Raw genomic sequence first — 57,671 nt, 5'->3', positions numbered from 1 at the left:
TCTGGCTCACTATCAGGGAAAAACTCAACCCCTTTACCAAATTGGCCATAAGACATAAAAACAGTGACCAATAGCATGATGCAAAATGCCAGAACAAACCAAGGTCCCTTAACAAAGAGAGACAGGAGTTTTGAATATAAACCTGTAAAGCCTTTCAGCTGGCTTAAATCACCTGACTCGGTAAGCTTTAAGGTTCGTTCGGTAGCAGGTGTATATACCCCTTTTTTACCTATGATTGAGCCTATAGTAGGAATAATGATTAATGCCATGACCAGTGAAGAGGTGAGTGTGGCAATCACTGTGATAGGCATATAGCGCATAAACTCACCCACAATATCAGGCCAATAAAGCAAAGGCATGAAGACCGCTAGCGTGGTTGCTGTTGATGCCGTAATAGGCCAAGCCATTCGTTGTGCCGCTTCTGAGTATGCCTGTTGTTTTGAGGCACCTTCGGCTAATTTTCTATCAGCATACTCAGTCACGACAATAGCGCCATCAACCAGCATGCCCACACTTAGAATCAAACCAAAAAGTACGACCATGTTCATGGTAAAACCTTGCATGTGCAAGATTAAAATACCCATCAAAAAAGCGCCTGGAATTGCAATCCCAACTAAGAAGGAGGTTCTTAATCCTAAGAAGGCAACAATGACCACCATCACTAATACTGTGGCGAAAATAACATTGTTAAACAAGTCATTCAGTGATTGTAAAATACTCACTGATTCATCTTGAGATAAGCTATATTTAACGCCTTCAGGCCACTTTGTACTTTCAACTTCAATGACTTCTTTAACGGCGGTAATCATGTTGATGGTATTGCCACCCACACGTTTGGAAACACCTAAAGTAATACTACTTTTGCCATCAAGACGCGCATAGCTTGTTGCATCTTTGAAAGTCATATGACCCGTTGCAATATCTTTAAGTAATACGGCCTTGTCACCTTCAACCTTCATCGGCAGGTTGAAAATGTCTTCTTCTGTTTTAAGTAAACCTGGCACTTTTAAAGAGAAACGGCCAGAGCCTGTGTCTAGCGTCCCAGCTGCAACTAATTGGTTGCTATTGTTAAAGGTATTAACAACATCTGTTAGATCTAGATTGTAAGACTCTAGGGCGTCTGGGCTAATAATAATCTCAGCGAGATCTTCTCTATCGCCGCTAATTTCAGCCTCTAAAACACCTTGAACCGCTTCAATATCATCTTGAAGATTGTTGGCAATACGGCTTAGGGTCGCAAACTCAACATCACCATGCAGTGTGACTTGCAATACAGGGAAGGTAGATAAGTTAATTTCGTTAACGGTTGGCTCATCCGCATCATCAGGTAAATCCGCTTTAGCAGTATCCACCTTATCTTTCACATCAACCAATGCCTGATCAATATCTGTATTACTGTCAAATTCCAGCGTAATTGAGGCATGTCCTTCTGAGGCGGTAGATGAAATTTTATCTAAGCCTTCAATGCTTTTTAGCTCTTTCTCCATAGGGTGAACTAAAAGGCTATCTGAGTCTTCTGGTGAAATACCATCTAAAGAAATAGAGACGTAAATAGTTGGTATCGTGATATCAGGGTTTTCTTCTTTGGCTATATTGATATAGGATGAAATCCCCATTACTAATAGCAATACAAAGAACATAAGCACTGTTCTTGAGCGAGACAGTGCCGCATTTATTATACTAACCATGTGACTTCCTATTGATTTTTATAATATGCGTCGACAACATCACCAGCCTTGGTGAAACCTTGTCCAACCGTAATCAGGTTGATATTGCTTGGTAACCCACTTACCCAAACTTGGTCTCGTTCGGATTTGAGGATTTCTACTGGGGAAATAACCACTTCATTATCAATATTCAAGGTTTTAACGGCTGTGTTACCGTCGTCATCCAAGGTTAATAATGCAGATGAGAAAGCATGTGCACTGCGTTCTGGTAGGGCAAGATCCACATGGGCTGTGATTCCTGCGGGTATTTTGTTGTCCACATTAGGCACTTTTATCTCGATCGCAATTGAACGTGTTTCGCTATCAGCAACGGAACTGACATAGCTAACAGTACCTGCTACCTTGTCACCTGTGCTTAGGGCGACATTAGCCTGAAGCCCTTGCTTAATTCTGCTCACCTTCTTTTGTGGCACATTAATTTCAATCGTCAAAGGGTTAATGGAAACAAAGTCACCAATTGCCACATTGTTTTGTACCAGTTGACCAACTTCTACATCTAGGGTGTTCAACACACCTGAAAAGGGTGCCACTAACACGGCATTTTCAAGATCAATTTCAAGACTTCTTAACGTCGCTTTAGCTGATGCTAGATCCGCTTTTGCTGTTGCTACATTGACAGCAGACGAATATTTTTGCTGTTTAAGCTTAACCGCACCATCCAACTCAAGCTGTCTTTGTGCGATAAGCGCTTTTGCTTGGGCAATATTTGCATTTAAGCTTCTTGTATCTATAGATAAGATTGCTTTCCCTTTAGGTATGTATTCGCCTTTATTAAAGAGTATGTTACGAATCTTACCTGCCGCTCCTGTGGTTAACTGAATTTCCTTCGTTGGCTGAGTGGTCCCTGATAGGGTGATTTTATCCTGCATAATTTGGGCATGAACGATTTCAGCTTGAACCTTTTTCTTTAAAGTATTCTCAACAGTGACGTTTTGCTCAAGGGTAGGGGACTGAGTTTCTGATGCTGTGTTTTGTGCCTGCGCTTGTGTGATTCCGTTTCCACCTACAGCCATCCAAGCTACCGCAGCACCTAAAATAGTGACAGCAGTGATTGGTCCAGCTTTACTTTTAAGATCCATCAGGGACTCCATAAATATACTAAAATTTTCAATCGAACCGAGATTCAATATTCATACATAAAATATATTGTGACAGGGAATGTACTGACATACTTCACAAAAAATCATACAAATGTGCAAAAAATGTGGACATTTAACGCTAGCAAGACATTTTTCTGTCACTAAATTGCTCATAAACTACTCAATGATAGAAAAAAACGATAAAACACAATGATTTATTTTAATTCCTAGCCATAAAATGAGTTCGATTCGCTAAACGTTTTGCACCTTAGCTGGTAGAATGCGCGCCATTATCTTTTTATATTTTAGTGAATAAACATATGAGCTTATTATCTCTTGAACAGGTGAGCGTTGCATTTGGCCATAACCCACTCTTGTCTTCCATTAGTGTGTCGGCTGAAGCGGGCGAACGTATCGCAATTATTGGTCGCAATGGTGCGGGTAAATCCACCTTTTTAAAGGTCGTCGCTGGGGACATTATTCCGGACGAAGGGGTTGTTCGTATTGAGGGAGGGATTAAAATTGCACAGCTTCCCCAAGAGCTACCAAGAGCAGATGATAAGCTAGTTAAAGAAGTCGTCAGTGAAGGAAGAGCTGAAGCAAATACCTTGTTAAAGCGCTATTACCAACTGCTTGAAGACCTTGATAATGACCACAGTGATGAATTAAGCAATATCCAGCATAAACTGGATGATATTCAAGGCTGGGATCTCGAACAAAAAGTTAGCCAGATGATTCAAAAGCTACAATTGCCTGGCGATAAAAAAATGGCTGAACTTTCTGGTGGTTGGCGTCGACGAGTTATTTTAGCCCAAGCACTTTTATCAGAGCCTGACATCTTGTTATTGGATGAGCCGACTAACCATTTGGATGTACCAACCATCGAATGGATGGAGAAACAGTTACAGCAATTTCGCGGTTTAATCTTATTTATTACTCACGATAGACGCTTTCTGGAACAGCTTGCCAATCGCATTATAGAACTTGATCGTGGCAATCTTATTTCGTTCAGCGGTAACCTTTCAGGCTTTTTAGAATTTAAAGCTAAAATGCTTGAAGAAGAAGAAAGAGCCAATGCTTTGTTTGATAAACGCCTTGCGGAAGAGGAAGTGTGGATTAGACAAGGGATAAAAGCGCGTCGTACACGTAATGAAGGTCGTGTCCGCGCATTAAAAGCGTTAAGAGTAGAAAGGTCTGAACGCATTAACCGTCAGGGTAATGCAAATATGAAAATCGAAAGCACGGATAAATCAGGCAAATTAGTGGCTGAATTTACCCAAGTGGCTCACCGTTTTGAAGATAAAGTCATTCTTCAACCTATGGATTTGATGGTCACACGTGGTGACAGGATTGGCCTTATTGGCCCCAATGGGTGTGGTAAGAGTACTTTCTTAAAGATCCTACTCGGTCAAATTGAACCAAATCAAGGTGTCGTAAGGCAAGGTACAAAGTTAAACGTTGCTTACTTTGATCAATTAAGAGAACAGTTAGATCCTGAAAAAACCGTTGCTGAAAACGTGGGTGAAGGTAAAGATACCGTCGAAATCAATGGCCGTGATAAACACATCATAGGTTATTTGGGTGACTTTCTATTTCCCCCTGAGCGTGCTCGTACTCCGGTCAAAGCCTTATCCGGTGGAGAACGAAACAGGGTATTGCTGGCCAAACTTTTTACTAAACCTGCCAACTTACTCATCATGGATGAGCCAACCAATGACCTTGATGTGGAAACACTTGAGTTACTTGAAGAGCTGTTAATGAACTATCAAGGCACCTTGCTTTTGGTCTCCCATGACCGTGCCTTCTTGGATAATGTCGTCACCAGTGTCATTGCCTTTGAAGGTGACGGTGTGGTGAAAGAGTATGTGGGAGGTTATCAAGACTGGCTTCGTCAAGGTGGTCGCTTTGTGGTAGAGCCAGAAACGCCTGATGGCATCAAAGACACATCAACTCAAACGGAGAAAGCTAAGCCTAAAGCTGAGGTGAAAAAACCTAAGGCCAAAAGCAAACTAAGTTATAAAATGCAGCGTGAATTAGATCAAATGCCAGATACGATAGCGGCGATTGAGGCAGAGCTTGAAAAAATAATGGCCATCACGGGGGCGGATGATTTTTATAGCCAAGATCAAGATACGGTTCAGGCTGGCTTAGCAAAAATGACAGAAATTGAAACCCAGCTAGAACAGCAGATGGATAGATGGGTTGAATTAGAAGAAATGCAAAACGGATAAATTATGACTAAAAAAGTAACTCCAATCTCCTTCGTACCAAGATTTTTTGGCGCATTTGGACATTTTTTTAAATACCTATCTTCTTCAGATTATGCTGGTCGATCTCAGTTGATTAATCAAAACGAAAAGTTTGCTTTTGAAGTGCCTGAAAAAGTTGTAAAAGAAGTTGTTATCGAAACTGTTACCGAAGTGCGTGAAATAGAAGCACCACGTTTAGAAACCGTGTCGGTAGACGGTGCTTATCAGTTGCTTCAGCTAATGCAGCAAGAAGCACGTTTAATTGATTTTATTAAAGAAGATATTCAAGCCTTTTCTGATGCTGAAGTTGGCGCTGCAAGCCGTATTATTCACTCTGGTTGCGCTAAAGTTTTGAGCCAAAACTTTGAGATAGACACTGTTTCGAAACAAGAAGAAAGTAGCCGTATTAGCTTAGCAGATGGTTATAACAGCAAGGAATATAAACTAGAAGGACGAGTAGAAGGTGAGGGGCCATTTAATGGCACCTTAATTCATCCTGGCTGGAAGGTGGTAAAACATAATCTACCTAAGGTTTCTGATACCAAAGATATGAATATTTTAGCACCAGCAGAGGTTGAAATATAAATGTCTAATGCTCAATATTTTGTGGGTATCGATTTAGGAACAACCCATTCTGCTATTTTTTACGCGAAAAAAGGGACTGATGAGACGCAACTCATTCAATTTAAAATCCCACAGTTAATTGCACCAGGGCAAGTGGCTGATCGTAATTTATTACCATCATTTATTTACCAACCTCATTCTAGCGAAATGCTTGCCAGTGATTTACAGCTCCCATGGGGGGCAAGTGACTATGTTATTGGCGAACTGGCACGTGAAATGGGCGCTAAATCTTCTGGCCGTCTCATCCAGAGTGCAAAAAGCTGGTTATGCCATAAAACAGTCGGCTCTGATGAATCTGTCTTGCCTATTGATGCTGTTGAAGAAATAAACACCTTATCACCTGCTAAAGTGACACAGTCCTTGCTTGAGCATTTGGTTGCAAGTTGGAATCATGCGTTCCCATCTGCTTTATTATCTGAGCAGGAAGTTGTCATAACTGTGCCTGCGTCATTTGACCCAAGTGCAAGAGCCAGCACTGAAGCGGCGGCTAATGCCTGCGGTATCAAGGCTAGGCTGATCGAAGAACCTCTTGCAGCTTTTTATGCTTGGCTATCAAGTGCTGGAAAATGGCAAGATAAAATCCAGTTAAATGACCAGGTTCTTATTATTGATGTCGGCGGTGGTACGACAGACTTATCCTTGATTCAAGCGATCGATGATGAGGGTGAAATGCGTCTTGAAAGAATCGCTGTGGGTCGTCATATCTTGTTGGGTGGTGACAATATGGACATGGCATTGACCTATGTTGCTGCTGGTCAAATAGCGGCAACAGGGACTCAGCTTGAACCTTGGCAGATCAGTGCATTAACCCAAGCGGCAAGACAGGCGAAAGAGCGATTGTTAAGTGATGAGGTCATTGATGAGGTCAATCTTGTGGTGCCAAGTCGTGGCCGTAGTTTGTTTGCCAACAAATTACAGACGAGCATCAGCCAAGAAACGGCTTTAGCCAGCTTGATTGAAGGCTTTTTTCCCTTAGTGAGCTATGGTGAGCAGGCTCATTCTAATGCCAGGGTGGGTATTATCAAACTTAATTTAGAGTTTGAATCTGATCCTGCTATTAGCCGACATATTAGTGAGTTTTTGGCTAATAATCAGGCTAAGCCGCAAAAAGTTTTATTAAATGGTGGTGTATTTAAAGCCCCTAAAGTGAAACAGCGTATCCAAGCTATTTTGCAAACGCTCTTATCTGATGATGAAAATAATCAAATCGAGTTACTTGCAACTCACGAGGAAAATAGCCTTGATAATGCGGTCGCTAAAGGTGCGTCTTATTATGCTCTGGTTCAGTCTGATGGCGGTATTAAAGTTAAAAGCGGTTTAGCGGCAAACTACTATGTTGGGGTTGAAAGCCCAATGCCTGCGATTCCAGGTATGGCACCGCCAGTGGATGCTGTTTGTATCGCTCCCTTTGGTTTAGATGAAGGCAGTGACGAACAAATGCTAAGCAGTGAGTTTGCTTTGATCGTCGGCCAAGATGTTGATTTTAGATTTTTCCAGTCAAAAACATCTGAAGTTGCTGAAATGGGACAAACGGTGAATGCTTTTTCGCTTGCGAGCCTAAATGAGTTAGGAAAAATACAAGTAAGACTCGATGCTGGGCATTATCAAGAAGGCGATATGGTTAGGGTACTGCTTTCATCTAAAGTAACAGATCTTGGCTTACTTTTATTAGAGGCTCATGACACTCAATCAGATTTGAGTTGGAGCTTGGAATATCAAGTAAGGGACGTTTAATGTCTAAGCCTAAGTACTTTGTTGGTATTGACCTTGGCACGACAAATTCAGTGGTGTCTTATCGTGAAGTAAATGAAGCCGCTAGCATTAGTCATTTACTGTCAATCCCCCAGTGTATGTCTGATGCAAGTGTGAGGGAGTTTACCCACTTACCCAGTGCCATTTATCTGATTGCTAAAGATGAAAGGTCACACTTCAAGCCTTTACTGCCATGGAGTGATACAAGTGATTCTGACGCTAACCTAATCGGTATGGGGGCATTGGAGCTTGGTAAAAAAAGGGCGAATCAACTAGTACAAAGTACAAAAAGTTGGCTAAGCCACCGTCAGGTAAATCGAAGAGAAAAGATATTACCTTGGGGCAGTGATAGTGACATTAAACTTTCACCGTTAGAAGCATCTGCACTAATACTGCAGCACCTTAAAAATGCATGGGATCACAGATTTAAAGAGGCGCCACTTAATGAGCAGCATTTAGCTTTAACTCTGCCTGCGTCTTTTGATGAAGAAGCCCGTGCATTCACATTAGAAGCCGCTAAAAGTATTGGATTAGACCAGCTTTATTTAATTGAAGAACCTCAAGCGGCTTGTTATCACTGGATCAGTCATCCTAGTAACCTTGATCAGCTCGCTCAAAAGAAAATGTTACTTGTGGTTGATATTGGCGGTGGAACCACGGATTTCAGTTTGGTTAAAGTTCAAAACTTTAATCATAAGGTTTCTTTGCACAGGGTGGCTGTTGGCAATCATTTATTATTAGGGGGAGATAATCTTGATCAAGCTTTGGCATATCAACTGGACCCTCAAAAAATTTCGGCGTTATCTGCCTCACGATTAGCGGCCTTGGTGCAGCAAACTCGCCAAGCTAAAGAGTCTTTTTTAAGCGATGATGCACCACAAAGCCTGAGTTTAACCGTGTTAGGTGGCGGCTCTCGTTTAATCGGCGGATCACAAAAATTTGAGGTTAATCGCGACACATTAATAGAGCAAGTCGATCAAGGTTTTTTCCCTCTGGTTGATGCTGATCAAGCGGTTAATAAATCCAGTTATGGGGTTCACACACTTGGTTTACCCTATGAAAAAGATGCGGCCATGACACGTCATTTAGCCGCTTTTTTAAACTTGCATCAAAAGGCAATCGCTGAGGCCTGTGGAGAAGGGGAAAGCGTACCGGATGCGGTACTATTTAATGGCGGTTTATTTAATAGTGATCGATTGAAGCAGCGTCTATTAACACAATTATCCCATTGGGCTGGCAAGGATGTATTTGAATGTGTTGGCATAGAGCCTGATCATGCTGTGGCTAAAGGCGCTTGCATTTATGTCTCGGGTTTAGCAAATCAAAATTCAGCATCAGAATCCCTAACTCGTATCGAAAGTGGTGTGGCTCATAGCCTTTATCTTGCTTTAAATGGAGGGAAATATTTAACACTGTTACCAAAAGGCTTGGCTAAGAATCAATGGGTTGCCCTTGATCAAGAGTTTCAAGTCACCTTAGGACAAGATGTTGTTTTCCCTTTGTATCGTAGTGATGACAGCGTGTTACATGATGCAGGCGATTTGGTTGAACAAGAGGAAGGCGTTGTATTTATATCCGACCTTATCTCTCATCTTGAATCAGATCAAGAGCAGCAGGTTAGTGTCAAAGTCAGAGCGCAATTGACCGAAATTGGTGTGCTTGCGGTTGAGCTTCTCCAGGTTAATTCAACTCATAAGTGGTCGCTAAACTTTTCTACTCAATTAAATCAATCTGGTCAGCAAAGTGCAGCCAAAACGGAAGCATTAATGCATAAAAACCTCGGTCTTGCAGAGGAGTTATTAACTCAGTGCTTTTCTAAGATGGGTCAAAAGCAAAACCCCAATGCCATCAAATCTCTAAAAGTAGATATTGATAAACTTTTGGGGGATAGAGATGAGTGGAATTTGGCCACCAGCCGACGTCTGGTTGATAAATTATGGAGTTTACGTTCTGGTAGGCTAAAAAGCGCAAGTCATGAGAGACAGTGGTATCAATTAACGGGCTTTTGTATGAGGCCTGGCTATGGCGCTGATCATGATGAAGAAAGAGTGGGGCAGTTATTTTCCCTTTCTCATCAAGCGCCAAACCATGATGATGCGATGGTGTGGGGCCAATATTGGACCTTGTGGCGTCGTATTGCAGCGGGCTTGAATGAAAATGAGCAATTAACGCTTCATAAAAAGTTTGCCGATTATTATTCGCCTACGGGCCAACGTTCAAGAGAAAAAGTAAAGCAGCTGACCAGCCGTTCTGGTGATGATTTGATTCGCCTGATTGGTGCTTTAGAAAGATTGCCTTTTGAAACAAAGTTGACCAGTATCGAGTGGCTATCCAAACGCCTAGCAAAATCGTCTGAACCAGACACGGCTTGGTGGACCATTGGCCGCTTAGCCAGTCAGCAACTTGTTTTGTCTGAATCGATTGATGCTTTACCTCTTAATAAGGTTAAGCCTCTGGTGGAGTCAAGTTTAAAAGAAGACTGGAAAAAACGTAAACAAGCCGGATTGGCAGCGGTGTTGATGACGCAAACAAATCCAGCGCAAGACAAAGAGCTTGAGCAGTTAAAGCAAAAAATCATTAAAAAACTCAAGAAAGATAAGTGCCCAGCCCATTGGGCATTACGTTTAGAGGAAGGCCAACTGAATAAAGATGCTTTGAACCAATTTATCGGTGACTCATTGCCTATTGGCTTAAGTTTAATCGACTAGTTATTTATTGTGTTTAAGCGCTGCGCTAATCAAAAAAGGCCAATCTCTATTGGCCGTTTTTTTATGATGAGCTTTAAGGTGAGCTTTAAAGTGAGATATGGCTAAAGAAAATCTAGTGCTAGGGGCTGTTTAGCCAATGCAATACCGTTGAGATCGGCATAAATATAATCGCCATTTTCAATTCTAAGGCCAGCAAAGGCGATATTTTCGCCCACCTCTCCCATGCCTTTTCTCATTGATCTTAAGGGGGTCGCCGCTAAGGCTTTAACGCCTAAATCAATGGTCGACTGCGTCGCTACATCACGTACTGCACCGTAAATGATGATACCTTCCCAGCCATTAGATGCCGCTTGCTCGGCTAGCATATCGCCCAGTAATGCCACCCGCTTGCTACCACCACCGTCTACCACCATGACTTTTCCTTTACCTGGGGTTGCCACTAGCTCTTTGACACGAGAGTTATCTTCAAAACATTTCACGCTAACAACTTCACCGTAAAAAATATTTTTCTTACCATATGAATTGAAAATAGGGTCGGCAATAAGCAAGTGATCAGGGTATTGATCGGTCAAATCTGGTAATAAATCGAGCATGTTAAGTCCTTAATAGTGAAAGCGTTATCATTAATAATGAGAATTAGTTAACAATAACAGCCTGATAAATCTCTACTAGTCGTCTCAATTAATGCTCGATATTTTTTAATTAAATATCAGTTTCTACTTCATGATCATCATCTTGATCTAAGATCGGCATTTCAATTAAAGATTTTGCATGGGCGATCCCCAATAGGGTTGCGATCTGTTCATCCGGTGGTAATAACTCAACGGCTTGAGACAAATCGAGAAGGGACAACTCATAATTTAAATCAACATCCCTATCACTAAACCAACGATGGGCTGAAACGACTTCGAAACTAGGGTCCATGCCTTTAGCATCAAAGGTGGCTTCTACCATGGAACCGACTAAATCAGGATCAAGAGCCAACACAAAATCTGTATCGAACTCTGCTGTCCACTCAGCCAGTATGTCACTGGCTTCATAGCCAAATTCATACAGTTGGTTTTCATCAATATCACATAGGTTGGATTCAATACTGGCATTATGCAACCAATCATCATCTGGGATTATCAGTACTTCTTTAATCTGCAAATCCGGTGTAGACCAGGTAAATAATAAAGGAAATTCAGCTTCGTCAGCAGAATTAGCGACACAGGTCAGGAATATAGGTAAACTTGTCATATCAATGAATTACATACCAAAATTTAGAGAGTGGTTAGGATGAGCAGCCGAATAAAAATCAGCAGTGCCTTCGATGGCGGAAACATTAGTCTGATTGAAGCCAACGAACCGGACAATATTAGAGTAAATATACCAAAAGATACAAACTCTAATTTCCTGCAATGGTTTTATTTTCGTTTACAAGGCGTGATGGGCGAAAATTGTACAATTACATTTGAAAATGCCAGTGACGCTGCCTATAAAGACGGCTGGTATGATTATCAAGCGGTCGCTTCTTATGACAGAGAATATTGGTTTAGAGTGCCCACTGAATATAAAGATGGCAAATTAATTATTCAGCATACCCCTGAAAAAGACAGTTTATATTATGCCTATTTTGCGCCTTATTCCTATGAACGTCATCTCGATATGTTGGCGTGGTCCAGTTCTAATGATTACTGTATTAATCATGATTTAGGAACAACCGCCGAAGGTCGTGACATTAGCTTATTAGAAATTGGCCGTAATCAAGCTAGTGCTAAAAACATCTGGATAATTGGGCGTCAACATCCAGGTGAAACCATGGCTCAATGGTTTATTGAAGGGCTTTTAGAGCGTCTATTTGATGAATCGCATCCTATTTCGCGCGCTTTGTTAAATAACTGCCGTTTTTATGTGGTGCCTAATATGAACCCAGACGGCGGTGTACATGGTAATTTAAGGGTGAATTCTAAAGGGGTTAATTTGAACCGCGAGTGGTTGTCGCCCAGTGAAGAGATGAGCCCCGAAGTTTTAGCTGTGCAAAACAAAATGGCCGAAGTCGGTGTGGATCTTTTCTTAGACATCCATGGCGATGAAGAGCTACCTGTTAACTTTATCGATGGCTGTAGCCAAATCCCTTCATTTGATCAACGCATGGCTGATATGGAATCACTTTTTTGCGGCACCTTATTAGCCGTTAGCCCTGATTTTCAAACCAAACAGGGTTATGAAGCGGCACACTTTGGTGATGACACGTTAAAAGTCGCTGCTAAATGGGTAGGGGAAACCTATAAATGTTTATCCCTAACGCTAGAAATGCCATTTAAAGATAATGAGCTTTTACCTGATCCTGAAGTGGGTTGGTCTCCTGAAAGGTCAAAAATATTGGGAGCAGATGTTCTATATCCTATTTATCAGGTTGTAAATGGGCCTGGTATGAAATAAATAGAGCAACACACTTAGTTTGAAGATAAAAAAAGGCCTAACAATGGTTAGGCCTTTTTTATGTTAACTCTGACTAGTCATCTTGTTTAGGTGATCGTGCTTTTTCAGTCTCTCTTTGTACTGCTGCAAGAACACCTCTTAAAATACCCAATTCACTTTTTTCAGGTCTTGAGCGATTAAAGAAACGCTGTAGTTTTTCTAAAACTTTGCCAGGGTGATTTTTAATCACAAAGTTAATGTCATATAGGGTTTCTTCAAGATGGGTATGAAATAAATCCATGTCGCCTTTACGAGGGTATTCTGCAACTTCAACATCTGTGTTAGCCGATTTATTTTGACTAGCCATCCAAATTTCATAGGCAACAATCTGCACTGCTTGAGAGATATTCAATACAGGGTATTCGTCATTGGCATCGATATAGACCTGACGATGACACTGGGCTATCTCATCGTTTAACAAGCCGGTTTTCTCTCGGCCAAAAACAATCGCAATGGGTTGATTTGTTGCCTCAATAACCGCTGATTCGGCACACTCTCTTGCATTCATGATAGGAAGTTGAAAGGTTCTATGACGAGCACTGGTACCAACAACAAGACTACAATCTGCTATGGCTTCTTCAAAGGTTTCTACAATAGTCGCATTTTCTAATAAATCGACAGCACCGGCAGCTCGGCTGGTTGCTTCCTCAGAAGGGTAATCATTTGGGTCTACTAGGTATAAGTTTGATAACCCCATGTTTTTCATGGCTCTTGCAATTGCGCCAACATTACCCGGATGGAAAGTGTTTATTAGAACGATACGAATGTTACTTAGCATAGAAATTATCTGTCTTCTTTATCTTTAAAATTAAAAACTTTGTCAAAGTGCCAAGGTAAGCGAAAGCTCTGTGCTGGCAAAATCAACCTGATCCATGACTATGGTGCTGGATTGATTAAACAAGAATTGTTGGCAGGCGCCATGATACAAGGATCCTGTATGTAATACCAAGCGATAACGGCCTTTAGGAATGAAGTTTGCCGCAAATGATTGTCCAGCTTTTAAATAGAGGGTAAAAGGGGCTAACCCATCGTATGATTCAAAGCTCAGAAGTCCATGACTATTCAGCTTATTTAATAGCCTTAAGCGGCTCGTTCCTTTAGGCTCGAAACCGCCTAACAGGCTGCCGTTTTCGGGCGCTAGGCCAGGATTCCCTAAACACTTGCTGGTGTTTGCGGCTGCAATGCTGCCAAAACCGAGGTGTTCTTCTCTCACCCAGCCGGCTTGATCCTGATAATGAATAGCGAGCCAATTTGGCTTAGAATTATTGGTTACCACGACATCCGTTAAAGCTGGAATCATGGCTATTTCACTGGCTTGGGTATCTGGTGTTGTAAAGAGAGGGGTGTTTTTAAAACTGTAATTAACACCATTTCTAAACTGGGGGTAAAGGCCCGCAATAAAAGGAATACTCTCCTTAAACGTATCCGCTTGAGCCTGATCTGATTCAATGTCTTGCCAATAAAGTGTGCTATATACCCCCATGGCAAATACCACTATATAACTCACCGATAGGAAAACACGTTTGAAAACCGACGATTCAGATTGAGAGACGTGATTGGGGGCTAAATCTGGGTTGGATTCGTTGAAATTTTTCTCAAAGGAGCGGAATAGACTGGGATCAATAACAGGTTCATTTGCCTGGTTGCTTGCTTCTATGTCTGAATCCAATATGGACTCGGAAAAATTGTTTTGGCTTGCTTTTAATGCATCTTCATAAATTTTTTTAGCGTTCTTTTCTTTGTATTTACTGCGGGCGCTTCTAAGGGCCGCTTCTTTTGCTCTTTCATGAGATGCATTCTTACGCCTCATATCATCATAAGCCCGCTGACTTTCTTTAATATAAGCCCTTTGTATCTCATCATTGTCTTGGTTGTTCGGGCTAACTTTGTCATTGGCAAATTCGTATTTGTGCCAATCTTGGACAATTGCACCTTGTCTCATGGAGGAAAGTACGCTTTGATAAGCATCTTGGAGGCGCTGAAAATGCTCTGTGGTATCAGTAGTCGGGTTTTTATCAGGATGATAAAGACGTGCTAGTCTGCGATAAGCGGCTTTCGCATCTTGCTCTGTGGCATTAGGATCTAGTTCTAATAAGTGATAATCGTCTAATAAACTCATTTTGAAATTAAAAGTTTTCCAAAAAGCTGTTCACAGGAGCGTAGCAATGGCATCCTACGCTTTTCCAAATTCTTGAGTTTGTCTTCTATTTGAAAACAAACAATATTATGCCTGATTTACCTTAATGTACAAAGGAAAGCTTAATGACTGATAAGCTGACTCATCTAGACCATGCTGGCCATGCGCATATGGTTGATGTTTCTGATAAAAATATTTCTCACCGTAGTGCAACCGCACAGGCCATTATTGAAATGTTACCTAGCACTTTAAGCAAAGTAATCGAAGGTGGTTTACCAAAAGGTGATGTAATCGCTACTGCTCGTATCGCCGGGATTCAGGCCTGTAAAAAAACAGCCGATCTTATTCCTTTGTGCCATCCTTTAATGCTGACAAAAGTGAGTGTTGAGATCGATGTCATTTCAAAGACTCAATTAAGGGTTTTATGTACGTGTAAATTAAGTGGCAAAACTGGAGTTGAAATGGAAGCCTTAACAGGTGCTTCAGTTACTGCATTGACTTTATATGATATGTGTAAAGCGGTAGACAAAGGGATTCTTGTAAAAGAAATTGGCCTGCTAGAAAAAACAGGCGGTAAGAGTGGTGACTGGAGTAAAAGTGATGCATGAATTAAAGGTCGTATTTTTTGCCTCTTTAAGAGAAGCTGTGGGAATTGATGGTTTAACCTTAACCCTTGATAAAGTCATGACAATTGAAGAAATTAAGCAGTTGATCGGCAAAAAAATAAGTAATCCTGACCCATTATTTGCAGAGGGTATCCAAGCATCTATTGATTTTAACTTTGCTAGGCCTAGCAGTAAGGTTGATGCTGCACTAGTAAAAGAGGTTGCCTTTTTCCCGCCGGTGACTGGGGGGTAAGATGATTAAAGTTCAGCAAGATGATTTCTCAGTTGACCAGTTATATCAAGCATTATGTGATAATAATCAAACGGGTGCGGTTGCCATGTTTGTTGGCAGAGTCAGAGATTTCAACGAAAATGACGCTCAAAATACAGATGAGGCACTGTTTGAACTAGAACATTACCCTGGTATGACAGAGCACAATCTTCAGCAAATTGTTGATGAAGCCCACAAAAGATGGGACCTACATGATGTTCAGGTCGTGCATAGAGTGGGCCAGATAAAAGTACTAGATCAAATCGTTTTTGTGGGGGTAAGCAGCTCTCATCGGGCAGAGGCATTTCTTGCCTGTGATTTTGTGATGGATTACCTCAAAAGCAGGGCGGCTTTTTGGAAAAAGGAAATTCAGTCAGGTAAAGGCGAATGGGTTTGTGCTAAAGAAAGTGATGAGCAAAGCTTAGAACGCTGGTCATAAACTCGCTTCAAGACACTAAATGTTGGATTAAAGCCCTTTGATTATTTTGGTCGAAGGGCTTTTTTCTTACCGCTAGCATGGCGTTCTCGGTATTCAGTATCGATATACCTATCTGTTGTGGCCATACTGGCATGTCCTGCATCTTCACGCACATGTTCTTTGGGTCGAAACTTAACATCTTCAGAAATCCCCGTGTGCCTAAGCCAATGGACTGTCGCCACACGTAAATCTTCAGCATCCGTTTTCATGCCATCTTCTACCATCCTCTGATAAGCCGAATCAAAACAGAATTGCACAATATTTCGAATTTGCCTTGTACTTGTCATCGCACCTTGCCCACGATTTTTAGGGATAAGGGCTGTTTGCTCTGCAATAGTAGGTAAAGAAGGTAGCTGTCTAAACTCGCGATAACGTTTTAAAGCGCTAAGCATTTCATCAGAAACCGCCACTAGACGTTCCTTGTTCCCTTTAGACAAGACTTTTAACCACCAGTTATCATCATTATCTTTAATAAAGTCTCCCATAATAGGAGCAGATCGTTCGTCAGCCACTAACTCTGAAATTCGAAGATACATGCCAAGTAAGGCATTCATGATAAATAAGGTTCTTTCGTGCATATTGGCATCTTCTTCTGCCAATATTTCTGCTGTTTCAATCACATAATCCCATTGTAAATTTGAAATTCTACGTACCTGGCGCCGTGTTACTTCTTTTTTGACAAATTTACTTTTTTGCCTAATGAGTGCCACAGGGTTTTGTTGAACGGCATCTTCTTGGATTAAAAAACCATAATAGGATGAAAGGATTGAGAAGGTTGCACGAATCGCGGCTTGAGAGAGGTTGTGAGATTTATGCTCAGGGGCTTCGCCTTCTTTAAATTTCAATTTGCTCACATGGGCGACAAAAGGGCGCCACTCTTTATTGGCAACACGTCCACCTTGTTTGTTTTTAAAGCGAGCAACATTTTTAATGCCGATCCATTCTCTGGGCGGTTTTATACAAAAATGTATGAACTCTTCAATTTCATCTCGTCTTAAGTGTGTACAAGGGCTTTTTTTAATGAGCCAAGCCCATAAAAGTAGGCGTTCAACTTCTCTTCGATAGGAGTTAAAGGTGGCTTGCGAGCCGTTATAGCTATAAATGAAACACAAAGCCAGTTGTAAATCTCTTTGATAATCTACTTTAGCAAGTTGCGGCCAGTCATTAATCAACATGGCTTTAACACTTTCAAATTGCATGAAAGGGTTAGGTAAGTGTTCTAAATTATCGATTAAGGCTGTCGAATTCATAATGCTAAATATTCATATTAAACAAGATTTTAGCTAATATTTTAGCTTAAAGAAGAGGTGATGAATAATGCTAAATACACTTTCATTTGCATAAACTTGCAAGAGTGTTTTTATCCACCTGCTGAGGCGAGAGGCATTATTCGCCGCTTCCCTAGTTTTGTTCGACATAAACTAACATTATTTACTTCCCCGTTTTTAGTGTTTTCTATCTATACTAACGTCAAATTTGGGCATGATTACGCCCATGACAATTAAAAAACGTACTAATAAACATGCTTTATAAGGTTTGGAAAGGACATCCATATGCCATTGTTAGGATACAGCTATCGCTTTTATATCTCGCTTGCTTTCACGCTTTTGGTTTTGATACTTGGCAGCGTTTTTTCAACACTTTTTTATTATCAGTCAAAAGAAATCATCACGGATCTTACGAGTAAGGCATTTGGCTTTACTGTTGAGGATACGGCTTACAAGACGACGCATTTATTTGAAAGTGCTGAATCTTTAGTTGATGTGGTAGCAAGTCATGATATTACCAACGTGTTAAATGCCCAAGATAGACGACCCCATTTTAAGTTTTTACTTAACAGCTTCGCCAAATCCAACAATATTAGCTCAATTTATATCGCTTACGATGATGGTGATTTTTACCTTGTAAGACGACTACCCAGTAAAAGCAAACGAACCTCTTTTCATGATGCCCCAGAAAATACCCGCTATGTTATTCAAATATCAGAAAAAGATAATGGCAAAACAATGGGGGAGTACCGATATTACGATAACAAACTGAATTTTATCAGTGTTAAATCTGAGCATAGGTATGGATTATTTGACCCTAGAACACGTCATTGGTATCAAGATGCCATGTCACAGAATCAAGCAATTACTGCTGATCCTTATGTGTTTTTTACCACTAAAGAAATAGGGACTACCATTGCTCAAAAATCATCTTCTACTAGGGCTGTGATAGCCGCAGACATCAGTTTAACTCAGTTAAGCGACTTCTTAGTTGACTTTAAAACCACTGAAAACGCAAAGGTTGCTTTGTTAACAAGAGGAAACGGTGTTATTGCCTCGGTGGATAATACGATTAGTACGCATTTAACAAACTTAACGCCTAATACAGCGATCCGCTTACCTTTATTAAAAGACGAGGTGCTTGAAGACGCGTTAATGTCTAGCCAATCAAAACAAACTAAAAATAGCTTGTATCAATTGACCTCTAATCATAAAAACTGGTTCTCCATGGTGAGGAATATCCGTCTTCCGAATAATAGTCAATACACCTTGGTAATCGCCATCCCAACCAATGAGCTTTTATCAGATGCCACCCTTGTTTTAATTAAGAGTATTAGTTGGATGGTAGGCTTGTTGGCATTCGTTTTAGTTTTCACAAATAAACTAGCATCAAAACTCGCCAAGCCAATTTATGCTTTAGTTCAAAAAACAGATCAAATTCGCACCTTCAATTTCAATAAAGACTTTAATCATAAATCAAGCGTTAAGGAGGTAAATTTATTAAGCGATGCAATGAATAAAATGAATGCCACCATTAGGCATTTTATGGAAATGAATAAACTATTGGCAGAAGAAGAGGACTTTTCAAACCTGCAGGAGGCCTTATTGGGGAAAATACTTCAAATTTGTGATGCTAAAGCCGGGGCCCTTTATTTAATAGAAGATCAAGATATTGAGGAAGCTTTAGTACCGCAAATTATTACCATAGGGCAGCAACAAATACGTGATCACAAATTAGTACCACTAAAACGTAATAACTTACCTGATGCGATTCAGCAAGCGATCAATGAGCAATCAATTATCCAGCTGACTCAAAACAAGGATGCCCATCGACATTTCACCTTTACCACGGGCATTGATTCTCTATCCGGTAAACTTGATACCAGTTGGCAAAATTTGGTAATCGTGCCTTTATTCAATCGTAAAACCAATTTAGTTGGCTGCCTTATTCTGTTAATGGATCATTCATTGGATGAACACCACCAAGCCTTTATCAAAGCCATTTCAAGAAAAGCGGCTTTGTCTATTGAAACCAGGCAATTAATTCAATCTCAAGATGCACTTTTTGATTCGTTTATTATGCTACTTGCTAGCGCAATAGACGGTAAAAGTAGTTATACCGCTGAGCATTGCAAACGTGTCCCTGAAATTATGAAATTGCTTGCTAAAGCGGCAGATGTTTCTCGTCATGGCCCCTATGCCGACTTTAAATTAACGAAAAATACCCAGCAAGCCATTCATGTGGCAGCCTGGTTGCATGATTGCGGAAAAATAACGACACCAGAATATGTCATTGATAAAGCCACTAAGCTTGAAACAATTTATGATCGCATCCATGAAATTCGAATGCGCTTCGAACTGGTTAAAAAAGATGTTGAGCTTGATATGTATAAGCGTCAATTGGCTGGTGAAGACCCACAACAGCTTGCTTATGAGTTCGATAAAGAGATAAGAATCATAGATGAAGAGTTTTTGTTAATTGCCGCGTGCAATCAAGGTGACACCGTCATGGATAACTGGACTTGTGAGCAAATTGAAAAAATCTCCAAACGTAAATGGACCCGCACTTTAAGTGATCGTGTCGGTGTATCTCAAGTGGAATTAGCTCGCAAATTACGATCTGGTACAACACCAAAACTGCCAACAGAAGAGTATTTATTAGCGGATAAAGAAGAGCATAAGATCTTAAGGGAAAATAATAAGGAGCATGAGCAACACAAAAAGCTTGGCTTTAACTTAAAGCAACCTGAACTTATGTACAACCGTGGTGAAATTTATTCTTTGCTGGTTAAAAAAGGCACCTTAAATGAGGAAGAGAGGTATAAAATCAATGAACATATCGTGCAATCAAGCTTAATGATGGAGCAACTTTGTTTTCCTAAACATCTAAAGAACGTCCCTGAGATTGCATGTGGTCACCATGAAAAAATGGATGGTACAGGATACCCTAAAGGTTTAACGTCAGAGCAGATGTCCCCGTTAGCGAAAATGATGGCAATTGCCGATATTTTTGAGGCATTAACCTCTGATGATAGGCCATACAAAAAGCCCAATACCTTGTCTCAATCCTTATCTATCATGTCCAAAATGCGAGATAAACAGCACATTGATTCTGAGCTCTTTGATTTATTTGTTGAAAACGGTGTTTATAAAGAATATGCCGTGAAGTATTTAGATGAGAAGCAAATTGATTCAATTCAACCCGAAGAGTTTTTAAGTGAAAAAGGTAAGTTACACTACTTTAATGCAACCAGCAGATTTACTAATTAGTCTAAGGAAACTGCGATTAAGCGACACCTTTAACCTAAAATGTTAAGTCTTTTATCCATCCGTTCAGTCTAGGGGGCTTATTTGTAGGCGCCTTAAGGCATGATCACCACAGATATTGACCTGAAATTTTAATGTGAGCGTCTTTTGTATAATTATCCTGATTTAGGTCTGAGCGGTTCGCACGATAACTATTCATTCCTGTAAGTTCAGTCTTGATCGTAAAGCTTGGGTTTAATCGCTTTGCCAAAGCCAGAGTAATAGACTCACCATGGCCATTATTATCATCCCCTTCAAGCTCATCTTTATCCTTAGTTTCAAAATTGTCGTAACGCACACTGATTTTATAAGCCTCTAAATCATGGCTAATTAAAGCGAACCAAGCTTGAAAATCCACATTAACCGCGTTATCACCCATAATCGTATTGCCATCTAACCATTGTCCTAACAATTGGGTATTTTTGTTAATAGGGTAGAAAAGGGCAAGTGAGTTGAAGCGTGTATCCCAAGCGTATTGTTGATGTTTAAGCACTAACGGGTCACCATTGTTATCATAGCGATAAAGTCTTGCTTGAAAGCCATTACGGTGTGTCAAATGCCCACCATAATAATGCCCAATTCGGTTATCTAACTCTAAATTTGGATTAACCCAATTTGGTTGCTTTTCTAGCGCGCTAGTTTGCAAGCTCGGATAGTCTGCAAAATACACTCTATCACCTAGGTGAGTCTGGGCTGAATGCACAGAAAAACCTCGCCATGAAAGAATGCTACCAATCGAATCATTCCCCATAAATAGGCCACCGACACCTGTCATAGTATATTTGGATCTAAATGCACGACCAGGTCGTGTGAAACTCATTTCTGCGCCGGTTACTTTTAACTCTTCAGCAAACCAAGAATTAATTGCTGAGAAACTTTGACTGTAAGGGCTGGTCCAAGCTGTATCAGTATTTTCTAGGGACATAGGCGGATAAAAACTACCCAAACGAAATTTTCGACGATATTTAGAGGCTGTTAGGGGTCTATAATTTGCCCAAAGCTCAGTGATACCGGCAAAGTTTTCTGTATTTTGAGAAACTTGGCCCTTTAGTTCATAACTTAGATTAGAATCAGTTGCAGCATTGAGGCTAAATACGCTGTCAGTTAATGATATGCCTGATAAAGAGTCAATTTGGCTTGTACCTTGATCATACCAAGCATCGTCTTGGGTATCTGAAGCGGCCACTAAGCCACCCGTTTTAATATCAAGATTGATATAGGGAGATAATTGCTGGGCACTCACATGATCTATACTCACTAATAAGCCTAAAAAGGCCGAGTAAAGTGATTGTTTTTTAGCCAGAGCAATTTTTATTGCAACTATTTGTTTTTGCATTATTAATTTAACTTTATCCCCATTAAATTATAGATACTAAAAGACAAGATTATTAGCTGTATATTAGCTTTTTTTCTGACAAAATATACTGATTACTTACAATTCTTACTTGGTTCATTTTTGCATAAAGGAACACTTTATCCATGTTAAATCTAGCACAGAAGGGAAGTAAGCTACTGCTTGCGGGTTTATTCTTGTCGTCTAGCCTAAATCTAATGGCTACTGATATTGCTATCGTGATGACAAGCAAACAAGGCTCTTTATTACGTGATGCGGTGGTAGAGCTGACACCGACTAACCTTAACAGCGAAGCATCCCTTATCAATGCTAAAAAATCACTTATTTCTATCAGTCAAAAAGATAACACCTTTATTCCCTTTGTTAGTGTTGTACCTGTTGGAACCCCCATTGATTTTCCTAACCTGGATAAGACACGCCATCATGTTTACTCCTTCTCTGAAGCTAAAACCTTTCAATTACAGTTATATATAGGGAAACCTGAATCACCTATAGTGTTTGATAAAGCGGGAATTGTCGCACTCGGATGCAACATACATGACTTTATGGAGTCATATGTCTATGTTGCGTCCAGTGATTTTGCACAAAACTCAAACCTTGAAGGGGTAATTCGCTTCCAAGATGTACCAGAAGGTGAATATCAAATATCTTTTTGGCATCCATGGCAGGAGAGTGCTGAGCCAAGCCGCGTTATAAGGGTAACGGGTGACACGATAAGTATTCAACAAAGCATGGATGTTTATGAAGAAGAATATCCAACAAATGAAGGCATAAACTCGGATTATTAAGGCCTAATATGTTTAAAAGTTTCAGATCACAATTGATTGCGATGCTAGTTTTTTTCCTAGCTATGATTCAATTAATATCAGGAACCGCCATTCTTGATACCATTAAGCGTGATAGCTTAGAACAAGCCGTAAAACGCATTGATGTAACAAAAAAGGTATTTCAACTTACCTTGGATAATCGTTCTAAAAATCTGAGTGTTGGTGTCAGCTTATTGGCATCTGATTTTGGCTTCAAAACAGCGGTCGCCACAAAAGACGGCGCAACTATACGTTCATCCCTAGAAAATAACGCACTTCGTGTCGGTGCGGATTTTGGCATTCTCCTTTCACCCAATGGCGAAAGTCTCCAGTCAACCTACGAAATGGTTCACAGCAGTGATTTTACCCACTTACTTCAAAATAAAAGTCGCCGTCGTAACATTAATGGCTTTATCGAAGTAGATCAAAAGGCCTATCAGCTTGTTTTGGTTCCAGTAAGATCGCCAAATTTAGTCGCTTGGGTTGGCATGGCCTTTCAAATGGGCAGTGATTTAGCCCAGGAAATAAAAGGTATTACGGGATTAGATATCAGCTTTTCATCGATCAAACAGCAAGCCGCGAATGAGCAATCAGTAGGGAATTATGCTACGACATTAGAAAGCATGAATCTTGGCCCTATTTTAGATAATTTTATCAAGCAGGGAGTTAATGCTGATCTCACTCTGTTCTCTGATGATGAGCGATATTTAACATCAGCAGTTCAATTGGATCTCGATAATCATTGGGCCTTGTTACACCTACCTTATAACTCATGGATACAAAATATTAATGAAGTCACTAATCGTTTGATCATAATATTTTCTATTATCCTAACCCTATCCATTATTCTCAGCTGGATTAGCGCAAAAAGGTTGTTAAAGCCAATTCAAACTCTGGTTTCTAAAGCTAAAAAAATTGGTCGAGGTGAGCAAGTTGAAATAGAGGCACAGGCAGGTGAGTTTGGGGTTTTATCTCGCACCCTTTCTGGCATGCAAAAAAGAATTTCAAAAAGGGAGGAAGAGTTATCTTTTCAAGCTTCGCACGATAATTTGACCGGTCTCAAAAACCGAAATGCCGTTGAGAACTTTCTGTCTCTAAACCTTAAAGCAAAAGAAGGGGGCGTGTTACTGATCAATATTCGCCACTTTAAAGATATCAACAATATGATGGGCTTTGAGAACGGCGACATTTTACTGTGTGAATTCGCACAAAGAATAAGCAAACTCATTACGAATCAAGATGAAGTCGCACGATTAGCCGGTGATGAATTCTTAATCGTATTTAAAAGCCAATTTAATGAAATCACCTTGGCTAATATACATCAAAGTTTGCAGGGAGAGTTTGATATCTCAGGTTCAAAAGTGTGCCTCCAAGTCTGTATGGGGGCATTATTCTTTGCAAATCAGGATGATATGACAGTAAATGGCATCATGCGAAGGGTCGATATTTCAGCGGATGAAGCCAAACAAAGTGAAAACGGCATTGCAATCTATGAACAAGGCCAAGATGAAAGCCACAGACGAACCTTATCCATCATTCGTGACTTACCTGAATCCCTTGCAAGTCATCAACTCTTTATTGTTTATCAACCTAAAGTCAACATACAAGATCGTCGCTGTCATGCTGCAGAAGCATTAATTCGTTGGATTCACCCAAGTCTTGGTTTTATTTCGCCGGCTGAATTCATTCCATTACTAGAACGTTCGGGTAACATTCAGCTTGTGACTAAATGGGTGATTGAAGAGGTTTGCAAACAGCAGTCTAATTGGCTGCGTGAAGATATGCAGATCCAAGTTGCCATTAACTTATCAGCATTAGATCTTATCGATTTGAGTCTACCGACTTTCATAAAAAGCATGCTAGAGAAATATGCGATTAATGCCTCTCAATTGGCTTTTGAAGTGACTGAAAGTTCCGTGATGGAAGACACAAAAACCGTTATACATGTCTTAAATGCCTTAAAGAAAATGGGCTTTAAGTTATCAATTGATGATTTTGGTACTGGTCAATCATCTCTTGCTTATTTAAGGGATTTACCGGTTGATGAGGTAAAAATTGATCGATCATTTGTACATGATATTGATACCAACGAATCAAATGCGCTAATTGTAAATACCACAATTCAGTTATCACATAGTTTTGGTTTTTCAGTAACCGCTGAAGGTATGGAGAATATTGGTGGACTCTCAATATTAGAAGACTATGGCTGCGAAACGATACAGGGTTACTATTTCTCTAAACCTCTGAAATCAGATGAGTTTTTAAACTGGCAATCAAGTTTTAGCTACTCATCTGATGAGTGGTGGGTTGAAAAAAGCATGGAAAAATAGGGGGCTTCAATGCTTTTTCTCACTCAAAGGTCTGGATTTACCTTCTGGTTTAGTAGTAGTGAGTATTCTCTAATACATCTTTTGTCACCACTGCATTGGCGCCAATAATGGCGCCTTTTCCAATTTTAACGCCAGGCAGTATTTTCGCACCACCACCAATCCAAACATCATCTGCAATTTCTATACTTCTTGCCGAGCATTGACCAGAACGTCTTAGTTCAATATCCCTTGGATGATCAACCGTATAGAGATGAGCGCCTGGGCCGATCAAAACGTTATTTCCGATAATAATCGGTGCTGCATCTAAAAAGACACATTGAAAGTTAATATAAACATTTTCGCCCATATGAAGGTTAACTCCATAATCACATTGAAAACCGGGTTCTATCATTACAGAACCAAGTGATGCAAATAAACGAGTGATATGTTTCATATTGCCTTTACTGGGATGGGCGTTAAATTTTGCACAAGCAGCACGTGCGATTTCACGTAATTGGCGTAATTCTAAGTCAAGTGTATTGAAGGCTAAGCCTTGACGCATTTTTTCTAATTCAGTCATAAATTACACAGCGATAAAATTAAATAGTGTTGCGTGGGATTATAGCGAATTAGAGAACTTTAGATAGATGATCACAAGTCACAAGTCACAAGTCACAAGTCAGTAGAAAATCATCAATAAGATAAATAAAGAAATTAATTTATTTTAAATATCAAAATAACCACAGAACACAGAACACAGAACACAGAACACAGAACACAGAACACAGAACACAGAACACAGACAATGTGATGAAAATGGCTAGTTAGAGTGTATCTCTAGCATTTATACTATTTCCGATAATAACATTTATCGGAAATAGTATGAATATTGATAGCCCTCAAATTAGCCTCTATTTAAATCCACTTATTTTGGAGCTAAAGTATTAGCGTTCGAAAGTAAAACTTACCCTACATGGGCTTAGTAAAAACAAACTCTTTTTTAAATAGTAATGATCAGACGGCTTATGTTGCTTCTCACTATTTTATACAACATTCCAATTCTAAATATTATTTAAGTTAAGCAGCCAAGAGCCTCATTATATCTAGGTAATAAATGTCCAAACCTTAATTGGTTAGGACATTTATTATTACTAAAAGTTAGTCTAATAACTTAGGGATATCTCCAGTTAGATCTATCCAAGGGTTTCCTCCAAGTGTATTAGTTCCTTGAATGCTCGGTTCTTCGTATCTCATTACAAAATTCTCTGGTCCATGAGCGTAGGCAACAACTAAACCATAAGGAGCATCTAAATAGCCACCATGTGGCACAAGACCCGGGTAGCTTATTCGCCAAGCATCACCTTCTGAAGATACATAACCTAAGGTTAGTTTACCTACGACATCATTAGGTAATGTAAAAAACCAGGTCCAGTCACCACCAGAAACAATTGTCATAACTTCATCAATACCCTGTCCATTCTCAGAACTATTAACATGTAGTTTTCCAAACTTTTCTTGAAGATATTGCTCAATTTGAGGTGACATTGCATTCATATCGTAAACTTTTGGATAAGGGGAAACTCCCGCCTCTGAAGTCGATAAAAATCCACCTCTATGAGCCTCTGGAGTACGGCCAGCTTTTTTAATTTGCTCAAGTAGTTCACCACGATGTAATGAAAATAATGAAATCAATTGCTCTGATTCATCTTTACTGATGGCTCTTTTTTTTGAAACTTCTAAGATTGCTTTAGCCTCCTCAGGGATAGGAACTTGACTCACTCTAACACCAACTTTTCTAAGTATTTTATTTACTTCCGCTACTCCGACTGTTTTGCTACTTCCATCACTGTAAGATAGGGTTAGCACCCCTTCACTGGCCTCTTTAGTAACCGCACTATGCGCGACAGGAAAAGTTACAACTAAACCAACTAGAATTAGATTCAGTAATTTTTTCATATTTAAATCTCCAAACTTGATAATTTTTTGTCCTTTCAAAACAAGCTTAAAAATTTAATGGTTTTTGATAAACAGCTATCTAGTAAACTGATTAAACACTTTTAAGTAACAATCTTTAGTTATATTTATATAAAAACTAATTTTCAAATTAGGTTTCCATTTAGTAAACAGTTAGATCACTAAGTAGATCTTTATTAGTCCCTTTAAAGCAGTATTCTCTACTCAAAATAATTTTATTTTTAAGTAGGAGTATCAAGTAATGAAAGACATTAAATATCATTTTTTATCAATTTTTGTGACAGCTATTGTCGCAGGCTCATTTATATCGACTGGCCAATTAGCTGGCACAATGAATTCACTTTCATTGACCTTATTAAGGTTCTTTATAGCAACCCTCACCCTTTCCCCTTTTATTTTATTGTCTCCACAAAAAGCTAAAGTAGTAAAAAGTATTTTTATTAAAACGCTTCTCATGAGTTTATTTTTTTCTAGTTTCTTTATTTGTATGTTTGAAGCGTTAAAAACAACAACACCATTAAATACAGGAACCATTTACACTTTAGTTCCTTTTATGACGGCTCTTGCTAGCATTATTGTTTTTAGGCAACATTTCTCTTTAAGCCTGTTGTTCATATATTTATTGGCTGCTATTGGTACTTCTTGGGTTGTTTTAAAAGGCGATATTTCGGCTTTATATGCCTTAAACTTCAATCAAGGAGATTATATTTTTTTACTAGGTTGTTTATCTATGGTTGGTTTTTCAATATCAATGAAGGCGTTGCATCATGGTGAAGACTCTTTAATTACCGTCTTTTGTATTATGTTGGGAGGAATTATTTGGATGACATTAGCTCTTCTTATTCTCCAGCTCCCTTTGGGTTGGCACAATGTATCATTTAATATGGCATTTCATATGCTATACCTCGCTCTTTTTTCAACCTTGTTATCAACCATTATTATTCATAAAGTGACCGTAAAATTGGGACCGGTTAAAGTCATGGCATATATTTATTTAAGTCCTGTATTTGTAGCATTTATCATGTTGATATTCGAAGGTAAACTTATTTTAGTTGAGGTTTATCCTGGTATCGTATTATCCATAATATGTACTTTTTTATTACAGATTTTTAGCAAAAAAATGGATAACTCCTCATCTGATCTGAAAACAAATTAGACTTATGAATAACTATTTATTTTAAATAATGATTAGTAAAAAAATCGATAAAAGCTCTAATTTTATGAGATTTCTCTTTATGAAAAGGATATACCAAATACAAAGAATGTTTATCAGCAGACCATTGAGGTAAAACCTCGACTAGTTGCCCTTGCTCAATTTCATTGTTAACAAACAGGTCAGGTAATAAAACTATTCCGTGTCCTAAACATGCAGCCTGTTTCAAAACTAAACCATTATTTGCAATAAAAGAGCCTTGTGTTAACTCAACTTCTTTCACTTGATCATTATATTTAAAGAGCCACCTTCTAGCGGACAAAGAAAAGCTATAAATTAGACAATTATGATCAACAAGGTCATCAGGGCTATTTAACTTTGAGGCTTGTGCTAAATAATCTGGCGACGCACATAACACCCGTTTCATATCAGTAAGTTTGCGTGAACGTAAACTAGAATCATTTAAGACGCCTCCACCTCGAATCGATATATCAATTTCTTGTTCAATAAGGTCAACATATTTATCATTCATCACAACCTCAACATGGAGGTCAGGATGCTCAGCCATAAAATCAAAGATAATTGGGTTTATCTCTATGATTCCTAAAGACATGGGTACGCTTATTTTTAAAGTACCTTTTAATGTATTTAGAGACTCAATAATAGATTGATCAGCATTCTTCAAGCAGTCTAAGACGTGACAAACTTGTTGATAGTACAACCGCCCACTTTCAGTAATATGAAGCTTACGTGTGGTGCGATTTATTAATGGACTCTGCAACTCTTCTTCTAATTCATTGATATTTTTACTGACAGCAGCTTTCGATAAATTGAGGTCTTCAGCAGCCCCTTTAAAGCTACCAAGCTCTACTACTCTTCTAAAAACAGTCAGTGCCCTAATTTTGTTCATTTTATACACCATTTAACACAATTGTTTACTATATGTGAATTATATTGTTACTTATATCAAGTTTATCTACTTATCGTAACCAATTATTATGGATTTGTATCAAGATTGAATATTATTCACTAGGTAAATTTAAGTTTTAGGAGTTTTTATGGCTGTTTTACAACACGGTATTTGGCATCCAAACATAGACGCAGAGCAATTGCCCTACGAAGATACATTTAACTCAAATCTTACGCTGGAAAAGAACCGTTATCATCTATACATGTCTCTAGCTTGCCCTTTTGCTCATCGTCCATTACTTGTCATCAAATATTTAGGGCTTGAAGATGTAATATCAATATCATCAGTTGCAGCAAAACGAGACCAAAATGGTTGGTTATTTGATACGGTAAATACTGATCCTATCACTCACTCTCAGAATTTGATTGAACTTCATTTAAAAACAAAACCGGATTATTCAGGGCGAGTCACAGTACCTATTCTTTGGGACAAAAAAGAAAATAGAATTGTTGATAACAATTCTTCAAATATTGCCCTAAATCTTGCACAACATTGGTTTTCGTTAGCTAAAAATAAACACCATCTTGTCCCTATAGGTTTATCTGAAAAAATAATACAACTAAATACTTGGATCCATAATAATGTTAACCGTAAGGTCTATCATGTTGGTTTTGCAACAAACCAACATGATTATGATAAAGAGAGTAATGAACTATTTAACGCCTTAGATCGCTTAGACCTTAAACTAGGACAATCTAAATATTTACATGGTGATGTAATTACCCTTTCAGACTTTTTCCTTCTACCGTCGTTAGTAAGATTCGAAGCAGTATATGAAGTTCACTTCAAAGCGAATAAAAAACAATTGAAAGAGTACCAGAACCTTTACCGATATTTACGTGATTTAGTCCAAAAAAAATGTATTAGAGAAACAATCGATATCAATCACATGAAGCTTCATTATTACTATTCTCATAAGCACATTAACCCTTTCTCCATAATCCCAGCTGGTCCTAGCGTCACTTGGTAACAATACCTTAAGGAGTAAAATATGAATAAACTTATTCGCATCGATTTTTTTCATGATGTAATTTGCGGTTGGTGCTATGTATTATCACCTAGGATTCGACAATTAGATTTAGAATTCAATTTAGAGATTCATCATCATGCTTTTGCATTATCCTCCTCAAGAGAAGAAATGATTGCCAAGTTTGGAGGGTCGATGGCACAAGCAAAACGCACTATTCTTAAACATTGGGAGCAATGTTTGCTAGCTGATGACTTTAACCGTATTAATGTTGAAGGTATGCGTAGTGAAAGTTTTGAATACCCCTTTTCTATGCCTGGGTTAATTGCGTGTAAAGCTGCAAAATTACAGGGTGGGAACAAAATGTATTGGAACTATTTTGATGCTGTAACACATGCACATATGAGTCAACATCGAAATATTGGCGATTTAGATGTACTTACTAATATAGCCAAAGAAACAGGCTTAGATATCAACAAATTCTTAAATGATTATAGTGACCCTCAACGCATCGAAGAGATTAAAGATGATAGAGCAATTGCTAACGAGTATGGAATACATTCAACGCCATCATTAGTAGTTAATCAAGATTTAGTACTATCAGGGGCGCTTGACTTACAAAGCCTAAAAAATACTTTAATAAGATTCAATTAAAGGGTGTTTAGGAAAGATAGGCGATTCAAACGCTATTCGACAAATTAACTAATCATCTTAATTTAAGTATGTATTGAAGTTAAGGTATTGCTTGTCAGAGAATTAAAATTAAGAGTTTTGTACCAAGTTTAGTGGACCCGAAAATTTTATCTGGCTTAAGCTGAATATAGATTCTTAAAGGCCTGTGGCTTGTTCAAACCAAACTGATCAGGTCTTGTTTAAGATTTTTAAATGAGACCTGCTTTGTATTTTCGTTAGTTATGAATAAATTATTTGGAAATATCGAAATAAGTTTTAACCTTGTTGCTGATTTCCTTTTCCTTTTCCTTTTCCTTTTCCTTTTCCTTTTTCCTTTTTCCTTTTGCTTCACTTTGCTTACTTGAGTTAAAGGCTCTAGCTAACATTTGAAGCCTGCTTTAATCTTCAATAATTTTCTCAAGCAAGCTGGCGACATGCTCTTTGGCTAAGATTGAATAATGGTCACCCTCAATGAGTTGCATTTCGTTGTTTGGCAATATCGTGTCCCAATAAACTTGCATCGCTTTAATGTGAGTTGCTGAATGTGATTTTGCAATCAATAGCTTTGCTTGGGCGCTTAGTTGTTCGTTAGGCTTATAGCGAGCGATTGCCAATTGATTCTTTTCACAGGTCTGCATGATGGTTTCGAAAAAATGTGTTATCTCAGTATTGTTATATTTTACTAATGGTTCCTGAATTGAGCTTGTGTCTAAGATGATGTTAGCTAACTCGTCTGCGGACATATCGCCGCTTACTCTGCTTTTTAAATCTGGGTATTGTTGCATCAGTTCTGAAATAAAAGGATTTTGATTCGAGTCTAATTGATCATGCGCGCTTAATAACGGCGGGTCGATTAATACAAACTCCATGTGCTTTGGGTTAATCGCCCCATTATTAAGCTTTTGCTCTTCTAACAAACGTATGAGCTCCCAAGTAATTAGCGCCCCAAAAGACCAACCAATAATACGTTGGGGCTTTAAGGTATTAATGAGATTGAGGTAGCGATTCGCAAAGTCTTCGATATTATCTAACTTGTCTTTATTATCATGATAAATGGGGTCCTTAAGGCCAAAGACATTAGCTGATGAATAAGATGACTTTATCTCATTAATCAAGTGACGATAGCCCCCTAATTCACCGCCTATAGGGTGAATGATAAGCGTCACTTCGCCCTCACCGGCTTTTAATTCAAATAAAGAAGGATATTCATCTTTATTTAGCCTGATCATCGTTTTGTTTAAGTTATGTGAGCTTGTTTCTAACAAGGATAATAGTCGATTTATACTAACTTCATGGCTCAAGTCAGCCAGAGTGACCTTGCTCAAAAAGCGTTTTTGCAGAGCATCAAATATGTCCAGTATCGACAGTGAGTCACCACCTAAATCGTAAAAACACCTGTTATGGTCAATCTCTTCAAGCCCTAAACTTGTTTTAAACAGTGAGTCCAAATATGTCCTTATTGAAGCTGTATTATTTGCTTCTGTCTTGTGGATAGCATCTACATTTAGCTCATTTTGTTTTCGATTAATCTGACTAAATAACCTTGATCGATTATCTCTATCTAGAGGGGAAATAAGGTATTGATTGTCTTGTGCCGATATAAGTTTCTTAAACAAGCTCTGACCTTGACGTTGATTGATCGCAAAAGCTGTCGGCTCGATATCTTTTGCCATGCCGGTTTTATTCCACGTTGGCCAATTAATACTGACAAACTGAGTGCTGTTATAGGTCTGGTTTTGTTTCTTTGCGATTAAATCTAAGAAGTGGTTAGCCGCACAATAGTCTGTTTGCCCTGCTATCGCATCAATGACTGACATGGATGAGCAATACATGACAATTTGTGGTTTGAGTTTGACGAAGGTTTTTTCAATGTTAATGGCACCTTGTATTTTGGCTGCCATATTCTGGGTGGCTTGATCTTCATCTAACAGTCTGATTAAGCCTGTACCTGGTGCACCTGCAGTATGAATAACCCCCGTGATCTTACCAAAAGTCTCTTTAATGAGAGTGCTTAGCCATTCCATCGCCATAATGTCAGTGACATCGCATTTTATATGATTTAATACCTGCGTCGGATCTAGCGCATTCATCCCCTTGGATCGACTGATACTGATCACCCTTGTATTGGCTTGAGACAATAAAGTTTCTGTGATCGCAGTTGCTACCCCTCCTGTGCCACCGGTTACAAGATAAATAACGGTTTGCTCAGTCTTATTTACCCTGGTGTTATTCGCTGCTGTAAATATCGGCAGGGTTTCTTGGTTGAAATCATGGCAAGTTTGATAGGTTTTACGCCAAATATATTGGCCTCTTAAGGCGTAATGAGCTTGATCTGAATTTGCTAGTACTGGTATCGCTTGGCTTAAATTATCACATTGATAGGAAGGCTCAAGATCTAGAACACGATACCTTAAATGATCAAACTCAATGTCTAATGTTTGGCTAAAGCTAAGCAATAAACCTACTTCAGGTCTTATGTCTTCATCTCCTAAAACTTCAGCACTACCTTGTACTAAATTAATAAATTCAAGTGATGTGTTTAAAGCGTTAGAAGACCATGTTTTGAAAAAACGGATCAGCTTACACCAAGACAAATAGTAGCTATCTGAATAACTATGAGAATAGTCATCTAAATTGACTGGAGTTGTATCATGGTATGAATGTGGTGCTTGATTAAATTGAATGATGACAAATGGAACCCGCTTATCAGCATTAATCGCAAGGCGTTGACTGATTTCCTCATAATTAATCTTATCCAGACTCGGATAAATAAGCGGCGTACTCAGATTAGCTTGGCTTGTCTCTTGCTGAGTCTGTAGTTGAGTTTGTTGTTGAATATGTGATTGAGCTTGTTTTATAAGGCTTTCTGCTAATAAAGTACCATTATCCGCAAGATCATCAATGATGATGTAATTAGCAGCTGAATTCTCATTTTGAGATAAATATTTATTGGCTGATAGACGCTTTTCACGTTGCCAACTTTCTTTCATTATCCATTGGGATTCAGCTTGCTGGACGATTTTATTAACTTCTGTGCTATTACTCTTTTCTTCTTGGTTCTTATCAATTTGAAAATTGACTGACTCTTTAAAGGGCTCTTGCTTGGTACCTGTCGGGTTCCCAGCAGAACTAATAGGGGGATTTTTTATATAAAAATCAGAAAGGTAAGATTTTAACTTAAATTGGGTCAAAGTAACCAAGGGCTTATTTCGTATTTTTGAAGTATCAGGGGATTCTCCCATAATTAGATGCGCATTCGTTCCCCCTATTCCAAAGCTACTAATACCTGCATATCGTTTATCAGAGGCCCAATCCAGCGTAACAGGGGCTATTTTAAGGCCCGCTTTGGCAAGGTTTATGTTGTGATTGGTTTTGTGCGCCCCAAGGCTTGGTGGGATTTTTTTATAATATAAACACAAAGCGTTGCGGATAACACCAGCAACGCCTGCGGCAGCGCCTAAATGCCCCATTTGGCTCTTGAGGGACCCAAGGTAGCAGAGCGTCTGCTCTTTACTGTCTGCAACTTGGTCATCAAACGGCTTTGATTGTGTGTTTAGCACATTCGTTAAGGCTTCAATTTCAATAGGATCACCGAGTATTGTGCCTGTCCCATGGGCTTCAATATAACCAAGTTCACTGGCTGAAATACTGGCTTGCTTTAAAGCTTTGTTAATGACATCAGTTTGACCTGAGATGGAAGGCGCAAAGAAACTGACCTTGTCTTTGCCATCATTATTCAATGCACTGCCATCTATGGTGGCATAAATTCGATCATTATCAGAAAGCGCAGCCTCAAAGGGTTTTAAAACCAACATTGCCACACCATTTGCAGGAACAGTGCCATCAGCAGTTTCAGCAAAAGGTTTACACACACCCTGCTTAGATAAAATCATGCCTTCACGATAGGGGTAGCCATCAAGTAAGTTTAAATCTATGTTAACGCCACCGGCTAAACATAAGTGTGTTTCTCCACTTATGAGCATTTGACAGGCTTGATGGATTGCAACCAATGAACTCGAACAAGCGGTTTGAACCGATACAGCTGGCCCTTTAAGGTTTAAATGGTAAGCAATACGGGTTGCCAAAAAATCTTTTTCATTAAGCAGAGAAAGATGATACTTGTCTAATTGGGTGTCAGCTTTAAGGCCTGCAAGGATTCTATCTTGATAATGGCTTTCACCGGAACTTACCATTACCCCCATATTAAGCTTATCATTTGCTTTAATATTCGCGTCTTCTAGGGCATGAACCGCTGTCATTAAGGCGTGCCTTTGCTGTGGGTCTAATAATTGAGCGTCTTTCTCTGAGATACCAAAGTAAGTAGGATCAAAGTCAGTGGCGCCTTTCAAGCTTGACACCGCATTGACCCAATTAGGTAAATCAAGATTTGATTTACCTGTGCTTTTAATAGTGCTTTGAGCTTGACTTATTACTTGCCAAAATTCTGTTAGGTTAGATGCGTTTGGCAAATTGACTGCCATACCAATAATGGCGACCTTGTTTGACCTTTTCTTAAGTGCTTTTTGGTCAAAGGCTTGATCTTGTTGTCTGCTCGGCTTGTCTTTACCAATAATGTGATGAGCTAATTCTTGAGCGTTTGCTGCATCAAACATGGCCATCAAGCTTAAGCTGTCTAAGGCTTTATTCTCCTTCAGGCTTAGTTGAATAAGCTCGTTATTGATCAGCTTATGATGTAATTTCATTAATAAAATAGAGTTTAGGCCGGCTTCAAAAAACGCATGATTAGCTTGTAACTCAAAGTCCGTTATTGCTTTGGCTGTTGACAGTATCTGCTTTACAACTTGTTCATAATTATCTACTGAATGCTTTATAGGGTAAGGTTTTGCTTTAACCGAGTAAGGAAGCTTCTCAAGACTCTGCCAATCAGCTTTAGGTAAACGACTCCGATCAATCTTGCCGTTTTGGGTTAGTGGAAATGTCTCAAGCGGCATAATCAAAGAAGGCTGCATATAAGTTGGCAGGCTGGTTGCCAAACGCGCTTTTATATTCTTGATAAGGCTTTCTGTCTGAGAGAGGCTCGCTTTATTAGGGATGATATAAGCAATGATGAGGTCACCTGCACTTTCATCTTGTTGCTGAACAACTAGCGCTTGAGTGATTCCTTGATGGGATAAAATACAATGCTCTATCTCCCCTGCTTCAATACGAAATCCATTAATTTTAATTTGAAAATCAGCGCGTCCTGCTAGTTCGATTGCACCATCATCACGCTGAATAGCCAGATCTCCTGTTTGATACATGCGCTTTTTAACATTTTGATGATCAACAAAAGGATCTTGGGTGAATTTTAGCTGGGTTAATGCTGGGTTATTAAGATAACCCAGACCTACATTTGCCCCTGCAACATAAAGTTCACCTATTTCTCCTAATTTAACCGGTTTTTTTGCCTCATCTAATACATAAAGTCGATTGTTAGGAATGGGGTATCCAATATGAATGCTCTTCTCTTGAATATGCATTTCTGCCCCAGCGCAATAGACTGCGGCTTCAGAGGGGCCATATAAATTAAACAAACGAGCATCGCGGGCTAATAATGCGTCCTTCAAAGGCATGCTTAAATGATCCCCCCCTGTAATCATTTTTAGTTGCCTGTCTGGCTGCCAATCAGTATCAATCAAAAGCTGCCAAGTCGCTGGGGTTGCCTGCATAACAGTGACATTATGGTTTTGTTGCATCTTGCTTAATTTAGCGGGTGTATGAATCTCCTCCCAAGCAATAAAGGCGATTTTAGAGCCGGTTACCAGTGGCAGATAAAGCTCTGTAACATGAATATCAAAACTGGGTGCCGTGATCGAAAGGAAAGTTTCATCAGGGCTAAGTTCAAGTATCCTTTTTAAAGAAAAAAGTAAATTTATAATGTTAGCTTGGCTAACCATAACGCCTTTTGGAGATCCCGTAGAGCCAGATGTATAGATGACAAAAGCAAGCTGGTTTTCTATTGTTATGGGTCTTGTTATCTGGTTTGTTCTAATGAGATTCTGATGATTTTTTTGCGCTAGTAATGCTTGTGTAGAAGCTAAATCTAACGCCAAGGTGAAAGTCGTCTTTGCAAATGCTTTAAGGTTCGCCTCCTCTCCAATAACAAACTTCACTCCAGCATCATTGAACATGCTCATAGATCTTGCTTTTGGGTTTCTGGGATCCAGTGGCAGGTAGGCAGCGCCAATTTTGGCAATAGCAAGAATGCAAATACTTGTATAGTGACTCCAAGCACTAGCAAGACCAATAATATCGCCTGCCCCAAGGTTTTTCTCTATTAAATAATGGGCGAGCTGATTGGTGATTTCATTGAGTGATTGATAGCTTATTTCATGCTTAATTTGGGTGTGTTCTTCATACCAGGTATGAGCAATTTTGTTTGGCGTTTTAATGACTTGCTCTTCAAATAGCTCGATAAAACTCTTATTAGCATCAAGGTCTTCTATTTGATGTTGAAACGCTTTATTGCTTGCTGTGCTCTCTCTAACTGCCAATTGCTCTGTAAGAGCGTATTTAAGATGAGTGATTGATTGATCTGGCTCTTTTACTAATAGTGTTAAAGAGTCTGATATTGCGTTTAATAATGTTTGCGCCGCAACAGCATCTAGACATGCATGCTGATATTCTAAACATAATTCCGCGCCTTCCTGATGCTGACTAACATACAAGGACACAGGAAACTTAGCATCCCCAGCAAAGCCTGTTTCACTTTCTTGATGTGTATTGGCAAAGTTCAAGTGACTAAGGTCCGTATTTTCAAGTACTAAGAGGCATTCAAACAAGGCCCTTTGATCAATACTCTGGTTAAGGCTGTTTAAGGTTTGATAATCAAGGTCTTGATGTGACAAGGTTTGGATGACGTCTTGATGGACAGACTGAAGGTAAGAGCTTGTGACATTCGATTCATCTTGAATAATAAAAACACTGGTATTAGCAAACATGCCAACTAGCTTTTCGTAATCTGGGTGGTTTCGATTGGCAATAGGCGAGCCGATAGGAATAGAAGCCTGCCCTAAGATAGCGCTTAGTGCTACCTGATAGGCGCTAAGGATAAAGCTAAAAAGGGTAACGCCCTCCTCATTCACTTTGTTAACGATTTGCTTCCAAGCCTCATTATCAAGCCCTAGCTTAATCTGTGAGCCTTGCTCTGAAGCATGTATAGATTGATTAAATAACCTGGGGGTTTGTTGAGCGCTTTTTAACCTAGTTAACCAAAAGCCTTTGTTCTTTTCATAGGTTAATTGAGACGTTTCGATTCGTTGACTTTCGCTAAAATCAGCATAGCTTGCGGCTAAAGGGTTGAGTTCAACGGCCTTATCGGTGCTAAGACCGTTATAAATAAGGCTAAGTTCTTTAAAGAGAGTATTAAGACTCCATCCATCAATGATGAGGTGGTGAAAATTGAAACTGAGTACTTGCTTAGCGTGAGATGTGCCTATTTCATTTGTATCTTGTCTAATTTCAAAAAGGTTAACCTTAACTAGAGGGCCATTAGTAAGATCAAAAGCCGCCTGATTAAAGGCTTTTAGTCTTTGAGCTAATTCGCTTTCGTCTATGTTTTTATAATTTATCTCTATTGCTAAATCTGACTTGATCTGAACATTCAGTTCCCCATTTTTTAATAAAAACTGGCTTCTTAATACTTGATGGCGTGTTAATAGCATGTGCCAAGCTTGTTCTAATTGAGGTTTAACAAGAACTTGGTCTAGATAAAAATGATAAGGGGCATAATAGGCGTTTGATTCAGGTTTTAATGCTTGTAAAAAATACAAACGAGTTTGTTCTAAAGAGGCCAAATAGTGTGTAGCATTTTGCTTTGTATCAGTAGTATTTCCTTTTTCAGTATTTCCTTTTTCAAGGGCTACCTTACCTAGCTTTGCAATCTTTAACCTTGCTGACATTTTTATGATCAGATCATCTATGGTGGTCTGGCTTAAGAGCTCACTCACTTTAAGCTCTATGAAATACTCTTGCTTGAGTTTAGCAACCAAACTCATGGCTTTTAATGAATCACCGCCTGCTTCAATAAAAGTTTGAGATGTCGTGTAAGCGCCTAGAAGAAGAGTATCGAAAAGCCCCTCTAACCCCATTTTTTCATTAAATGAAACCGGTTGAATCCCCTGTTCTTCTTTGTTTGCTAATAGGCTGTGCGTCGAATTTGTCTTTAACTTTGTTAGTTCGGTTGTTAGTTCGGTTAATTCTGGCAAATCACTGCTCAGTAAGCGCTTTTTATCCAATTTTTGGTTAGCGGTTAAGGGCATTTTATCTGTTATAAAAATGCGATGTGGCAGCATATAACTAGGCAAAGAGTGTTTAAGGTACTCTTTTACATCTTGCTTAGAGAGCGCGTTATTATTTTCTTGGTTTAAAACGAGGTAAGAGTATAAATCTTTTTCTCCTAAGGACTGAGACACGCCAAATGTCGCTGCTTCTTTGATATAGGGATGTGTTAAAAGATAATGATCAATTTCTCCCACTTCAACACGATGTCCTCGAATTTTTACCTGATCGTCTAAACGCCCAAGGTAGTCAACCTCATTATTATCATTGAGCACCACCAGATCGCCAGTCTTGTACCATAAGTTTTGGCTGTTTGCGCCAAGGTCTGCTCTAAAGGTAAAGCGTTTCTCAGTTTGAACCGCATCATTAAGGTAACCTTCAGCTAATGAGGGGCCTGATAAATAAAGCTCTCCTTTTTCACCCTTAAGGGCAATCTTATTATTCTCCTTAATAATGAGAATTGAAGTCTGGCCTATGGCTACGCCGATTGGCACTCGCCCTTTTTGCTGATATTCACTCAACCTTGTGGCTTCTAAGGCGTGGCATAAACTAAAGGTTGTACACTCAGTTGGTCCATAAGCATTATAAAGTTGGCTTTTAATTGACGCGCCTTGAGCTTCAAAAAAGCGTTTACTAGCATGAGCAGAAAGCGCTTCACCACCCACTAATAAGTGTTTAATTTGAGTGATTGCAGCAACATGGTTTTCGACCATAAAGTTAAACAAGGTCGAGGTTAGAAATGCATAATCAATTTTAGCCTTGTGAACTTTCTCAGCAAAAACACTGGGTTCAAATAATTCTTTTTGACTAAATACCACCAAGGTGGCGCCATTAAGTAACGCCCCCCAAATTTCAAATAACTGAGCGTCAAAGGTTGGATTTGACCAGTTTGCCATTCTATTATCAGGCTTGATCGAAACATAAGCAGGCTCTATCACAAGATTGATAATGGCCTTTTCACGAATTAGCACCCCTTTGGGCGTTCCCGTAGAACCAGATGTAAAAAAGATACAAATAGCAGGGTTTTGCCCTTTTTCACAAAGTGCCGCTCCGGCCCCTAGATTTGATATATCATTGAGGTTTCCCTTCATCAGCGTTTCAACGCAAAGAGGCGTAATATGCTCTGTTTCAGGCACATCACCCAACCCAAAGCGTGCGCCAGATTGAGCTAGTATTTTCTTTTGTCTGGCCAAAGGGGCCGCGGGGTCCAGAGGAATATAGATAGCGCCACATTTAATAATGGCTAATAAAGAGACTATCAAGTCCTTAGAGCGTTCTAAACAGATAGCTAGTTTTGATGAATTAGATACACCTTGATCTTGAAGGTTTGAAGCCATAACCTCAGAGAGATAATCAAGCTCTGCGTAACTGATTTTAACGTCATTTTCTTCAATCGCGATCGTATCTGAGTAATCCTTTGCCCTGCTTTTAAATAGCTTGATCACTGACATTTGATTAGCAAAAAGTCTGTCCATTTTATTCTGCGTCGTATCCATGATGGTTCTCTCTAACAACCTGCATCGAAGGCTGTCTTTTTAATCAATTAAATTCACACTCATGCACTCATCTAACGCCATTAAAAAACGAACTATAAGTGCTATTAGTAAGCCTCTTTAGCGGTTGGCAAGTTGTGTTTTTATGATGTCAGCAACCTTCTCGATAGTGGGGGCTTGCAACATGGTAGAGTGATCTCCATCTACCTTTTCTAACACAAACTCAGCATCAGATTTTTGTGACCAATACTCTGTTAAAGATGCCATATACTTTTCTGGCTTATCCCCCGTCGCCAATACCAAAATAGTTTTAGCTTGAGAGTTAGCAAGTTGCATGGTTTTAAGTGTCATCAGGTGGTGGTTATATACTCTGAAGTAACGATCAATTTGGGCGTCATCTATGTTTGGATACATGCCGTTATAGGTTATGAGTTTTTGACGAAATACAGCCAAACTCACTGGGGATATCTGATCCAGCACCGTTTGATCATTGGTGCCATCACTGTCTAATAAAATCGCACAAGATTGATAGCCAGCTTCTTGAACAATGCGTGCCATCTCAAAGGCGACATAACCGCCATAGGAGCAACCTAAGAACACATGTGGCGTATCAAGCATGGGGTCAATTAAGCTAAGGTAATAAGACGCCATGGCTTGGACATCGGGCAAGAAATCATCATCCGTATCGACACCTTTGGCTTGAATACCATAAACGCCATATTCATCTGGCAATACCTTGGCTAAAGAAAGGTATCCATATGCTGTTCCGCCTCCTAGATGGGGGCAAATCACATTAAGCTTCCCCTCGCCTTTTCTAAATTGAATCAGTTCACTATATTCATTAGGGCTTCCCTTTTCTTGGGCTTCACGTACGATGCCACCCAAGTCTTCAATGGTAGGCGCCTTTAACATGTCTGCAATTGAGACTGAAACAGCCCATTTCTTTTCAATTTGGTGAATCACCTTAATGGCTGAGATAGATGAGCCACCGATATCAAAGAAATTATCTTTAATACTGATATCTTTATTCAGCAGAATACCTAGCCAAATCTTATAAAGATCCATCTCAATTTCGTCCCTGGGACTTGCTGTATTAACTTGTTTGGTGCCTGTCTCGAGTGTTAATAGGGATTGGATTTTTTTACGATCCAGTTTGCCGTTTTGTGTCATGGGCAACTCATCATAAATATGAAACTCTTTAGGCATCATAAAGGACGCTAAACGACTTGAAAGATGGGTTGTCAGTGAACCTATCACACTATCTTTATCCGCTTGTGTGGTAAGGTTTGAATGCAGTGTCATAGCAACAGATAAGTGGGCCTGATTCTCTCTAGATATCAGTTCCACACTGGCTTGGGCGATTGCTTCAAAACACAAAATTTGGTTTAAGATTTCTAAGCGTTCAATTCGATAGCCCCTTAACTTAAACTGATCATCCACTCGGCCCATATATTCAATTGAACCGTCCGCTAAATAGCGCACAAGATCACCCGTTGCATACAAAATCTGCTTTTTATCAAAGGGAGATTGGATAAAGCTTTCTTTTGTCAGCTCACTTTGTCCTAAATACCCTTTCGCTAAACCGATTCCGCCAACATAAAGCTCCCCCACTTGACCAAATGGCATAAGCCTTCTTTGTGACGATAAGATATAGGTCGTACTGTGCTTGATCGCACTACCAATGGGGTAATTGTCACTCACCCCATTGATCTCATAGCAGGTACTAAACGTTGCATTTTCGGTTGGGCCATAAATGTGCAATAAGTGACTAGGCTTACCTTTTCGCAAAATGCTATCAATGGTTTTTTTATCGACTTTCTCACCACCAAATAACAAGGTATCAAGTGGGCTAAAGATTTTATCATTCAACGCTGCCAATTGGTTCATCAAGGCCGTTGTCATAAGTACTACATCAATACCTTGAGTTTTAATTTGCTGTGAAAACCTTGACGGATTTTGTACTTCTTCATTAGGCAAAATCACCAAAGTAGCGCCATTTAAAAGCGCACCCCAAATTTCGAAGGTGGAGGCATCAAAAGAAAAGTTATTAATTTGAGCCATGGTTTTATCTTGGTTTAAATCAACATAGTTTGTCTCTTTAACTAAGCGGATGACTGCCTGATGAGGAACAACCGCGCCTTTTGGTAACCCTGTTGAGCCAGAAGTGAACATGACATAAGCCGGTAACTGAGATTTTTCTTTCGCTGTGAGATCATTCATTGACAGGTTAGGAAATGACGTCTCAAAATCTAGAGCACTAAATGAGTCCACATTTTCGTGGGATAACTCTGGGGGTAAATTGGTTAGCGTTATATATCGCGCATTTAATTGAGGTGATGATGTTGTCATAGTGTCATCACACAAAATGATTCCAATATTGGCTGTATCGACCATATGCTGCAATCTAGCCTGTGGATAATTCGCGTCAAGCGGCACATAGCAGGCCCCTGTTTTGATGATTGCCAACATACTGGTCACCATCTCAATGGATCGCTGCGAATAAATTCCTACGTTGCAACGTTTGCCAATACCTTGCTTGATTAAATAGTGAGCAAGCTGATTCGCTTTAACATTAAGTGCTTGATAGGTAAGTTTTGTATCTTGATAAATCAAAGCAATTTTATCTGGGTTACGCGCTACCTCTTTGGCAAAACATTCACTAATACTTTGATCTAAATAATGACAAGGTGTTGGGTTCAAACCATCAAGCTGATGCTTAACTTCTTTTTCATCCAATATGGATAAATCAGCTAGCAATTTATTTTCAGGGTGAATCATCTCAAGCATTAATTGTTTAAAATGCTTAAGGACTTGCTTAGCCTGCCAGGGTTCAAGATAGTCTTCATTGCTCAGCAGTTTTATCTCTATCTCACCCTGCTCAACCACTAAAATGGTTAAGGGATAATTGGTCTCCTCATCACTTTCTAGGCTTACAAGTGTTAACTCAGTATCCTGGTTTGATGTTTGAGCTTCTCCTATGGGGTAGTTTTCAAAAACAAGAATTGAATCAAACAGGTTTTGCTGTCGAATGGGTGAGGCTTTTTGAATATCTTGCAGCGCTAAATAACCATGTGCTTCGGCCTCTAGGTGACTTTCACGTATCCTTTTTAACCAAGTTGAGATTGCATCATTATTATCAAGGCTAATACAGACAGGTAAGGTATTGATAAAGAGACCTATCATATTCTCTACATCATAAACCTCTGGTGTTCTTCCTGAAACTGTCGTGCCAAACACCACCTGTTTCGTGTCTGTGTAGTTTGCGAGTAACACGCCCCATGCGCCCTGAAATATGCTATTTAGTGTCGATTGACTCTGATGCGCTAATGCCTTTAACGCTTTGGTGTCGGCCGCGTTAAGTCGAATGTTTTCTTCAATTTTGTTGGGGATTGTTTGATTTGTTTTAGCGCCTTTGTCGCTCGTATTATGTGAGGTTTGAGACGCATAAAATGGCATTTTTGTAGGGGTTTCAAGGTGTGACAGTGTGTTATGCCAATAGCGTGTCGCAATGCTTTTATCTTGATGTTCAAGCCATTGAATATAATTAACATAGGATGGCGCGTCATTAAGTAATAATGGTTTTGAGTGAACAAGCGCAGTATAGATATCCTTTAATTCAGCAAGAATCAAAGGTAAGCACCAGCCATCAATGAGGGCATGGTGATTTGTCCAAATCAGGTTAAATTGATTTTCAGATTTTTTTATCAAGCTAAAGCGCATAAGGCATGGCTTACTAAGATCAAACCCAGCGGCTTTATCTTGTCTTTTGATCGTTTCAATACACTCAAGCTCTGAATCAGAGACAATACACTTATCATCAGCATCTTGGTTTAAGATCGTTTTATCTTGGCCTGTGTAATCAATGTAACGCCAATCTAACTCAGCTTTATTTGACACAAGCTGGTATTGATCCCCTTCATCACTTGTCATAAAGGCGGTACGAAAGATATCGTGACGTTGAACTAAAGTGCGCCAAGCATTTTTAAGACTGACTAAATCAAGTGCGTAATAGGTCAAACAAAGTTGGGTAAGGTAGGCATCGGCTTGTAATTGGCTATGATAAAGCAGGCCTTCTTGCATGCCTGTAGCAGGGTAAATATTGTCAATCGTGAAACCAGACACAAGCAATTGGGCTTGCCAGCGATCAATGTCATCTTGCTTAATCTTGGCAAGTGAGAAATCTGAAGGGGTATGTTTTACCTTGTCTTGCTCAACACAGTGGCTAATTACTGTGTTTAAAGCGCTTTCAATAGACGCTTTTACGCCCTTTATCTGAGCATCTGAAAAAAGCGCTGTAAGGTAACTAAGATCAATGCACAATTGATCTTGGCTAATCCTTGCATTCATAGCGATTGGATGAGGCTTCATATGTTGAAATGCCCCATCTTGGGTGTCTATATGGATCAGGTTAAAGTCTTGAGACTCTTCTCTTGATTGGGCTTGATCAGTTTGTCCAAAGTAATTAAACAAAATGTCAGCCTTATGCTCATAGTCGCAAGGGCTATCTTGTAACCAGCTTAAAACCCCAAAACCAAGGCCATTGTTAGGTACATGACGAAAGGTTTCTTTAATATGGCAGAGTATGGATTCAATACTCTTGCTCTCAAGGTTGACGACAAAAGGAAAAGTTGAAGTAAACCAACCTAATGTTTGACTAATATCCAGTGATACTGGTTTATCAAGCTTATTATTGAATGAGGTTAATCCATCACGACCATGGGTTTCAATACAAAAACTGAGGTGATGGGATTGGGTTAGCTTGCTTATACCAAGATAAACACTGGTTAAAAGCAGTTCTAATGTTTCGGTTTGATAGGCCTTATTGGCCGTTTTCAGCAGCGCTTGAGTTAGGGTCTTAGAAAGCGTTATTTGAGTGTTATTTCTGTGCCCATTGTTTATCTGACAAGATACGTCATGGTCAAAATGAGACGGATTCAGATTTGACGTAGTCACTACCTTTTGCCAATACTCAGCCTCATTCTCAATAAAATAGGTAAGGCAAGGTTTGGCATTAATCCATTGACTCCATGTTTGATAAGACTGGGTTTTAGGGCCTAAGACGGGAGCATTAGTTTGATCAATTGACGCTTTGGTTTTCTTATAGCTAAGAAAGGCATGTTTTAAGTCCTCGATTAAAATCTGCCAAGACACAGCATCAATAATCAAGTGATGGATATTGATAAACAATACCGCATCATTTTGGCTATAAAACCTAACAGCCTTCATTAACGGCGTTTGCTGAAGATGAAATTGATCATGGTAACTGTCTGCAGCCGATTTTAGCGTGCTCGGGTCTAACGATGGCAGGGAGACATTGTCACATAGGCTATCTATGGCCATGCTTTCTTGATAGGTAAGCACTTTTTCATTGAATGAGAATTTAAGCCTTAGGGCATCGTGTCGTGTTATTAACGCCTTAATAACATGCTTAAGACATGTAAAGTCAAGGTCTTTAGGCAAGGTGAGAAAGACACATTGGTTAAAACGGTTTAGTTTATCCGCTGATGAATAATGAAAAAATTCATGCTGAATGGGCAGTAAGGCCTGCTTGCCATCAGTCGCATCTTGGGAGATTTCATCCCGTTTTTGTTCTTTAATATGAGGCATTAAGGCCGCAATGCTAGGGTATTCAAATAAGTCTTTAACGCTAAAAAAGAGCCCCTGGCGAGATGCTTTTGCAACCAATTGCATGGCAATAATAGAATCGCCCCCTAACGCAAAAAAATTATCATTCAGATTTAAATTCTCTTGCTTCAATAAGCTCTTGTAAAGGTCTAGCATGGCCTTTTCAAGAGGCGTTTTCGGGAGTCTATCTTGTACTTGAGCCCCAGCAGCGATGGGATAAGCAATAGGTAATTCAGCCCTAGCAAGCTTACCATTAGCCGTCAGTGGCCAAGCGTCTAATGCCGCCCAAGCCTGTGGCACCATATAATCCGGTAGTTTACTCGATAACTGATGAGATAACTCTGTCAATAGGGCTTGATAATCAGCCGTGTGAATTAGGTAAGCCGTCAGTTGTTTTTGCTTGTTAAGGGCTTGGGTTACTAGGACTTTAGCACTTATTACATGAGGATGAGTTTCGAGCGTTTTTTCAATTTCACCTAATTCAATTCTAAAGCCTCTTAGTTTGACCTGATCGTCAATTCGACCTTCAAAACTTAGCTGCCCTGCCCGATTCTCTTTTACTAAATCCCCGGTTTTATAGAGTCTAAATGGGTGTTTTTCACTAGGTTCTATAAACACATTATTTGTTAATTCAGCTTGATTTAAATAGCCACGAGCAAGCCCAACTCCGGCTAAATAAAGTTGGCCTATCACGCCAGATGGCACTGGGTTAAGATATTCATCGAGCACTAGGGTCATAACACCTGGTATAGCCTGCCCAATAAGGTTGGCATCATCACCTTTTTGATAAATATGGTAACTAGAGCAAACACTGTTTTCTGTTGGGCCATATTCATTTATTAAGCAGGTTTTTTCTAAGTAGTTATCTACTAAGTCTTGAGCTACCGCTTCACCCGAAATAACGATTCGCGGAATGATGTTTGCCTTAGGATCAGGGGTTAAATTGGCCAATAAAATAGGCGGGATATAAGCCACAGCAAAACGCTCAGGTTGCGTTAAATATTGATTAATCTTATCCAGATCAAATCTATCTTCTTCAGCAATGATATCTACCCGTCTTGCGTTTAATAACGCGCCCCAAATACTGGCAACTGAGGTATCAAAAGCAAAATTACTCAAATACAGAAAGCCTGCATCCTTATCTATATCCTGATGATTTAACTCAAGATACTCTGACTGGGCTTTTACATAATTAACCACGCCCTTATGTTCTATCAATACGCCTTTAGGATTGCCTGTAGAGCCTGACGTGTAAATGAGGTAAGCAAGATCATGTGAATGGGATGGTTCAGCTAAGATTACAGGCTTGGATGATTGCTTTTCAAATTCAGCACTGTGAACATCATTTAGCCTAATTTCTTGGTAGTTTAAGGTGTTAAACTGCCAACTTTGATCCGTCATTAAAAATGAAGCCTGACTACCCTCAAGCATATACTTGACGCGCTTTGCTGGCGTCTTGATATCTATGGGAAGATAAGCCGCACCTGCTTTAAGTACAGCTAACATGGCAAGCAGCATATTGTTTGAACGGTTTAGAGCGATGGCAATAATGCTGCCTTTTTTGGCCCCTTTAGAAATTAAGTAATGAGCAAATTGATTCGATTGATGATCAAGGGCTTGATAACTTAAGTTTTGCCCTTTAAAACATAAGGCAATTGCATTGGGGTGGCGCTCAACTTGTTTGCTAAACAGATTCACTAATGTCGAGGACGATTCTAGGTGAGCTTGCTCAATTGAATTTGTCTTGTGAGTAATGCCTTCTTCTGAACACTTTACCTCTGAACGCTCTACCTCTGAACGCTCTACCTCTGGAACCATGGGTAAACTAAACGCGTTCTGGCTTGGGTTATCCAAGCAAGCTGTTAGCAACTGATTAAAGTTGTTAGCAACCTCTTTTATGGTCTCATCTTTAAATAAATCTAATGAATAGTTCCAGTTGAACCTTAATGCGTTTTTATCAAGTTTAGCCCCAAGTGTGATATCAAACCTGGCTTCCGTATGATTCGGTCGCAATTGAATCATGTCTGAATTGCCTAATGATAAGGTGCTTGTTTTTGCTTGCTCCAAGACCAACATCATCTGAAAAATCGGATGTCGTTTCAAACTTCTCTTAGGGTTGAGTGTTTGAATCACTTGCTCAAAAGGCAGGGATTCATGATCGAAGTCTGACATGAGGTTTTGATGCGACTGAAGAATTAATTCATTAAAACTCACCTTGTCGGCTAATTCAGACCTAAGCGCCAGGTTATTAACAAAAAAACCAATTAGCTTTTCAACGTCTGGTTGTGACCGGTTAGCGGAAGGTGTGCCAATGACAATGTCTTTATCTCCGGAATACCGACTTAAAAGCAAAACGAAGGCGGAATAAATAACACTAAAAGGCGTCACTTCTAATGTTTTGGCTAAATTGAACAGCTTGTTTAGATATTCTGTGTCTATCTCGGTTGAAAGGTCTTTGCCTCGATAACTCGAATTATCAGGGCGAGTGTAATCCAGTGGTAGATAATCTTGTGCGCTATGTTTGGATTTGATGCCTGTTAATCTGTTGCGCCAATAGGCGACTAGGTTTTGCTGGCTTTCTTTTTCTAAGTTTTTTTGCTCTAAGTCAGAGTGGAAATATTGCTTTTGCCACAGGGCATAATCAATATATTGAATAGGTAACACTTGGTTTAGGTGATCATGCTGTAGCCAAGCTTCATTCTTTTGTTGATCGAAATGCTGATAAAATTGATTGATCTCTTTAATAAGAATATCGCAAGACACACCATCGATCGCAATGTGATGTATGCCAATAAATAGCTGAAATTCATCATGAGTCAGTTTCGCCAATCCGGCTCTAAATACTTCACCCTTGTCTAAATTAAAGGGGGCTTCCAAGAGTGTTTTTTCAAAATGAGCTAACTCTTTTATCTTTTCTAACTTGGTTAACTTTTTTTTCTGTTCTTTCTGTTCTCTCCTAGCTAGCCGGGCGTTGTCTTGATAGGACTTTGATAGAGTATCCCTTTTCTCAGATGAGCGACAATTTAAGTAACTTAATACCTTAGGTAATTCAGTGTTGGCTAAAACCCTTTGTTTAGCTTGCTCATCACACACTACATAAGCCGTCCGCAATATGTGATGTTTATCTCTGATAGCGTCCAAACTTTGCTCTAATGCATCAATATTCAACTCACCTTTTAAGGCAAACTTTAGCGGCACAGAATAATGTAACCCCTTAGTTTGAAGAGTGTCTAAGCTCCAGAGCCTTAATTGAGAATAGGATAGCTCCCCTTGGGTTAAACCGGTTTGCTTTATGTTGGCTTTATTTTCTATGGATGAATTGGGCGTTTTATCGAGTGCTAAGGTGTCCTCTAGCTGCTTTTCGTCATCCATCAATCGTGCAATGTTATAAATATTACCAGCTTGTAAAAGACGTTTTAAAGAAAACTCCTGACCCAGTTTATGACTAATTTGACTTGTCAGTTTAATTGCCAGTAATGAATGACCACCTAGGCTAAAAAAGTTGCTATGAATATCAATATTTTTTTGTGCTAACAAGGTTTCCCAGAGCGAGGCTAACCATCTCTGCGTGGGTGTGTTGGCTAACCTCTTGTCAGTTAGCATTGCATGGGTTTTGGTCTGTTCCGCTGGTGTTGGAAGCGCATTTCGATCGATTTTTAGATTATTGGTTAACGGAAAAGCATCTAGTTCAATAAAGTATTGAGGCATAACACTGTGTGCCACCGACAAACTTAGATTGTCACGAACTTGATCAAGGTTTAGCTTAAAACCATCTTTTAATATTAAATAAGCCACTAGACACTTAGTTTGAGCCACGTCTTTACTTGTCACTAAGGCTTTATCAATCCCCTCAATTTGGCAAAGATGGAACTCAATATCACTTGCTTCAATGCGAATGCCATTTAGCTTTAATTGAAAGTCTTTTCTGCCAACAAGTTCAACACTGCCATCTTCAAGACGTTTGGCCAAGTCGCCTGTTTGATACATGCGCTCGTAAGGCTGGTCAGAGAATGGATCTGGGGTGAAAAACGCATCCGTTAACCTTGGGTTACCTAGATAGCCTCTGGCGATATTAGCGCCTGCGATATAGAGCTCACCAATGCCGCCAATCGGTAGATGATTTAAACTTTCATCCAGTATGTAGTAGCGATTATTTGAGAAAGGCTTGCCAATGTGAATTTTGGACTGGCTAGCTAAAACCTCACCGCCTGAACAATATACCGTGGCTTCTGAAGGCGCATAAAGGTTGAATAAGGTGACCTGATGAGACGTTTTTAATAAGGCATTTCTAAGTGGCAGGCTTAAATGGTCACCTCCTGTGATTATTTTCGTTCCCTCGTTTGGCCTAAAGTCATTATCCACAAGCCATTGCCAAACGGATGGCGTGGCCTGAATAATGCTTATCTTGTCCTTTATGACGCGCTTTTGAATGGCATTGGCAGAACGAGACGCTTCATGGTTTAAAATGCTTATGCTAGCCCCTTGAGACAGAGACATAAGTGTTTCTGCGATATGAATATCAAAAAAACTGGCTGTCATGGCAGCAACAACATCATGCTCATGATAATTGACTCTTTCTTGCATGCTATCGAGCAGATTATTGAGATTTTTATGCTCAAGCATGACCCCTTTAGGCTGCCCGGTTGAGCCCGATGTAAAAATCACATAGGCAAGCTGCGAATCATCAAGCTCAGTTAAAATTGGATTTGATACAGAAAAAGGCGCGAGTATTTTGTGTGCTCGATTAAGATCCAGACAGGTCACATCAGACAGGCTTTGTTTTTCATTAAGCGCATCAATGAGGGATTGAGGGCCTAATAATAACTTGATATCTGCAGCATCAAGTATTTGCATCAATCTTTGCTTAGGTTGCTGCGTATCCAATGGTACATATGCCGCCCCAGATTTAAGGATGCCGAGTATGCTGATAATCCCATTAATTGACCATGAATACCCCATAGCGACACAGGTATTAGGCGTGACTTTTTGAGTTAATAAATAGTGGGCAACTTGGTTGGCTTTCTCATTGAGTTCTTGATAAGTAAGTGACATGACGCCCGCGTTTTGACAGTGCCAAGTGCAGGCAATTTTATCGCCTTGGTTTGAGACACGTGCCTCAAAGCGATCGATAAAACGCCCTTGCTGAGGGAATAACTTATCGGTTTTATTCCACAAATCAATTTGTGCTTTCCCTTTTTGGGATACTAGAGGCAATTGCTTAATGGGTTTGTCAGGTGATGCGATAATGGCATCTAATAGGGTTAAAAAACTGTCTTTAAAGCCATTAATGCTGTCTTGATGGAATAGTTTATGGGCGTATACCCAGTGTAAATCAAGCGTTTGCCCCTGGTCAGTGACATGTAATTCAAGCTCAAAGTTAATCTTATTACGATTGACCAAGCGTTTTTGAATATTACAGCCCTCTAACTCAAGACTCGTTTTATCGGCTTGGTTTAAAACGAATAATATCTGCAATATTGGTGCATTAAGTTGGCTTCTTGTATGTCCTGCCTGTTCTACAATTTTTTCAAAAGGCATGTTTTGATGTCGAAAACTGTCTGCCAGATTCTGCTTTGATTCTTCTAATACTTGGTGAAAGTTTTTATCAAGTACGACATCACTTCTAATTAATAAGGTGTTAGCAAAAAATCCAATGAGGTTTTCAAGGCCATCTTGATCTCGACCACTCACTGGTGTGCCAATTAACACATCAGGGTCATTTGTCCATCGACTGATCAAAATAGAATAAACACTGCAAAGCAAGGTGAATAAGCTGACCCCTTGGGACTGAGCAAAGGCTTTGATTTTGGCCGTTTGCTTAAGGGATAATTTATCTTCTATCAAGCTTCCTTCTGATAAAGCATTGGCAGTACGTATAAAATCTGTCGGTAAAGTATTTAGGTCTCTTACCCTCGTCATTTTTGCTCGCCAAAAGTCCATCGTTTCCTGTGATACATAGGACTTATGCGAGGCTTGCCAATGGGCATAATCCCCATATTGAAAGTCTAATTGGGCAAGTTTTATGGGCTCATTTGCCAATTTTGCTTGGTAGATGTGATTAAGTTCGTTAAAGAAACACGTATAAGAATAACCATCAAATATTAAATGGTGAAAAACGAATAATATGCAGCTTTCATCTTCAAGACAGGTGTCATTGGGTTGCTTTGAGGCATCTAGATAATGCACACGCATTAATGGCGAGTGTGATAAATCAAAGCCTTGATTGGCTTTCTCACAGAGCCAAGCGTCTTTATCGTGAACTCTTTTGACCTCATGTTCGAGTCTAAATGGCGACTCATCAAGGTTAACCACCTTTTGATACGCCCCCTCCTCATTCATTAAGAAGCAGGTCGTGAGAATATTGTGTCGATTTAATAGATGAATAATGGCAGCTTCAAGTAAATCAGGATCCAGCTTTCTCTTCACATCAAAAGCCGCTGTCATATGGTACAAGGTGTCACCTTGTGTCATTTTTTCGAGATAAAACACCCGATTTTGAGTAAAGGTTAACGGGGCGATGCTTTGGGGAACAGGGGTTATTTGTTCTGCTTTCCTCCCTTGGTACTGGCTTAAAAATGCCATTATTTCTGTTTTATCTTGCTTTAACTCTTGGGCCAATTCAGCAGGTAACTTGCCCTTGCTTGATCGATACTTAAGGGCGCCATTTTCTAGGTATAGAAAGACACCTAATGCTTTCGCTTTTTGAATAAGAGACTGTGGCATTAGATTTCACCTTCTTCCATGGCATGGGAATTAACATCCTTATCATTAGGTGCCATGGTCATAATGAAATTATCAATAAGCTGTGCTTGAGATTTGATGCTGGGGTGTTGGAAGAAATCACTAATATTAAGTTGGACATGCAGTTGCTGACGAATTTGGGAAATAATATTCATTGCCAACAAAGAATGCCCTCCCATTGCAAAAAAGTTGTCTTTAATACTCATTTGTTTTTTAGATAAGGTGTTCTGCCAGATCTCAGCCAATTGCTTCTCTGTTTGAGTGGCGGCGACTTCGTATTGTGTTGTTAGGCTTACCGGCGAAGGTAATTGAGACTTATCAATTTTCCCTTGGGCTGTCATGGGCAGGCTATCAAGCAGTAGGATAGCGTTTGGTCTCATATAATCAGGAAGGGATTTCTTCAATAATTGACGAAGTTGACGTGTTACTTTTGGTTCATTACTTTCTCCTGATGCTTGCCTCGCTCTTTCATCTTCTGATAACACCACATAGGCATAAATTGCATCCTCTTTTACCAGTGAATATGCTTGGCTAACACTGTCATCTAGCTCGATCTGATTGTTAATCTCGCCCAGAGCAACACGATAACCTCGAATTTTGATTTCATCATTGAGTCTGGCGATATATTCAAGTTGGCCATCATGTCGCCACTTAACAAGGTCACCGGTTCGATAGTATTTGTGGTCAGTCTGTGTTGCAGATGAGAGGGATGGCGCCTCTATAAAGTGCTTAGAATTTAGCGTTTCATTGTTAATGTAACCCAAGGCTAAACCAGCGCCGCCAATATAAAGTTCACCAGGTACGCCAATGGGTGCCAATTTACCTTCTAATACAACTCTTGCAACCGTGTTCGCGATAGGACGACCAATCGGTGTTGAGCTTAAATGGTGTGGATCAGCTTTGAAATAACAGGCATCAACACAGGTTTCCGTTGGGCCATACATGTTATAAAAATCAGCGGAAAAGCCTTTAGGAAAAGACAGATCACCTAAAACATCCCCTCCAGTTAGCAAGGTGTTTAATGTGTCTGGCCATTCAATATTATGCGCACACGCATGGGTTAAAAGACCGGTTGGTAAACACGCATGGGTGATGCCTTGTTGCTGTAAATAAGGCATCAGATAATTAATATCATCTCGCTCATTATCTTTTATGATCAAGACAGTGCCAGCGGCCAGTAAGATAGGCCATACTTCGGCCATATAAGCATCAAAACCGACATAGGCTAAACAGGTCCCGACACTTGAAGAGTTAAGTTTAAACTCATCAATGTGCCATAAACTCATATTCAGTAGGGCCTTATGTGAAATTTCGATGCCTTTGGGCTGCCCTGTAGAGCCTGAGGTGTAGATTATATATGCACTGCTGGCATCTTCTGGTGCAACAAATCGAGTTTGTGTCCGTTCAACATCCAGTTTATTGAGCCAATATGGGCTTAGTTCAATAAAAGGTAATTGATAGTCATCTTGGTAAAGTGAGCCATCACTTATTAAGCATGATGTTTGGCTATCTTTTAAAATATATTGAATGCGCTGTTCTGGCAGATCTGCCCCTATCAACACAGCACAAGCGCCAAGCTTAAATACCGCTAGCATAGAGATGATGTTGATGGCATTTCTTTGACAGGCAATGGCAACTTTATCGCCTTTCTTGACGCCTTCTTCTTGTAGGTTAAAAGCTAATATGTCCGCTTTTTTCACCAGCTTTTCATAGGTTATCTCTTCTTCGCTGCTGGTTATGGCAACCATATTGGGGGAGTAAAAGGCATTATCATCAAGGGCTTTTACCAGATTTGACTTAGTAAACTGGGCTTTTGTTTGGGCTGAAATTTCCCCGCCTTGACCCCACTCTTCAAGCAAACATTGCGTATCTTCACTGGATAATGGCGCAATATCGCTAATGGGGGCATCTTGTATGTGGGAAAAATGCTCAAGGGTATTTAAGAATATCTTTTTAAAACTGGTAAGGAAGCGCTGAATTTCATCTTTTGAATAAATATCTTCTCTGTATTCCCACAGAAAATGCACCTCCTCACTTTCGTTAAAGGTTTTTCCTCTTGGTACTACAAGACAATCAATATCAAATTTTGATGTATCTGAGATTACGGTTTCGTCTTTATACCAAGTTAATCCTTCTATTTCATCCGTATGGATTGGTGTGTCATGAAAGCCTAATAAGACATTAAAAAACGGATTCGACCCTGTGTTTCTATCAGGGTTTAGCGCCTCGACGACAAGGGGAAATGGCAGTTCTTCATTAGCTTGGGCATCATCGACCAAAGATTGTGTTTTTAGTAAGAAGGTTTTTAGACTGGTTTCTGACTCAATTTGCTGTCTTAGAACCACTGTATTAACAAACATTCCGAGAGTCGAATGGGAATCAGCCCAATTGCGATTAGCGAATGCAGAGCCAAAAGTTAAGTCCGTTTCACCTGAATACGCCCATAGACACAGATATAAGATGGATGAGGTATAGCTAAAGGGCGTAATACCATTGTCACTACATAGACTTTCCATGGCTTGCCATTGGGCTTGACTAAACACCATTTTTTCATGAGAGCCAGCAAACCCTAGGGTGTGAGACTTATTCCCGAATAAGGCAACACCTTGTGGGGCATTTTCAAGTTGCTTAGTCCAATAGCTTTTTTGTGATGAGGCAAAATCAGAGGCTAACCAGGCTTTTTGAGAAAGAACAAAGTGAGAATATTGCGACGGAGTATCTGTACTTATTAGGTAGTTCTTGTTGATAAAAGCATGATACTGATTAATGAGAATTTGGGTAAATTCATTGGCACTCCAACCATCATGAATGATGTGATGTTCTTGATGCAGTAACACGTGATGCTCATCATCAAAAGACACGAGAATAAACTCTGCCAAGGGAAGCTGGCTTAAATCTGCAATACTGGCTAATTCTGTTTTAAAGGTATGTTCTAGAAAGGCTTCTTTATCAGTGTCATTTACATCATGGGCATGAATCTCTCTCAACTGGGTTTGATAATGAGGTGCCACCTTTTGTATGACGCCCTGCTCCCCCTCATGAAAGCTTGTCCGATAAATATCATGATCTTTTACAATTTGATTAATGGCATTTAATAGCGCGTCTTTTGAAAATTGACCTTTAAAGTGTGTCGCGGCTTCAGCAAGGTAGGCTTTGCTCTCAGGCTGGCTTTTATGCATATACCAAGCAACCATTTGCTGATTAGACAAAGGAAATTCTGTTTGATGTGCTGCCACGGCTTGATTACCTAAGCCCGTTAGATTTTCAAAGGTACTGTGCACCAGCACGCCTTCAATTGTTGGATTAAGGCGAAAATCTTTCATGGTCAAATGGCGATTCATGGATTTGCGCAAAAGGCTCATAAAGCGTATTGCGGTAATTGAGTCTCCTCCTAAGGCAAAAAAATCGTCACTGACGCCAAGGCCATTCATATCAAAAATGCCTTGCCAAATACTAACCAGCTTTTTTTCATCTTCTGTTATGGGGGCTTGGTAGCGATTGAGTCGTTTTGGGCTAACGGGTTTTGGCAGGTTTTCTAGGTCAATTTTACCTGTCAAAGTCAGTGGCCAAGCAGATATGATGACAAAATCACTGGGTATCATATATTCAGGTAACGTCTTACCCAGATGTATTTTGACTTGCTCGCAGTCAAAATGTTTACTCGAGGTGTCCTTCTCAGGGGTTAATAAGTACGCCACTAAAGAGGTGCTTTCTTTATAGGGGTTGAGCCTAACAAGAGCTTGCTCAATACCGGGTATTTGACAAAGTTGAACTTCAATTTCATCTGGTTCGATGCGAAAACCACGCACTTTTAGCTGTCTATCATTACGCCCTAAATACTCATAACTCCCGTCAGTTAATTGTTTAACCAGATCGCCTGTTTTATATAGCAAATCATGTCCAGTCTCACGATCAGCACTAGGGTTAGTGATAAAATTGGCTTGGGTTAATTCGGGTAAATTAAGGTATCCCCTAGCAAGTGCAATGCCGCTAATATAAAGCTCACCCACGTAACCTTGATTAACTTCCCTTAGTTCAGTGTCCATAACAAAAAAGTTAACATTGTCTATTGGTTTACCAATGTTATTAGGAGATCGGTTTTGATTGTGGGTAAGGTCCAAGGATGCCGTGATGCTTGTTTCGGTTGGGCCATATGAATTGATTAACTTATCACCCCATATTTGTTGCAACAAAGGAGGACATTTATCGCCACCTGTCACGACTCGCTTTATCTCATTGTGAGCATCCACCTTGCCCAAGGCGGCAAGATAGCTAGGTGTGCCATGTATATGGGTTACCTTATGATTAATAAGCAGGGTTTTGATTAGATTTGGGTCTTTAATATCATCCTCTGATGGAATCAACAAAGTGGCGCCATTTAATATGGGTAAAAATAAATTCTCTACTGATGCATCAAATATATGATTAGAAAGCCAGATAACAATATCACTTTGGTTAAAGTCATAAGCTTTAGTTTGGCTATTAATTAGGTTTAATAATCCCCTTTGCTCAATCATTACGCCCTTGGGTTTACCTGTTGTCCCAGAGGTATAAATAACATAAGCAAGATTAGACAAATTTCCTTTATGACTTAATATTATTTCAGCATTATCATAAAGCGGCGTAATAAGGTGTAATTGATTTCTTTTAATCAAACTAG

Annotated in this window: 29 protein-coding genes (1 of these 29 cut by a window edge); 14 read left to right on the top strand and 15 right to left on the bottom strand. The window is 39.6% G+C overall.

All coding sequences use genetic code 11. The features are described 5' to 3' along the window. Both MED121_RS16120 and MED121_RS16115 read right to left on the bottom strand, forming a co-directional pair. Positions 1-1,688: the 5' portion of an efflux RND transporter permease subunit gene (locus tag MED121_RS16120; RefSeq protein WP_009834788.1), read on the bottom strand. Its footprint begins 1,477 nt before the window's first position; the window shows 1,688 of its 3,165 coding nt (coding positions 1-1,688); the start codon lies at positions 1,686-1,688; the stop codon falls past the left edge of the window. 8 nt (positions 1,689-1,696) lie between these two features. Next, on the bottom strand, positions 1,697-2,806 hold the full coding sequence (locus tag MED121_RS16115) for an efflux RND transporter periplasmic adaptor subunit (RefSeq protein ID WP_036180933.1): 1,110 nt from the start codon (positions 2,804-2,806) through the stop codon (positions 1,697-1,699). A 320-nt stretch (positions 2,807-3,126) separates the two neighbouring features. Here MED121_RS16115 and MED121_RS16110 point away from each other — a divergent pair, with 320 nt between their 5' ends. Genes MED121_RS16110 through MED121_RS16095 form a run of 4 tightly spaced genes read left to right on the top strand, consistent with a single transcriptional unit; the run spans position 3,127 to position 10,139 of the window. Then, a complete protein-coding gene (locus MED121_RS16110; RefSeq protein ID WP_009834786.1) occupies positions 3,127-5,037 on the top strand; it encodes an ATP-binding cassette domain-containing protein in 1,911 nt (636 codons plus the stop codon). Between the two features lie 3 nt (positions 5,038-5,040). Continuing rightward, entirely contained in the window at positions 5,041-5,640 is a 600-nt protein-coding gene (locus MED121_RS16105; RefSeq protein WP_009834785.1) for a DUF2760 domain-containing protein, read from the top strand. After that, the gene (locus MED121_RS16100) at positions 5,641-7,413 is read left to right on the top strand and encodes an Hsp70 family protein (RefSeq protein ID WP_009834784.1); all 1,773 of its coding nucleotides are present in this window, start codon (positions 5,641-5,643) and stop codon (positions 7,411-7,413) included. Continuing rightward, positions 7,413-10,139 carry a hsp70 family protein gene (locus tag MED121_RS16095; RefSeq protein ID WP_009834783.1) on the top strand — a complete coding sequence of 909 codons (2,727 nt, stop codon included), beginning with the start codon at positions 7,413-7,415 and terminating at the stop codon, positions 10,137-10,139. Before MED121_RS16100 ends, MED121_RS16095 begins: the two co-directional genes overlap by 1 nt. A gap of 101 nt (positions 10,140-10,240) precedes the next feature. Here MED121_RS16095 and MED121_RS16090 read toward each other — a convergent pair whose 3' ends face one another. Then, positions 10,241-10,732 (bottom strand): putative 4-hydroxy-4-methyl-2-oxoglutarate aldolase, encoded by a 492-nt coding sequence (locus MED121_RS16090; RefSeq protein WP_009834782.1) that lies wholly within the window; start codon positions 10,730-10,732, stop codon positions 10,241-10,243. 109 nt (positions 10,733-10,841) lie between these two features. Further along, positions 10,842-11,378: a hypothetical protein gene (locus MED121_RS16085; protein WP_009834781.1), complete on the bottom strand. Its 537-nt coding sequence runs from the start codon at positions 11,376-11,378 to the stop codon at positions 10,842-10,844. Between the two features lie 39 nt (positions 11,379-11,417). Here MED121_RS16085 and MED121_RS16080 point away from each other — a divergent pair, with 39 nt between their 5' ends. After that, positions 11,418-12,563 carry a M14-type cytosolic carboxypeptidase gene (locus tag MED121_RS16080; protein WP_009834780.1) on the top strand — a complete coding sequence of 382 codons (1,146 nt, stop codon included), beginning with the start codon at positions 11,418-11,420 and terminating at the stop codon, positions 12,561-12,563. 73 nt (positions 12,564-12,636) lie between these two features. On the opposite strand, the gene trmJ is transcribed toward MED121_RS16080, so the two are convergent. Together trmJ and MED121_RS16070 are read right to left on the bottom strand one after the other, a co-directional pair. Further along, on the bottom strand, positions 12,637-13,380 hold the full coding sequence (gene trmJ, locus MED121_RS16075) for a tRNA (cytosine(32)/uridine(32)-2'-O)-methyltransferase TrmJ (RefSeq protein WP_009834779.1): 744 nt from the start codon (positions 13,378-13,380) through the stop codon (positions 12,637-12,639). A 42-nt stretch (positions 13,381-13,422) separates the two neighbouring features. After that, positions 13,423-14,721, bottom strand: coding sequence for a J domain-containing protein (locus tag MED121_RS16070; RefSeq protein WP_009834778.1), 1,299 nt, complete (start codon positions 14,719-14,721; stop codon positions 13,423-13,425). A 143-nt stretch (positions 14,722-14,864) separates the two neighbouring features. On the opposite strand from MED121_RS16070, the gene moaC reads away from it, so the two are divergent. From moaC to MED121_RS16055, 3 genes are read left to right on the top strand one after another with little or no spacing between them, the layout of a single operon-like run. Further along, complete coding sequence (gene moaC / locus MED121_RS16065) at positions 14,865-15,347, top strand: cyclic pyranopterin monophosphate synthase MoaC (protein WP_009834777.1); 483 nt, start codon at positions 14,865-14,867, stop codon at positions 15,345-15,347. Further along, the gene (locus MED121_RS16060) at positions 15,340-15,597 is read left to right on the top strand and encodes a MoaD/ThiS family protein (protein WP_009834776.1); all 258 of its coding nucleotides are present in this window, start codon (positions 15,340-15,342) and stop codon (positions 15,595-15,597) included. The genes moaC and MED121_RS16060 overlap by 8 nt, the downstream gene beginning before the upstream one ends. Before the next feature lies 1 nt (position 15,598). After that, positions 15,599-16,054 carry a molybdenum cofactor biosynthesis protein MoaE gene (locus MED121_RS16055; RefSeq protein WP_009834775.1) on the top strand — a complete coding sequence of 152 codons (456 nt, stop codon included), beginning with the start codon at positions 15,599-15,601 and terminating at the stop codon, positions 16,052-16,054. Between the two features lie 41 nt (positions 16,055-16,095). Here the strand turns inward: MED121_RS16055 and MED121_RS16050 are convergent, their stop codons facing one another. Then, a complete protein-coding gene (locus MED121_RS16050; RefSeq protein ID WP_009834774.1) occupies positions 16,096-17,343 on the bottom strand; it encodes a site-specific integrase in 1,248 nt (415 codons plus the stop codon). 303 nt (positions 17,344-17,646) lie between these two features. On the opposite strand from MED121_RS16050, the gene MED121_RS16045 reads away from it, so the two are divergent. Further along, positions 17,647-20,631 carry an HD domain-containing phosphohydrolase gene (locus MED121_RS16045; RefSeq protein WP_009834773.1) on the top strand — a complete coding sequence of 995 codons (2,985 nt, stop codon included), beginning with the start codon at positions 17,647-17,649 and terminating at the stop codon, positions 20,629-20,631. A 103-nt stretch (positions 20,632-20,734) separates the two neighbouring features. Here the strand turns inward: MED121_RS16045 and MED121_RS16040 are convergent, their stop codons facing one another. Then, positions 20,735-22,003 carry a hypothetical protein gene (locus MED121_RS16040; RefSeq protein ID WP_009834772.1) on the bottom strand — a complete coding sequence of 423 codons (1,269 nt, stop codon included), beginning with the start codon at positions 22,001-22,003 and terminating at the stop codon, positions 20,735-20,737. Positions 22,004-22,146: 143 nt separating this feature from the next. Here MED121_RS16040 and MED121_RS16035 point away from each other — a divergent pair, with 143 nt between their 5' ends. Together MED121_RS16035 and MED121_RS16030 are read left to right on the top strand one after the other, a co-directional pair. After that, positions 22,147-22,809 carry a methylamine utilization protein gene (locus MED121_RS16035; RefSeq protein ID WP_009834771.1) on the top strand — a complete coding sequence of 221 codons (663 nt, stop codon included), beginning with the start codon at positions 22,147-22,149 and terminating at the stop codon, positions 22,807-22,809. Between the two features lie 8 nt (positions 22,810-22,817). Further along, the gene (locus MED121_RS16030; protein WP_009834770.1) at positions 22,818-25,157 is read left to right on the top strand and encodes an EAL domain-containing protein; all 2,340 of its coding nucleotides are present in this window, start codon (positions 22,818-22,820) and stop codon (positions 25,155-25,157) included. A gap of 49 nt (positions 25,158-25,206) precedes the next feature. Here the strand turns inward: MED121_RS16030 and MED121_RS24750 are convergent, their stop codons facing one another. Next, positions 25,207-25,716: a sugar O-acetyltransferase gene (locus tag MED121_RS24750; protein ID WP_009834769.1), complete on the bottom strand. Its 510-nt coding sequence runs from the start codon at positions 25,714-25,716 to the stop codon at positions 25,207-25,209. 578 nt (positions 25,717-26,294) lie between these two features. Next, positions 26,295-27,092: a hypothetical protein gene (locus MED121_RS16020; RefSeq protein WP_036180930.1), complete on the bottom strand. Its 798-nt coding sequence runs from the start codon at positions 27,090-27,092 to the stop codon at positions 26,295-26,297. Between the two features lie 259 nt (positions 27,093-27,351). Between MED121_RS16020 and MED121_RS16015 the strand changes: the two genes are divergently transcribed. Further along, the gene (locus MED121_RS16015) at positions 27,352-28,266 is read left to right on the top strand and encodes a DMT family transporter (RefSeq protein ID WP_009834767.1); all 915 of its coding nucleotides are present in this window, start codon (positions 27,352-27,354) and stop codon (positions 28,264-28,266) included. A 16-nt stretch (positions 28,267-28,282) separates the two neighbouring features. Here the strand turns inward: MED121_RS16015 and MED121_RS16010 are convergent, their stop codons facing one another. Next, positions 28,283-29,185 (bottom strand): LysR family transcriptional regulator, encoded by a 903-nt coding sequence (locus MED121_RS16010; protein WP_009834766.1) that lies wholly within the window; start codon positions 29,183-29,185, stop codon positions 28,283-28,285. Between the two features lie 136 nt (positions 29,186-29,321). On the opposite strand from MED121_RS16010, the gene MED121_RS16005 reads away from it, so the two are divergent. Next, entirely contained in the window at positions 29,322-30,203 is an 882-nt protein-coding gene (locus MED121_RS16005; protein WP_009834765.1) for a glutathione S-transferase C-terminal domain-containing protein, read from the top strand. Between the two features lie 21 nt (positions 30,204-30,224). Continuing rightward, entirely contained in the window at positions 30,225-30,854 is a 630-nt protein-coding gene (locus MED121_RS16000) for a DsbA family protein (RefSeq protein ID WP_009834764.1), read from the top strand. Positions 30,855-31,123: 269 nt separating this feature from the next. On the opposite strand, the gene MED121_RS24745 is transcribed toward MED121_RS16000, so the two are convergent. From MED121_RS24745 to MED121_RS15985, 4 genes are all read right to left on the bottom strand, one after another. Then, the gene (locus MED121_RS24745) at positions 31,124-31,258 is read right to left on the bottom strand and encodes a hypothetical protein (protein WP_009834763.1); all 135 of its coding nucleotides are present in this window, start codon (positions 31,256-31,258) and stop codon (positions 31,124-31,126) included. Between the two features lie 12 nt (positions 31,259-31,270). After that, positions 31,271-40,648 carry a non-ribosomal peptide synthetase gene (locus tag MED121_RS15995; protein WP_036180925.1) on the bottom strand — a complete coding sequence of 3,126 codons (9,378 nt, stop codon included), beginning with the start codon at positions 40,646-40,648 and terminating at the stop codon, positions 31,271-31,273. A gap of 117 nt (positions 40,649-40,765) precedes the next feature. Next, positions 40,766-52,993: a non-ribosomal peptide synthetase gene (locus tag MED121_RS15990; protein ID WP_009834761.1), complete on the bottom strand. Its 12,228-nt coding sequence runs from the start codon at positions 52,991-52,993 to the stop codon at positions 40,766-40,768. After that, positions 52,993-57,588 carry a non-ribosomal peptide synthetase gene (locus tag MED121_RS15985; RefSeq protein ID WP_207382829.1) on the bottom strand — a complete coding sequence of 1,532 codons (4,596 nt, stop codon included), beginning with the start codon at positions 57,586-57,588 and terminating at the stop codon, positions 52,993-52,995. The genes MED121_RS15990 and MED121_RS15985 overlap by 1 nt, the downstream gene beginning before the upstream one ends. Positions 57,589-57,671 lie beyond the last annotated feature (83 nt).

The sequence above is a fragment of the Marinomonas sp. MED121 genome, from assembly GCF_000153025.1.
GTDB lineage: Bacteria > Pseudomonadota > Gammaproteobacteria > Pseudomonadales > Marinomonadaceae > Marinomonas.
This window is presented reverse-complemented; position numbering and strand designations above follow the sequence as displayed.

What these genes read in the sequence shown, in the direction of transcription:
- MED121_RS16115 (WP_036180933.1), bottom strand. Translation starts at nt 2,806, where the DNA reads ATGGATCTTAAAAGTAAAGCTGGACCAATCACTGCTGTCACTATTTTA.
- MED121_RS16110 (WP_009834786.1), top strand. Translation starts at nt 3,127, where the DNA reads ATGAGCTTATTATCTCTTGAACAGGTGAGCGTTGCATTTGGCCATAAC.
- MED121_RS16105 (WP_009834785.1), top strand. Translation starts at nt 5,041, where the DNA reads ATGACTAAAAAAGTAACTCCAATCTCCTTCGTACCAAGATTTTTTGGC.
- MED121_RS16100 (WP_009834784.1), top strand. Translation starts at nt 5,641, where the DNA reads ATGTCTAATGCTCAATATTTTGTGGGTATCGATTTAGGAACAACCCAT.
- MED121_RS16095 (WP_009834783.1), top strand. Translation starts at nt 7,413, where the DNA reads ATGTCTAAGCCTAAGTACTTTGTTGGTATTGACCTTGGCACGACAAAT.
- MED121_RS16090 (WP_009834782.1), bottom strand. Translation starts at nt 10,732, where the DNA reads ATGCTCGATTTATTACCAGATTTGACCGATCAATACCCTGATCACTTG.
- MED121_RS16085 (WP_009834781.1), bottom strand. Translation starts at nt 11,378, where the DNA reads ATGACAAGTTTACCTATATTCCTGACCTGTGTCGCTAATTCTGCTGAC.
- MED121_RS16080 (WP_009834780.1), top strand. Translation starts at nt 11,418, where the DNA reads ATGAGCAGCCGAATAAAAATCAGCAGTGCCTTCGATGGCGGAAACATT.
- trmJ (WP_009834779.1), bottom strand. Translation starts at nt 13,380, where the DNA reads ATGCTAAGTAACATTCGTATCGTTCTAATAAACACTTTCCATCCGGGT.
- MED121_RS16070 (WP_009834778.1), bottom strand. Translation starts at nt 14,721, where the DNA reads ATGAGTTTATTAGACGATTATCACTTATTAGAACTAGATCCTAATGCC.
- moaC (WP_009834777.1), top strand. Translation starts at nt 14,865, where the DNA reads ATGACTGATAAGCTGACTCATCTAGACCATGCTGGCCATGCGCATATG.
- MED121_RS16060 (WP_009834776.1), top strand. Translation starts at nt 15,340, where the DNA reads ATGCATGAATTAAAGGTCGTATTTTTTGCCTCTTTAAGAGAAGCTGTG.
- MED121_RS16055 (WP_009834775.1), top strand. Translation starts at nt 15,599, where the DNA reads ATGATTAAAGTTCAGCAAGATGATTTCTCAGTTGACCAGTTATATCAA.
- MED121_RS16050 (WP_009834774.1), bottom strand. Translation starts at nt 17,343, where the DNA reads ATGAATTCGACAGCCTTAATCGATAATTTAGAACACTTACCTAACCCT.
- MED121_RS16045 (WP_009834773.1), top strand. Translation starts at nt 17,647, where the DNA reads ATGCCATTGTTAGGATACAGCTATCGCTTTTATATCTCGCTTGCTTTC.
- MED121_RS16040 (WP_009834772.1), bottom strand. Translation starts at nt 22,003, where the DNA reads ATGCAAAAACAAATAGTTGCAATAAAAATTGCTCTGGCTAAAAAACAA.
- MED121_RS16035 (WP_009834771.1), top strand. Translation starts at nt 22,147, where the DNA reads ATGTTAAATCTAGCACAGAAGGGAAGTAAGCTACTGCTTGCGGGTTTA.
- MED121_RS16030 (WP_009834770.1), top strand. Translation starts at nt 22,818, where the DNA reads ATGTTTAAAAGTTTCAGATCACAATTGATTGCGATGCTAGTTTTTTTC.
- MED121_RS24750 (WP_009834769.1), bottom strand. Translation starts at nt 25,716, where the DNA reads ATGACTGAATTAGAAAAAATGCGTCAAGGCTTAGCCTTCAATACACTT.
- MED121_RS16020 (WP_036180930.1), bottom strand. Translation starts at nt 27,092, where the DNA reads ATGAAAAAATTACTGAATCTAATTCTAGTTGGTTTAGTTGTAACTTTT.
- MED121_RS16015 (WP_009834767.1), top strand. Translation starts at nt 27,352, where the DNA reads ATGAAAGACATTAAATATCATTTTTTATCAATTTTTGTGACAGCTATT.
- MED121_RS16010 (WP_009834766.1), bottom strand. Translation starts at nt 29,185, where the DNA reads ATGGTGTATAAAATGAACAAAATTAGGGCACTGACTGTTTTTAGAAGA.
- MED121_RS16005 (WP_009834765.1), top strand. Translation starts at nt 29,322, where the DNA reads ATGGCTGTTTTACAACACGGTATTTGGCATCCAAACATAGACGCAGAG.
- MED121_RS16000 (WP_009834764.1), top strand. Translation starts at nt 30,225, where the DNA reads ATGAATAAACTTATTCGCATCGATTTTTTTCATGATGTAATTTGCGGT.
- MED121_RS24745 (WP_009834763.1), bottom strand. Translation starts at nt 31,258, where the DNA reads ATGTTAGCTAGAGCCTTTAACTCAAGTAAGCAAAGTGAAGCAAAAGGA.
- MED121_RS15995 (WP_036180925.1), bottom strand. Translation starts at nt 40,648, where the DNA reads ATGGATACGACGCAGAATAAAATGGACAGACTTTTTGCTAATCAAATG.
- MED121_RS15990 (WP_009834761.1), bottom strand. Translation starts at nt 52,993, where the DNA reads ATGCCACAGTCTCTTATTCAAAAAGCGAAAGCATTAGGTGTCTTTCTA.